General features: G+C 63.1%; 60 protein-coding genes (1 of these 60 cut by a window edge). 39 read left to right on the forward strand and 21 right to left on the reverse strand.

Annotated elements, in window-relative coordinates; all coding sequences use genetic code 11:
- Positions 1-126 precede the first annotated feature (126 nt).
- Positions 127-849, forward strand: a complete 723-nt coding sequence (locus AT959_RS09885) for a type II secretion system protein (protein WP_066882809.1) — start codon at positions 127-129, stop codon at positions 847-849.
- 92 nt (positions 850-941) lie between these two features.
- On the forward strand, positions 942-2213 hold the full coding sequence (locus tag AT959_RS09890; RefSeq protein WP_066882810.1) for an adenylate/guanylate cyclase domain-containing protein: 1272 nt from the start codon (positions 942-944) through the stop codon (positions 2211-2213).
- An 11-nt stretch (positions 2214-2224) separates the two neighbouring features.
- Here AT959_RS09890 and AT959_RS09895 read toward each other — a convergent pair whose 3' ends face one another.
- Complete coding sequence (locus AT959_RS09895; protein ID WP_066882811.1) at positions 2225-3910, reverse strand: ATP-binding protein; 1686 nt, start codon at positions 3908-3910, stop codon at positions 2225-2227.
- Between the two features lie 131 nt (positions 3911-4041).
- Between AT959_RS09895 and AT959_RS09900 the strand changes: the two genes are divergently transcribed.
- Entirely contained in the window at positions 4042-4692 is a 651-nt protein-coding gene (locus tag AT959_RS09900) for a prepilin-type N-terminal cleavage/methylation domain-containing protein (protein ID WP_066882812.1), read from the forward strand.
- Positions 4693-4727: 35 nt separating this feature from the next.
- On the opposite strand, the gene AT959_RS09905 is transcribed toward AT959_RS09900, so the two are convergent.
- Positions 4728-6686, reverse strand: a complete 1959-nt coding sequence (locus AT959_RS09905; protein ID WP_066882813.1) for a monovalent cation:proton antiporter family protein — start codon at positions 6684-6686, stop codon at positions 4728-4730.
- Positions 6687-6739: 53 nt separating this feature from the next.
- On the opposite strand from AT959_RS09905, the gene AT959_RS09910 reads away from it, so the two are divergent.
- The 6 genes from AT959_RS09910 (at position 6740) to AT959_RS09935 (ending at position 10878) form a co-directional block, all read left to right on the forward strand.
- Positions 6740-7738, forward strand: a complete 999-nt coding sequence (locus AT959_RS09910; protein WP_066882814.1) for a KpsF/GutQ family sugar-phosphate isomerase — start codon at positions 6740-6742, stop codon at positions 7736-7738.
- Entirely contained in the window at positions 7738-8265 is a 528-nt protein-coding gene (locus tag AT959_RS09915; RefSeq protein ID WP_066882815.1) for a KdsC family phosphatase, read from the forward strand. The genes AT959_RS09910 and AT959_RS09915 overlap by 1 nt, the downstream gene beginning before the upstream one ends.
- Entirely contained in the window at positions 8262-8843 is a 582-nt protein-coding gene (gene lptC / locus AT959_RS09920) for an LPS export ABC transporter periplasmic protein LptC (RefSeq protein ID WP_066882816.1), read from the forward strand. The genes AT959_RS09915 and lptC overlap by 4 nt, the downstream gene beginning before the upstream one ends.
- The gene (lptA, locus tag AT959_RS09925) at positions 8840-9442 is read left to right on the forward strand and encodes a lipopolysaccharide transport periplasmic protein LptA (RefSeq protein ID WP_066882817.1); all 603 of its coding nucleotides are present in this window, start codon (positions 8840-8842) and stop codon (positions 9440-9442) included. Before lptC ends, lptA begins: the two co-directional genes overlap by 4 nt.
- A gap of 239 nt (positions 9443-9681) precedes the next feature.
- On the forward strand, positions 9682-10236 hold the full coding sequence (locus AT959_RS09930; protein ID WP_066882818.1) for a phasin family protein: 555 nt from the start codon (positions 9682-9684) through the stop codon (positions 10234-10236).
- A gap of 75 nt (positions 10237-10311) precedes the next feature.
- Positions 10312-10878: a phasin family protein gene (locus tag AT959_RS09935; protein ID WP_066882819.1), complete on the forward strand. Its 567-nt coding sequence runs from the start codon at positions 10312-10314 to the stop codon at positions 10876-10878.
- Between the two features lie 71 nt (positions 10879-10949).
- Here the strand turns inward: AT959_RS09935 and AT959_RS09940 are convergent, their stop codons facing one another.
- Genes AT959_RS09940 through hrpA form a run of 3 tightly spaced genes read right to left on the reverse strand, consistent with a single transcriptional unit; the run spans position 10950 to position 16433 of the window.
- Positions 10950-11714: a competence/damage-inducible protein A gene (locus AT959_RS09940; protein WP_066882820.1), complete on the reverse strand. Its 765-nt coding sequence runs from the start codon at positions 11712-11714 to the stop codon at positions 10950-10952.
- On the reverse strand, positions 11711-12445 hold the full coding sequence (locus tag AT959_RS09945) for an EI24 domain-containing protein (RefSeq protein WP_066882821.1): 735 nt from the start codon (positions 12443-12445) through the stop codon (positions 11711-11713). Before AT959_RS09945 ends, AT959_RS09940 begins: the two co-directional genes overlap by 4 nt.
- On the reverse strand, positions 12438-16433 hold the full coding sequence (gene hrpA / locus AT959_RS09950; RefSeq protein WP_205629881.1) for an ATP-dependent RNA helicase HrpA: 3996 nt from the start codon (positions 16431-16433) through the stop codon (positions 12438-12440). The genes AT959_RS09945 and hrpA overlap by 8 nt, the downstream gene beginning before the upstream one ends.
- Positions 16434-16645: 212 nt before the next feature.
- On the opposite strand from hrpA, the gene AT959_RS09955 reads away from it, so the two are divergent.
- The 7 genes from AT959_RS09955 to AT959_RS09980 all read left to right on the forward strand — a co-directional run bounded on the left by AT959_RS09955 (position 16646) and on the right by AT959_RS09980 (position 20507).
- Positions 16646-17092: a hemerythrin domain-containing protein gene (locus AT959_RS09955; protein ID WP_153132586.1), complete on the forward strand. Its 447-nt coding sequence runs from the start codon at positions 16646-16648 to the stop codon at positions 17090-17092.
- A gap of 8 nt (positions 17093-17100) precedes the next feature.
- The gene (locus AT959_RS09960; RefSeq protein WP_066882823.1) at positions 17101-17466 is read left to right on the forward strand and encodes a hypothetical protein; all 366 of its coding nucleotides are present in this window, start codon (positions 17101-17103) and stop codon (positions 17464-17466) included.
- Between the two features lie 71 nt (positions 17467-17537).
- Complete coding sequence (locus AT959_RS20505) at positions 17538-17771, forward strand: hypothetical protein (RefSeq protein ID WP_083518321.1); 234 nt, start codon at positions 17538-17540, stop codon at positions 17769-17771.
- A gap of 126 nt (positions 17772-17897) precedes the next feature.
- Positions 17898-18515 carry a PAQR family membrane homeostasis protein TrhA gene (gene trhA, locus AT959_RS09965; protein WP_066882824.1) on the forward strand — a complete coding sequence of 206 codons (618 nt, stop codon included), beginning with the start codon at positions 17898-17900 and terminating at the stop codon, positions 18513-18515.
- 48 nt (positions 18516-18563) lie between these two features.
- Positions 18564-19184 (forward strand): DUF1294 domain-containing protein, encoded by a 621-nt coding sequence (locus AT959_RS09970; protein WP_066882825.1) that lies wholly within the window; start codon positions 18564-18566, stop codon positions 19182-19184.
- Between the two features lie 95 nt (positions 19185-19279).
- On the forward strand, positions 19280-20140 hold the full coding sequence (locus AT959_RS09975; protein WP_066883055.1) for an alpha/beta hydrolase: 861 nt from the start codon (positions 19280-19282) through the stop codon (positions 20138-20140).
- Between the two features lie 100 nt (positions 20141-20240).
- The gene (locus AT959_RS09980; protein WP_066882826.1) at positions 20241-20507 is read left to right on the forward strand and encodes a hypothetical protein; all 267 of its coding nucleotides are present in this window, start codon (positions 20241-20243) and stop codon (positions 20505-20507) included.
- 49 nt (positions 20508-20556) lie between these two features.
- On the opposite strand, the gene AT959_RS09985 is transcribed toward AT959_RS09980, so the two are convergent.
- Complete coding sequence (locus AT959_RS09985; RefSeq protein ID WP_066882827.1) at positions 20557-20844, reverse strand: RSP_7527 family protein; 288 nt, start codon at positions 20842-20844, stop codon at positions 20557-20559.
- Between the two features lie 115 nt (positions 20845-20959).
- On the opposite strand from AT959_RS09985, the gene AT959_RS09990 reads away from it, so the two are divergent.
- Positions 20960-21868: a LysR family transcriptional regulator gene (locus AT959_RS09990; RefSeq protein WP_066882828.1), complete on the forward strand. Its 909-nt coding sequence runs from the start codon at positions 20960-20962 to the stop codon at positions 21866-21868.
- Between the two features lie 24 nt (positions 21869-21892).
- On the opposite strand, the gene AT959_RS09995 is transcribed toward AT959_RS09990, so the two are convergent.
- Positions 21893-22627: a dinitrogenase iron-molybdenum cofactor biosynthesis protein gene (locus AT959_RS09995; RefSeq protein WP_066882829.1), complete on the reverse strand. Its 735-nt coding sequence runs from the start codon at positions 22625-22627 to the stop codon at positions 21893-21895.
- A 135-nt stretch (positions 22628-22762) separates the two neighbouring features.
- On the opposite strand from AT959_RS09995, the gene AT959_RS10000 reads away from it, so the two are divergent.
- Positions 22763-24430, forward strand: coding sequence for a nitroreductase family protein (locus AT959_RS10000; RefSeq protein ID WP_066882830.1), 1668 nt, complete (start codon positions 22763-22765; stop codon positions 24428-24430).
- Positions 24427-24867 carry an ankyrin repeat domain-containing protein gene (locus AT959_RS10005; RefSeq protein ID WP_066882831.1) on the forward strand — a complete coding sequence of 147 codons (441 nt, stop codon included), beginning with the start codon at positions 24427-24429 and terminating at the stop codon, positions 24865-24867. The genes AT959_RS10000 and AT959_RS10005 overlap by 4 nt, the downstream gene beginning before the upstream one ends.
- Positions 24868-24928: 61 nt before the next feature.
- On the opposite strand, the gene AT959_RS10010 is transcribed toward AT959_RS10005, so the two are convergent.
- Together AT959_RS10010 and crcB are read right to left on the reverse strand one after the other, a co-directional pair.
- On the reverse strand, positions 24929-25168 hold the full coding sequence (locus AT959_RS10010; RefSeq protein ID WP_066882832.1) for a hypothetical protein: 240 nt from the start codon (positions 25166-25168) through the stop codon (positions 24929-24931).
- Between the two features lie 70 nt (positions 25169-25238).
- Entirely contained in the window at positions 25239-25646 is a 408-nt protein-coding gene (gene crcB / locus AT959_RS10015) for a fluoride efflux transporter CrcB (RefSeq protein ID WP_066882833.1), read from the reverse strand.
- A gap of 68 nt (positions 25647-25714) precedes the next feature.
- Here crcB and AT959_RS10020 point away from each other — a divergent pair, with 68 nt between their 5' ends.
- The 7 genes from AT959_RS10020 to AT959_RS10050 are packed head-to-tail and all read left to right on the forward strand — an operon-like array spanning position 25715 to position 32347.
- Positions 25715-27514 (forward strand): glutamine--tRNA ligase/YqeY domain fusion protein, encoded by a 1800-nt coding sequence (locus tag AT959_RS10020; protein ID WP_066882834.1) that lies wholly within the window; start codon positions 25715-25717, stop codon positions 27512-27514.
- A complete protein-coding gene (locus AT959_RS10025) occupies positions 27514-28098 on the forward strand; it encodes a DUF924 family protein (RefSeq protein WP_066882835.1) in 585 nt (194 codons plus the stop codon). Before AT959_RS10020 ends, AT959_RS10025 begins: the two co-directional genes overlap by 1 nt.
- Before the next feature lie 4 nt (positions 28099-28102).
- A complete protein-coding gene (locus AT959_RS10030) occupies positions 28103-29287 on the forward strand; it encodes an Eco57I restriction-modification methylase domain-containing protein (RefSeq protein ID WP_066882836.1) in 1185 nt (394 codons plus the stop codon).
- Complete coding sequence (gene pyrF, locus AT959_RS10035) at positions 29284-30096, forward strand: orotidine-5'-phosphate decarboxylase (RefSeq protein ID WP_066882837.1); 813 nt, start codon at positions 29284-29286, stop codon at positions 30094-30096. The genes AT959_RS10030 and pyrF overlap by 4 nt, the downstream gene beginning before the upstream one ends.
- Before the next feature lie 11 nt (positions 30097-30107).
- Positions 30108-30965: a KPN_02809 family neutral zinc metallopeptidase gene (gene ypfJ / locus AT959_RS10040; protein WP_066882838.1), complete on the forward strand. Its 858-nt coding sequence runs from the start codon at positions 30108-30110 to the stop codon at positions 30963-30965.
- A 6-nt stretch (positions 30966-30971) separates the two neighbouring features.
- Positions 30972-31532: a protein disulfide oxidoreductase gene (locus AT959_RS10045; RefSeq protein WP_066882839.1), complete on the forward strand. Its 561-nt coding sequence runs from the start codon at positions 30972-30974 to the stop codon at positions 31530-31532.
- The gene (locus AT959_RS10050; RefSeq protein ID WP_066882840.1) at positions 31529-32347 is read left to right on the forward strand and encodes a peptidoglycan DD-metalloendopeptidase family protein; all 819 of its coding nucleotides are present in this window, start codon (positions 31529-31531) and stop codon (positions 32345-32347) included. The genes AT959_RS10045 and AT959_RS10050 overlap by 4 nt, the downstream gene beginning before the upstream one ends.
- Positions 32348-32394: 47 nt before the next feature.
- On the opposite strand, the gene AT959_RS21995 is transcribed toward AT959_RS10050, so the two are convergent.
- Positions 32395-32520 carry a hypothetical protein gene (locus AT959_RS21995; protein WP_276203676.1) on the reverse strand — a complete coding sequence of 42 codons (126 nt, stop codon included), beginning with the start codon at positions 32518-32520 and terminating at the stop codon, positions 32395-32397.
- Between the two features lie 66 nt (positions 32521-32586).
- On the opposite strand from AT959_RS21995, the gene AT959_RS10055 reads away from it, so the two are divergent.
- A complete protein-coding gene (locus tag AT959_RS10055) occupies positions 32587-32910 on the forward strand; it encodes a hypothetical protein (RefSeq protein WP_066882841.1) in 324 nt (107 codons plus the stop codon).
- Here the strand turns inward: AT959_RS10055 and AT959_RS10060 are convergent.
- The 5 genes from AT959_RS10060 to AT959_RS10080 all read right to left on the reverse strand — a co-directional run bounded on the left by AT959_RS10060 (position 32907) and on the right by AT959_RS10080 (position 39481).
- The gene (locus AT959_RS10060) at positions 32907-33254 is read right to left on the reverse strand and encodes a RidA family protein (protein WP_066882842.1); all 348 of its coding nucleotides are present in this window, start codon (positions 33252-33254) and stop codon (positions 32907-32909) included. The genes AT959_RS10055 and AT959_RS10060 overlap by 4 nt on opposite strands.
- A gap of 261 nt (positions 33255-33515) precedes the next feature.
- A complete protein-coding gene (locus AT959_RS10065; RefSeq protein ID WP_066882843.1) occupies positions 33516-33929 on the reverse strand; it encodes a hypothetical protein in 414 nt (137 codons plus the stop codon).
- A gap of 10 nt (positions 33930-33939) precedes the next feature.
- Complete coding sequence (locus AT959_RS10070; RefSeq protein WP_157651268.1) at positions 33940-35202, reverse strand: hypothetical protein; 1263 nt, start codon at positions 35200-35202, stop codon at positions 33940-33942.
- 32 nt (positions 35203-35234) lie between these two features.
- Positions 35235-36323 (reverse strand): response regulator, encoded by a 1089-nt coding sequence (locus tag AT959_RS10075; protein ID WP_066882845.1) that lies wholly within the window; start codon positions 36321-36323, stop codon positions 35235-35237.
- Complete coding sequence (locus AT959_RS10080) at positions 36320-39481, reverse strand: hybrid sensor histidine kinase/response regulator (RefSeq protein WP_157651269.1); 3162 nt, start codon at positions 39479-39481, stop codon at positions 36320-36322. Before AT959_RS10080 ends, AT959_RS10075 begins: the two co-directional genes overlap by 4 nt.
- Before the next feature lie 206 nt (positions 39482-39687).
- On the opposite strand from AT959_RS10080, the gene AT959_RS10085 reads away from it, so the two are divergent.
- Genes AT959_RS10085 through AT959_RS10110 form a run of 6 tightly spaced genes read left to right on the forward strand, consistent with a single transcriptional unit; the run spans position 39688 to position 45005 of the window.
- A complete protein-coding gene (locus tag AT959_RS10085) occupies positions 39688-40275 on the forward strand; it encodes a hypothetical protein (RefSeq protein ID WP_066882847.1) in 588 nt (195 codons plus the stop codon).
- A gap of 8 nt (positions 40276-40283) precedes the next feature.
- On the forward strand, positions 40284-41432 hold the full coding sequence (locus AT959_RS10090) for an efflux RND transporter periplasmic adaptor subunit (protein WP_066882848.1): 1149 nt from the start codon (positions 40284-40286) through the stop codon (positions 41430-41432).
- Between the two features lie 4 nt (positions 41433-41436).
- Complete coding sequence (locus AT959_RS10095; RefSeq protein ID WP_066882849.1) at positions 41437-42126, forward strand: ABC transporter ATP-binding protein; 690 nt, start codon at positions 41437-41439, stop codon at positions 42124-42126.
- A 3-nt stretch (positions 42127-42129) separates the two neighbouring features.
- A complete protein-coding gene (locus AT959_RS10100; RefSeq protein WP_066882850.1) occupies positions 42130-43338 on the forward strand; it encodes an ABC transporter permease in 1209 nt (402 codons plus the stop codon).
- Between the two features lies 1 nt (position 43339).
- Entirely contained in the window at positions 43340-44539 is a 1200-nt protein-coding gene (locus tag AT959_RS10105; protein WP_066882851.1) for an ABC transporter permease, read from the forward strand.
- 46 nt (positions 44540-44585) lie between these two features.
- Complete coding sequence (locus tag AT959_RS10110) at positions 44586-45005, forward strand: MaoC family dehydratase (RefSeq protein WP_066882852.1); 420 nt, start codon at positions 44586-44588, stop codon at positions 45003-45005.
- A 67-nt stretch (positions 45006-45072) separates the two neighbouring features.
- On the opposite strand, the gene AT959_RS20510 is transcribed toward AT959_RS10110, so the two are convergent.
- On the reverse strand, positions 45073-46200 hold the full coding sequence (locus AT959_RS20510; protein ID WP_083518323.1) for a pseudouridine synthase: 1128 nt from the start codon (positions 46198-46200) through the stop codon (positions 45073-45075).
- Positions 46197-46541: an FKBP-type peptidyl-prolyl cis-trans isomerase gene (locus tag AT959_RS10120; protein ID WP_066882853.1), complete on the reverse strand. Its 345-nt coding sequence runs from the start codon at positions 46539-46541 to the stop codon at positions 46197-46199. Before AT959_RS10120 ends, AT959_RS20510 begins: the two co-directional genes overlap by 4 nt.
- A 197-nt stretch (positions 46542-46738) precedes the next feature.
- Here AT959_RS10120 and rplU point away from each other — a divergent pair, with 197 nt between their 5' ends.
- The 4 genes from rplU to proB all read left to right on the forward strand — a co-directional run bounded on the left by rplU (position 46739) and on the right by proB (position 49664).
- Positions 46739-47050, forward strand: a complete 312-nt coding sequence (gene rplU, locus AT959_RS10125; RefSeq protein WP_066882854.1) for a 50S ribosomal protein L21 — start codon at positions 46739-46741, stop codon at positions 47048-47050.
- A gap of 22 nt (positions 47051-47072) precedes the next feature.
- A complete protein-coding gene (gene rpmA, locus AT959_RS10130) occupies positions 47073-47336 on the forward strand; it encodes a 50S ribosomal protein L27 (protein WP_066882855.1) in 264 nt (87 codons plus the stop codon).
- A 133-nt stretch (positions 47337-47469) separates the two neighbouring features.
- Positions 47470-48546 carry an Obg family GTPase CgtA gene (cgtA, locus tag AT959_RS10135; RefSeq protein ID WP_066882856.1) on the forward strand — a complete coding sequence of 359 codons (1077 nt, stop codon included), beginning with the start codon at positions 47470-47472 and terminating at the stop codon, positions 48544-48546.
- A complete protein-coding gene (gene proB / locus AT959_RS10140; RefSeq protein WP_066882857.1) occupies positions 48543-49664 on the forward strand; it encodes a glutamate 5-kinase in 1122 nt (373 codons plus the stop codon). Before cgtA ends, proB begins: the two co-directional genes overlap by 4 nt.
- Positions 49665-49790: 126 nt before the next feature.
- On the opposite strand, the gene AT959_RS10145 is transcribed toward proB, so the two are convergent.
- From AT959_RS10145 to AT959_RS10160, 4 genes are all read right to left on the reverse strand, one after another.
- The gene (locus AT959_RS10145; RefSeq protein ID WP_066882858.1) at positions 49791-50894 is read right to left on the reverse strand and encodes a porin; all 1104 of its coding nucleotides are present in this window, start codon (positions 50892-50894) and stop codon (positions 49791-49793) included.
- 174 nt (positions 50895-51068) lie between these two features.
- Positions 51069-51857 (reverse strand): indole-3-glycerol phosphate synthase TrpC, encoded by a 789-nt coding sequence (gene trpC, locus AT959_RS10150; protein WP_066882859.1) that lies wholly within the window; start codon positions 51855-51857, stop codon positions 51069-51071.
- On the reverse strand, positions 51854-52882 hold the full coding sequence (trpD, locus tag AT959_RS10155; RefSeq protein WP_066882860.1) for an anthranilate phosphoribosyltransferase: 1029 nt from the start codon (positions 52880-52882) through the stop codon (positions 51854-51856). The genes trpC and trpD overlap by 4 nt, the downstream gene beginning before the upstream one ends.
- Positions 52879-53451 carry an aminodeoxychorismate/anthranilate synthase component II gene (locus AT959_RS10160; protein ID WP_066882861.1) on the reverse strand — a complete coding sequence of 191 codons (573 nt, stop codon included), beginning with the start codon at positions 53449-53451 and terminating at the stop codon, positions 52879-52881. Before AT959_RS10160 ends, trpD begins: the two co-directional genes overlap by 4 nt.
- Positions 53452-53598: 147 nt before the next feature.
- Between AT959_RS10160 and AT959_RS10165 the strand changes: the two genes are divergently transcribed.
- Positions 53599-54609, forward strand: coding sequence for a glycosyltransferase family 2 protein (locus AT959_RS10165; RefSeq protein WP_066882862.1), 1011 nt, complete (start codon positions 53599-53601; stop codon positions 54607-54609).
- Positions 54606-55728, forward strand: the 5' portion of a protein-coding gene (locus AT959_RS10170) for a glycosyltransferase family 39 protein (protein ID WP_066882863.1). It continues 347 nt past the right edge of the window; 1123 of the gene's 1470 nt are visible here — the first part of the coding sequence; the start codon lies at positions 54606-54608; the stop codon falls past the right edge of the window. Before AT959_RS10165 ends, AT959_RS10170 begins: the two co-directional genes overlap by 4 nt.

The following is a 55728-nucleotide window of genomic DNA, read 5'->3' on the forward strand; positions in this document are numbered from 1 at the left end:
ATTTCCTCGAAGGCGGCAATGCCCACCTTTCGCGCGATGCCGACGCGACCGCCCCGGCCACCGCCTTTACGTCAGCCCCGCCATCGGCTACCTTCAATGACCGACTGGCCTACTGACCCTTTGCAAATGCGACGCTCCCCGCCTACCGAACAAGGCTTTTCCCTGGTCGAACTTGCCGTCGTCCTGGTCATCGTCGCGCTGCTCTCGAGCGGGCTGATGCTCGGCTTGAGCGCCCAGCGCGACAGCGCTGCCAATCAGGAAGTCCAGCGCCAGCTCGACACCGCCCGCGAAGTCCTGCTCGGCTTCGCGATGGCCAACGGCCGCCTGCCCTGCCCGGCCATCCCGACCCTGGCCAGCGGCGCCGCCAATGCCGGCCTGGAAGACCGAGCCAATGCCAACTCGGCCTGCAACCGCAGTCACGGCGTGCTGCCCTGGGCCACTCTCGGCTTACCCGAAACCGACCCCTGGGGACAGCGCCTGAGTTACTTCGTCAACAGCCGCTTTTCAGCACCGCTGACCGCCACCGCCCAAAGTAGTTTCACGCTGGCCAGCGGCGTCGCCCCCGATAATGCCGGCCTCGCCAACATCACCAACCTGACGATTCACGGTTCGACCAACGTCGCCATCGAGATTTCAGCGGTGATCGTCAGCCACGGCAGCCGCAGCCAGGGGGCCTACCAGCCGAATGGCGGGCAACTGGCCGGCGCCATCGGCGACGAGGCGGAAAATGCCGACGCCGACCTGACCTTTGTCGCCGACACGCCCGGCACCGATTTCGACGACCTGCTGACCTGGATCAGCCCCAACCTGCTCAAGTCGCGTCTGGTTGCTGCCGGCAAACTGCCCTGACCCGGCGCCGCTTGACCGGCAGTGATTGACCGGCCTTCCGCAGGCTGCCACACTGAGCTATGCCGAGTCGATAAACAAGCCACAGACCAGCCGTGAGCGAGCCAACCTTCCTGTTCTCCCTGCGTAATGCCGGCATCCACCCGGATGACGACGCCGAAACGCGGCTGAAGAAATCCCTGCTCATCTTCGCCACCGGCCTGGTCTGCCTCGGCTCGATGCTCTGGCTTTTCCTCTATGGCCAGATGGGCCCGCAGTTCTCGGCGACCCCGCCCTTCATTTTCCAGCTACTGCTGGTCAGCAACCTGCTGCTCTATTTCTACAGCGGCAATTTCAGTTTTTTCCGCTATTCGCAGCTGGCCCTCTTCCTGTTTGCCCCCTTCGCGGTGCAATGGAGTATCGGCAACTTCATCACCGCCAGCGGCGCCAGCCTCTGGGGCTTGCTGGCCCCGATCGGCGCCGTGCTCTTTTTCGGCGTCCGCGAGTCGCAGGCCTGGTTCATTGCCTATATTTTCCTGACTGCACTCTCCGGCTTCTTCGACTATTTCCTGGCCGACAGCGTGGCCGCGGCGACGCCCAAGGTCTCGATCCGGACCAGCGTCTTTTTCTTCGCGCTCAATTTCGCCGCCATCTCCAGCATCGTCTATCTGCTACTGCGTTACGCCGTGCAGGAAAAAGCCAATGCCCAAGCCTCGCTGGAAGAAACCCACCGTCTGCTCCAGATCGAGCAGGATCGCTCCGAGCGCCTGCTGCTCAACATCCTGCCCGGGCCGGTTGCCGAACGCCTCAAGCATGACAACCAGACCATCGCCGACGGCTTTGCCGATGTCACGGTGATGTTCGTCGACATCGTAAATTTCACGAAAATTGCCGAGGGCCTGACCCCACAGCAGGTCTTTTCGATGCTCAACCGCATCTTTTCGTCATTCGACGAACTGGCCGAGCAATATGGCATGGAAAAGATCAAGACCATCGGCGACGCCTACATGGTTGCCGGCGGCCTGAACAACGAAGAAACCAATTACACCAAGTCGATCGCCGAACTGGCCATCGCCATGCGCGACCTGCTGCATCGCGACTTCAGCGTCAATGAAATGCATCTCGATGTCCGTATCGGCATCGGTACCGGACCGGTGGTCGCCGGCGTCGTCGGCAAAAAGAAGTTCATCTACGACCTGTGGGGCGACACCGTCAATCTGGCGAGCCGGATCACCAGCGAAGGGGTGCCCGGCATGATCCAGGTCGACGAAATGACGCATCGCCGCCTGGCCGAGCATTTCGCCTTTCTCGAACCGCAAACCATCTACTTGAAGGGCAAGGGCAACACCCTCGTCCACCGCCTGCTCGGCAAACGCGACCGGCCCTGAGCCAGTGCCGATTACTCGGTGGCGCGGGTCAGCCTGAAACTCACGCAGCCGTCACGATTTTCCGCCAGCGCCAAACGATAGCCCAGGCCCTCGGCCTGCCGTGCCGCGTGGAACAGGCCGATGCCCAACCCATCCTCCGAAGCTACCGGCTCGGATAACAGCGAGTTGGCCAGTTCGCCCGGAATACACGGGCCGTCGTCGTTCACCGCCAGCCCCGCCTCGGCAAAGCCGACGCAAATCCTCAACCCCGGGCTACGCTGCCCCTTGGCCAGAACGTTCTGCAGCAGATTCTCCAGCACGCTGTCGAACAAAGCCCCCGGCACAGCGAGATCGGCCGCCGGCTCGCCCTGCCAGGCAATGGCCAGATGGGCATAACGTTCCTGTACCGCCCGCCACCAGTCTCGGGCCGGCAACTGATCGACCCGCTCGGTCCGCGGTGACTGCAATTTCTCCAGGGTGGCCTTCAGGCGCTCGGTGATTTGCGGCAACTGTCGCCCGAGCAGGGCCGCGACTTCGGCCGGATCGCCGGGCTGAGCGGCGGCATAGCAAAGCAGTTGCATCGACTGCAGGAGGTTTTTGACATCGTGCGTCACGCGCGCCCCGGTTTCATAGACCGCCTGCAGATAGCTCATGCGTTGCAAATCGTGGGTTTGCCGCTTGACCAGATAAAACTCTGCAGCCAGACGCAACAGCCATTCAACGTGCCAGCGCATCGCCGGCGACGGCGGATGGCGAAAAAACACCGATAGCGCCACGCCGTTCAACTGCAGGCTATGCAGCAAGGACGTTTCTTCGCCGAACTGCTCAAGGGGCCCGACGGTTTGCCAAGAGGCTCCGGTCACCCAGGGCATGCCGCGCAGCCGCCGCATCACCGCGCCCAGAAAACGTTCCGGATGCGCCTCCCGCTCGCTCTCTTCCGACAACTGCACCAGCCATTGTTCCAACGGCATGCCGACCGACAACAGATAACGGGAAACCGCCGAACCGATACCGGAAAACCCGGCCCGCGGATTCCACGCCCAGGCCACCACCAGCAGCGCCGCAGCCAGGGTCAGCGAGGTCTTGAACAGCGATTCGACATAGCCGATCTCGCCGACCAACATGTAGGCCAGAGCGCCGAGGACAAAGACGGCCAGCACCAGGAACACCAGCATGCCGTAGAAAAGATCGAATGCATCCCCGGCCCGGCGCTGCAGGGGCTGGGCCGGGAAAACCAGCAATAACGGCAACAGCAGCGGCATGAAACGGGCGAAAACGTCACGCGGCAGGGGATCGAGCACCACCGCAGGAGAAATCTCGGGAACCACGCCGAGCACCGTCAAGCCAACCAGATAGCCAAACGCCAACAGATAACCCAGGCGCTCCCGCCGCGACTCGGTCCACAGCACCCGGCCGCCGATGACCGCCGCCAGGGCGCCACACCAAATCAGCAACAACCAGGGTCCGAGAAAGAGCACGGTCGCCGAGGCAATGGCGACCAGCAAGGCACCCTGGCGCGGACTGATCCGCTGCTCACCGGCGACAAAGGGTTGCCAGATCAGGAAGAGCCCAAGCGCGACCAGCCAGAGCAGACGAACGGCCAGGATTTTCCAGCCGCCGAAAGCAAGCAGATGAACGAGGAGCAGGTGCGCCGCCAACAGCATATGCGGCCGCCGTTCCAGCCAGAGGCCCAGGGAAAGACGAGGCTGAGCGTTCATTTCCAGACAACCTGTCGATTTTTGGACAGCATGGACTGAACAAACATCATCAAATTTGCCAAAACCGGGTACTTTTCCATAGGCACAATATTTGCAGGTACTTTTTCAGAAAATACTAAACGGAGCATGCCATGAAAAAGCAACAAGGGGGCTTCACCCTCGTCGAAATCGCCATCGTGCTGGTCATTATCGGCCTGCTGCTGGGCGGTGTGCTGAAGGGGCAGGAGTTGATCACCCAGGCGAAAATAAAGAACGTTGCCAACGACCTGAACGGGATGGCAGCAGCCATTTATGGCTACCAAGATCGCTACAAAGCTTTTCCAGGAGATGATGACAAAGCATCCAGCCGTTGGACTGGTGCAGGCAATGGCGACCACAACGGCAAATTAAGCGGCGCGTTTAATTCCAAAACGGACACTGACGAAACACGGATGTTCTGGAATCACCTACGACTTGCCGGGTTCATCGGCGGCGACACCGCATCGCTTGCCCAACCTCAAAATGCAGTCGGTGGAATTATTGGCGTACAAACAGATGCAGGACCGAGCAGTTCTGTTGAATTGGCCGGCTTGATCGTTTGTTCCTCGAACCTTCCGGGCAAAATTGCAAATGCAATTGACGCTCAATTCGATGATGGTGTCCCCAATAAAGGAACTGTGCGCGGATACATCCAATCTAGCAGTGTGGCGGCTGATGGCGGCACCAGCCCTACAGCAATAGCATCTGCAACTGCTTATACGGATGATGGAGTCAAGCTCTTCACCATCTGCAAATCGCTTTAATATCCCTTTGAAAAAGCCCGCCTCGGCGGGCTTTTTCAATTCTGCAGCAGGCGATCTTCCGCTGCGAATACTGCTTCGGGGTCACCCAGCACGACCAGCACATCTCCTTCTTCCAGCCGCGTTTCCGGCGCCGGCTCGACGGCGCGGATGCCACGGCGACGGATGGCGCTGACTTCGCAGCCCAACTCCTCAAGATTGACATCATCCAGGGTCCGACCGACGGCGGCCGCCCCCGGCACGAGCAGAATGGAATGCAGGCGCGGCTGGTGATCGTCATCCTCATCGCGGTCGCGGTCACTGAGACCGCGATAGAAACCGCGCAGCAGGCTGTAACGTTGCGAGCGAGTCTGGCGGATGCGCTTGAGAACGCGGTTGATCGGTATGCCGAGCAGGACCAGCGCATGCGAAGCGAGCATCAGGCTGGCCTCCAGCGCTTCCGGCACCACCTCGGCTGCACCTGCCCGTGTCAGGCGCTCCATGTCGCGCTCATCGGCCGTCCGCACCACCACCGGCAAATCCTGGCGAACCGATTGAATATGGTGCAGTACCTTTTCGGCGAGCAAGGTATCGCTGAAGGTGACGATCACCACGCTCGCCCGCATCAGGCCAGCGGCGATCAACGCCTCCTTGCGCCCGACATCGCCGAACACGACATTTTCGCCGCCTGACGCCGCCTCTCTGACCCGATCAGGGTCAAGGTCAAGGGCAATGTAATTGACCCCCTCCTGCCCGAGGAAGCGAGCCAGGTACTGGCCGCTCCGGCCGAAACCGCAAAGAATCGCGTGCTTTTCGGTACCCATCGACTGGGCGGCAATCTGGGTCAACTGCATCGAGCGGAGCAGCCATTCGCCGGAGGCAAACCGCATCACGATGCGCTCACTGTAATGCACGATAAAGGGCGCAATCAGCATCGACAGAACCAGCGCAGTCAACACCACCTGCTCGACGGCTTTGGGCATGCGGGCAATTTCGCCGAGCAGCACGAAACCGAACTCGCCACCGGCGCAAAGCCAGAGTGCCGAACGAATGGCGTTGCCCGGCGTTGCCCCCAGGCGCCAAGAGAGCAGACCGACCACCAGGCTCTTGGTGACCAGCAAGCCAGCCAGGACCAGCAGAACTTGCCACCACAGGCCCACCAGAATATGCATGTCCAGCTTGACGCCGATGGTGACGAAGAACAACCCCATCAGCACATCACGGAAAGGCTTGATGTCTTCTTCCACCTGAATGCGGTATTCGGTTTCCGAGATCAGCATGCCGGCTACGAAGGCGCCAAGCGCCAGCGAAAGCCCGGCCAGTTCGGTCAATGTGGCCAGGCTGAGCGTGATCAGCAAAACGTTGAGGACAAACACTTCGGACGACTTGGCCCGGGCGACGAAATGGAACCACTTGCGCATCAGCTTCTGGCCAAATACCAGAATGACGGCGAGGACGACAACCGCCTTCAGCAAGGCGATACCGAGCAGCATGGCGAGCTTTTCCGGCGGCTGGGTCAGCGATGGAATCAGCACCAGCAAGGGCACCACGGCCAGATCCTGGAAGAGCAGCACGCCCATGATCTCGCGGCCGTGCGCTGAGTCGAGTTGCATCCGCTCGGCCAGCAGTTTGGTCAGCACGGCCGTCGACGACATCGCCAGCACGCCGCCCAGCGCGATGCCCAGTTGCCAGTTGATGCCGAAGAGCATGACCATGCCGGTAATCAGCACCATGCTGAGGAGTACCTGCAACAAGCCGAGCCCGAAGACGATGCGCTTCATCGCATAGAGCTTGGGCAGCGAAAATTCGAGGCCGATTGAGAACATCAGGAAAACGACGCCGAATTCGGCGATGTATTCCGCCCGATGCATGTCGTACATCAGGTTCAGCGCATGCGGCCCGATCAGGCTGCCGACGAACAGGTAGCCAAGCACCGGCGGCAGATTGAAGCGGCGGAAAATAACCACCGCCAGAACAGAGGCGCCAAGCAACAGCAGAACGAGGGGAAGTGCGCTCAAGGGGCGTTTTCGCGATTCAGGTATACTTCGGCCATCATAACCGCAGCCTGCCCATGAACCCAAGCCTCACCGCCCTTCGTTTTTCGCCGGAACGCGCTCTGGAACTGGGCCGCCAGACCTTGAGCATCGAGGCTGCTGCGGTCGACGCCCTGAAAAACCGGATAAACGCCGATTTTTCCCGGGCCGTCGAGCTGATTCTCAATTGCCACGGCCGCCTGATCGTCAGCGGCATGGGCAAATCCGGCCATATCGCGCGCAAGATCGCCGCCACCATGGCCAGCACCGGCACCCCCGCCTACTTCGTTCACCCGGCCGAAGCCAGTCATGGCGACCTCGGCATGATCACCCGCGACGATGTGCTGCTCGCCCTCTCCAATTCGGGGGAATCGGAAGAGTTGCTGCGCATCGTGCCGCTGGTCAAACGGCAGGGCGCCCGACTGATTTCGATGACCGGCTCGGCCAGTTCGACGCTGGCCCGCGAAGCCGACGTGCACCTCGACGCCGGCGTCAGCCAGGAAGCCTGCCCGCACAATCTGGCACCGACCGCCAGCACGACCGCTGCGCTGGCGCTGGGCGATGCGCTGGCCGTCGCCCTGCTCGATGCCCGTGGCTTCGGCCCGGACGATTTCGCCCGCTCGCACCCCGGCGGCTCGCTCGGCCGCCGCCTGCTGACCCATGTCGCCGATGTGATGCGGGCTGGCAACCAGGTGCCAGCCGTCCTGCCCGGCACCGACATCAGTGAAGCGATCATCGCGATGTCGCGCGGCGGCCTCGGCCTGGTTGCCGTCACCGACCCGGCGGGCCGGACGCTCGGCATCTTTACCGACGGCGACCTCCGCCGCGCTTTTGAAAAGCGCATCGACCTGCAACAGGGCAGCATCGACTCGGTGATGCATCCCGCCCCCCGTACCATCGGGCCGGATCGTCTCGCCGTCGAAGCGGTCGAAATGATGGAGCGCCTGCGCATCAACGCCCTCCTCGTCACCGACGCCGACGGCATTCTGGTCGGCGCCCTCAACATGCACGACCTCTTCACTGCCAAGGTTATCTGATGGACGCCAAAGCCCGCGCCGCCCGAATCAAACTCGTCGCTTTCGACATCGATGGCGTCATGACCGACGGCGGCCTGCATTACACCGATGATGGCGGCGAACTGAAAACCTTCAACGTGCAGGATGGCCTTGGCCTGAAATTCATGCAGCGCGCCGGTATCGAACTGGCCATCGTCACCGGCCGAACCTCCGGCGTCGTTGCCGCCCGCGCCGCCGACCTCGGCATCGAACATGTCTTTCAGGGCGTCGCCAACAAGCGTACCGCCGTCGGCAGCCTGCTCGAAAAGCTGGATCTGCAGTGGCACGACTGTGCCTTCATGGGCGATGACGTCATCGATCTGCCGACCATGACTTTGTGCGGTTTTGCCATCGCGCCGGCCAATGCCCGCCCGCTGGTCAAGGAACACGCCCATGCCATCACCGATGCCGCCGGCGGCCAGGGTGCGGTCCGCGAAGCGATCGAGTTCATCCTCGCCGCGCAAGGCAAGCTCGAAGCGGCCTTCGCGCCCTACCTCGACCCGCAATGAAGCACTGGCCCAGCCAACTCTTTCCGGTCATCCTGCTCGCGTTGCTGGCCGGGCTCAGTTTCTGGCTGCAAAAAGCCGTTGATCTCGGCGAGCAAAAGCACGATGGCAAGCTGCGCCACGATCCGGATGCCATTGCCGAAAACTTCACCGTTCGCCGTTTCGATGCGAGCGGCCAGGTCAAATACCGTCTGGCAGCCCCTCATCTCGTTCATTACCCGGACGACGACACCTCGATCCTCAAGTCACCGACCCTGATCAGCTATCGCCACGAGGCCCCGCCCTTCACGCTGACCGCGAAGAATGCCAAGGTCACGGCCAAGGGTGAGACGGTCTATCTGTGGGAAGAGGTCAGCGCCACCCGCGCAGCCACCGCCGACCGTCCGGAAATGGTCGCCCGCATGCTGGACCTGACCGTTCAGCCGGATGCCGGCTTTGCCTTCACCAACAGCCCGGTCGAAATTACCCAGGGCCAATCCTGGGTCAAGGGCGTGGGTGCCGAACTCGACGACAAGACCTCCACCCTTGTGCTGCAATCACAGGTGACCGGCCTGTATATCCGACCCAGGACTACGCAATGATCCTCCGTCTCGCCACTCTGACACTTTGCCTTCTCGCCGCCCAGCCTGCGCTGGCCGAACGGGCCGACCGCGACAAGCCGATGCAGCTTGAAGCCAACCGGGTCTCGATCGACGACGCCAAGAAGATCCAGATCCTCGAAGGCGATGTCGTCATCACCAAAGGTACCATGGTGCTCAAGGCCGATCGCATCGTCATCACCGAAGACCAGTACGGCTTCCAGAAAGGCACCGCCTTCGCCGGCAAGGGCGGCCTCGCCCGCTTCCGCCAGAAGCGCGAAGGCAGGGACGAATACATCGATGGCGAAGCCGAGCGCATCGAATACAACAGCAACAGCGAAATTGCCGAACTATTTCATCGGGCCTGGGTGAGAAGCGGCGAGGACGAAGTCAAAGGCGATTACATCTGGTACGACGCCGTCAGCGAAAAGTACCTGGTCACCGCCGGCGAGACGCGCGACCCGAAAGCCGGGCCGCCGCGCGTGCGCGCCGTCATCCAGCCCAAGAACAAGGGCAGCGAACCGGCCCAGCCGGCTGTTCGCGGCGAGCGACTGGAATTGAAGGGCGCCCCCGGCCTGAATAGCCAACCGAGCCGGGAATAGCCCAACCGCACTTTGCCGCAACGCAAAACAACCGGCACTACCTGATTTAGGGTAGTCGCGCTAAGTCATTGAGAAACAGACTAAAAAATATTTTGGTGCACTGCACAAAAGGCAGTTGACATCAAAACAATCACCTCTATAATTACAGGCATGGTGCAGTGCAACATTGCTTCAGATAAGTGCGCTGCAACGGTTTTTTTGACTGTCTTGCATGACCTTTTAATCTAGGAGATACCACCATGTTCACCACGCCTGAGCAATTCGCTTCCGCCAACAAAGCCACTGTTGACTCCCTGCTCTCCCTGGCCAACACCGCCCTGGCATCTGCCGAGCGCATCGCTGCCCTGAACCTGAACACCGCCCGTTCGCTGATGGAAGATTCCGTCTCCGGCGCCAAGGCCCTGATGGGTGCCAAGGACGTTCAGGAAGCCCTGTCCATCCAGGCTTCCCTGGCCCAGCCGAACGTCGAGAAGGCCGTTGCCTACTCGCGCAGCGTCTACGAAATCTCTGCCCAGACCCAGGAAGAACTGTCCAAGATGGTTGAAGGCCAGTTCGGCGAATTCCAGAAGACCGTCGCCGGCCTGCTCGACAAGGCTGCCAAGTCCGCCCCGGCTGGCTCCGACGTTGCCGTTGCCGCCGTCAAGAGCGCCATCGCTGCCGCCAACTCCGCTTTCGACAACATGAACAAGGCTGCCAAGCAAGTTGCCGAAATCGCCGAAGCCAATGTTGCTGCTGCCACCAACGCCACCGTCAAGGCCGTCGGTTCCGCTGCTGCCGCCAAGAAGTCCAAGTAATCAGTTGTAAAAGCCCCCGCCTCACGGCGGGGGCTTTGTTTCATCCACACTTACCAAAACAGACTGGAGATGATGATGAGCAACCCGAATATTGACCAACTGGCCGCCGCCCAAAAAGCCAATGCCGAAGTGATGATGGCCCTGCTGCGTACCGCCTTCAACGGCGTCGAGCGCCTGACCGCCCTCAACATGGCTGCCTCCCGCGAATTCTTCAACAACACCGTTGCCAGCACCCAGCAACTGATGTCCGCCAAGGACGCCAGCGAAATGGCCAAGCTCAACAGCAATCTCGCCCAGCCGAACGTCGACAAGTTGATGGATTACTCCCGCAACGTGTATGACCTGGTGGCCCAGATGCAGAAGGAAGTGACTTCGGTCATGGAAGCCCAGTACAGCACCTTCACCAAGACCGCGACCAGCGCCGTCGAGAAGGCCAAGGCTTCCGCACCGGTCGGTGGTGACGTGTTCGCCGCCACCATGCAGTCCATGCTCGGCGCCTCGACCAAGGCGTTCGACACCATGACCTCGATGGCCAAGCAACTGTCCGACATCGCCGAAGCCAACATGTCCGCCGCTGGCAAGGCCACCGGCAAGGCCGTCAGCGCGACGACCGCCGCCGCCAAGAAGACCGCTGCCAAGTAAACAGGCGCTTCCGGCCCAAGAAAAACCCGCGAAATCGCGGGTTTTTTTACGTCTACCGTCGGAGTCCCCGACTAGGCACGCCAGGCCCAATTGATGCCGCGCCTTTCGACTTCGGCACGGATTTCCGCCATGGCCTGCTCGACCAGCCCAGGCTCGCCTTCGACGCCGAGTTCCAGATGCTTGCGCTCCTTGCCGACCAGCGAAGGCAGCGAGAACAGGCGCAGCGTCGGGTAATCCTTGACGATGCGCTCCATCAGGTCGAGCAAGGCGCTTTCATAGGCCATCGGCCCAGTCAGCAGGACGGCCTTTTCGACCATGCCGCTCACCGCCTTGAATTCATCCCGATAGAAGGTATCGAGTGCCCATTCGATCATCGGATGGGCCATCTGCGGGAAGCCTGGCACGAAATAATGCCCCTTGGCCATGAAGCCGGGAATGCGGTTGAACAGGTTGGGGATGATCTGCACGCCCTGGGGGAAAGTCACCAACAACTTGCGCTTGTCGGTGATTTCCTCGCCGGCGAAGCGGACCTTCAATTCCTCGTACCCCTCGGCATGCAGTTCGAGATCGACGCCCAGCGCCAGGGCCACGGCCTGCCGGGTATGGTCGTCCGGCGTGTTGCCGATGCCGCCGCAGGAAAACACCACATCGCCGGTTGCCATCGTCCGCTTGAAAGTTTCAGCCAGACGCTGGCGGTCGTCGCCCAGATACTCCACCCACGACAAACGCAAACCGCGTGCCCCGAGCAGTTCGGCAATCTTGGTGAAGTGCTTGTCCTGGCGCTTGCCGGACAGGATTTCGTCGCCGATGATGATGGCGCCAAAGGTACGGCTCATACACGCTCTCCCTCGATGGTGACAATTGCCCCGCCGCGCGAGCGACGGAGGGCTTCCAGCCCGTAATGGACGAATGATAGCGCCGCCAGCGCCGGGACCAGCAGACCGAGCAGCGGAATGTGGGCGAGCAGCGCCATGCTCAGGCCAAGCATGAACAGGGGCGCCTTGTTCTGCTGGCGAATGGCCTGCCACTCGGCCACCGTGGCATGCATCGATAGAGCGTCGTAGGCGAAGGTCCGGCGATTGAGCCAAGCCATCAGCAGGAGCGGCAGAATCAGCGACAGGCCGGGGATGATCCAGAACGGCAAGCTCAACAGCCAGCCGGCGATGAACAAAAGCGAGGCCAGCACGCTGTTCACCGCAGCAGCGACGAAACTGTCCTTACCCATCGGTGCCACGTCACGGTATTCGGTCTCGGAAAGGTGCTTGAGCAGCAGCGGCATGATCACCACGGCGGCGAGCAGCGAGGCAGTCAGGTAGGCGCCGGCGAAGATCGCCATCCAGCCACCCATGTAGGCCAAGATATGGGCCAGCCAGGCCAGACCCCAGCCGATCAGCAGGCTCATCGGCGGGTGGCCGAGCAACCAGTCGACCAGCACGCCCAGCCCCCAGATCGCCAGCACGATCCACAACACCAGCGAGAAAAGCGCCGGCACCAGCACATAGACCCAGACCTTGCCACGGCGCAGGCTGGCCAGCGAGCGCATCAGCGCCAGCATCACGTCACCCATGCTTGATGCCCTCCCATTGCTTCTGCAGACGCTTGGTCGATACGGGCACCGGCGTCCGCAGTTCCTGCGCATAGAGCCCGACGCGCAGCTCTTCGAGCAGCCAACGGAACTGCTCGATCTGCGGATCGATGGTACCCAGCTTGGCGAGCTGGATGGCGCGGCGTTCGTAGTTGGTCCACAAGGGGCCATACTCGGCCATCAATTGTGCGTCGCGCGCCGGGTTGGCCTTCAGCTTGTCGAGCCGGACCTGGATCGCCTTGAAATAGCGCGGATAGTGCTGCAGCCGCTCGAAAGGCGTATCTGTGACGAAACTCTTGCCCATCAGGCGCTTCACCTGCGCCTCGATGTCCTGCACTACCGCGGCATGGGCCTTGAAGGCCGGCAATTTCTTGGTCACTGCCTGCCATTCGGTGAGCACGGTACCGACCATGCGGCAGACCTCTTGCATGATCAGGCCGAGGCGTGCCTTGCTGTCGCCGCAGCGGCTCTTGAAGGCATTCGGCGTCGTCGGCAGCGGCTCGGTCAGGCAGGCCCGTTCGAAGGTCAGCGCGATGATCTGCCGTTTCAGGTCGTCGTTGCTGCCCAGCGCCATGTACTGCATGCCCATCTGGGTCAGGCCGGGCACGTTCTTGTCGAAATACTTCACCTGGTCGCGGAACTGCAGCATGAACAGGCGGAGCAGACCGGCGCGATGGGCGGCGGCCGCTTCTTCGGCCGAATCGAAGACCTTCAGGCTGACGCTTTCGCCGTCATCGGTCAGCCCCGGATAGCCGAGCACAGTCTGGCCGGCGACCGGCACTTCCATCAGCTCCGGCAATTCGCCGAAGGTCCAGTCGGTCAGCTTGGTGTATTCGGACGGCGTTTCGTGCAGTTCGGCGAACTCCTGCTTCGCCTCCTTGCCCCACTCGGCGCGCAAGGCGACCAGGCTCCGCTGCATGTCGAGCTGGCGGCCGTGTTCGTCGATCAGCTTGTAGTTCATCGAGAAGTGCGGCGGCAGCGCGTCGGGCCGGAAGGCATCCGGCGTCACCGCCCAGCCGCGCGCATTCAGGCCACGCGCTTCGAGGATATGGTCAATCAGCGGCTGGATCAGCCCCTGATTCATCTTCTTTTCGTTGCCGGCCACGGTCGACATGAATTCTTCGACAAATTCCGGCACCGGCACCAGTTTCGCCCGGATCTTCTGCGGCAGCGTCTTGATCAGCTGCACCAGCTTTTCCTTCAACAGCCCGGGCACCAGCCATTCCATGCGCTGCACCGGAATCTGGTTCAGTTGCGCCAGCGGCAGGGTCAGCGTCACGCCGTCGCGCGGCGAACCCGGCTCGAAATGGTAGGTCAGCGTGTATTCGACGCCGCCGACCTTCAGGTGATGCGGGAAGGCCTCGGTCGTGACGCCGGCCGCCGAATGGCGCATCAGGTCGTCCTTCGACAAATAGAGCAGCTTCGGATTGTCGCGCTCGGCCTCCTTGCGCCAATGGTCGAAAGTGGCGCCGTTATGGATGCCTTCTGGAATGATCGAGTCGTAGAAGGCAAAGATCAGCTCGTCGTCGACCAGCACGTCCTGGCGGCGTTGCTTGTGTTCGAGATGCTCGATGTCGCGGATCTGCTTCTGGTTATGCTGGTAGAACGGCCAGCGCTTGGCGTAGGCGTCGTCGATTTCCTCGCCGACCAGGCCCTGGCGGATGAAGATTTCGCGCGCCTCGGCCGGTGCCAGCGGACCGTAATGGATGCGCCGCTTCGGATTGATGACCACGCCGTAGAGCGTCGTCCGCTCCCAGCCGGCGACCTGCATCGCCTTCTTTTCCCAGTGCGCGTCGAAGTAGCTGCGCTTGATGAGGTGAGCGCCCACTTTCTCCAGCCAATCCGGCTCGATGCGGGCGACACAGCGCCCGAAGAGGCGCGTCGTCTCGGTGATCTCGGCCGCCATGATCCACTTGCCTGCCTTCTTTTGCAGCGGCGACGACGGGTGGATCAGGTAGCGGATGCCGCGCGCCCCGAGGTAATAGCCGGATTCGTCGGCCTTGCAGCCGATGTTGCCGAGCAGACCGGAGAGCAGCGCCTGATGGATGGCGTCGTAGGTACCGGGAATCTCGCTTTCCTTCCAGCCGCCGTCCTTGGCCGCCAGTTCGCCGATCATCGCGTGCAACTGGCTGTGCACCTCGCGCCACTCGCGTAAGCGCAGGTAGGAGAGGAAATGCGCGTGACAGGTATCGACCAGTTGCTTGTTCGACTTCTTGTGTTCGACGGCGTTCTGGAACCAATTCCAAAGCTTCCACCAACTGAGGAACTCCGACTTCTCGTCGGCAAACAGCTTGTGCTTCTCGTCCGCCGCCTGCTGGCGTTCCTGCGGCCGCTCGCGCGGGTCCTGCACCGAGAGGCCGGCGGCAATGACCATCACTTCCTTCAGACAACCGAGATCGCGCGCCGCAACCAGCATGCGGCCGATGCGCGGATCGAGCGGCAGGCGGGCCAGCGACTCGCCAACCTTGGTCAGGCGGTTTTCCTCGTCGAGCCCGCCCAATTCCTGCAACAGTGCGTAGCCGTCGGCAATCGCCTTGGCCGGCGGCGGCTCGATGAAGGGGAAGCTCTCGACATCGGTCAGCTTCAGCGACTTCATGCGCAGGATGACGCCGGCCAGCGAGGAACGCAGGATTTCCGGGTCGGTGAACGGCGCGCGGGCGTTGAAATCCAACTCGTCGTACAGGCGAATGCAGACGCCGGCCGCTACCCGGCCGCAACGCCCGGCCCGTTGCCGTGCCGCCGCCTGCGAGATCTTCTCGATCTGCAGTTGCTCGACCTTGTTGCGGTAGGAGTAGCGCTTGACGCGGGCCAGCCCGGTGTCGATGACGTAGCGGATGCCGGGCACGGTGAGCGAGGTTTCGGCGACGTTGGTCGCCAGCACGATGCGCCGCTGGTTGCCGGACGGCTTGAAGATGCGATCCTGCTCGCCGGCCGACAGGCGCGAGAAGAGCGGCAGGATTTCCGGCGCATGTGCCGATGACATGCCCGGCCGGGCCAGCGCATGCTTGCGCAAGGCTTCGGCTGCCTCACGGATTTCGCGCTCGCCGGGCAGGAAAACCAGAATGTCGCCGCTACCCAGCCGCGACAGTTCATCGGCGGCATCGACGATGGCGTCGTACAGATCTCGCTCGTCGTCCTGTTTTTCGAGATCGGACACCGGCCGGTAACGCACGTCGACCGGATACAGCCGGCCGGAAACCTCGATCACCGGCGCACCATTGAAATGCTGTGAAAAGCGCTCGGCGTCGATGGTCGCCGAGGTGATGATCACCTTCAGGTCCGGCCGCTTGGGCAGCAACTGCTTCAGGTAGCCGAGCAGGAAATCGATGTTCAGGCTGCGCTCGTGCGCCTCGTCGATGATGATCGCCTCGTAGGCGTTCAAATAGGGGTCGGACTGCGACTCGGCGAGCAGGATGCCGTCGGTCATCAGCTTGACCCAACTGTCGGTGGTCGACTTGTCGTGGAAACGGATTTTGACGCCGACCCCGGCCCCGACCTGCGTCTTCAGCTCCTGCGCCAGACGCGTCGCCACCGAACGGGCGGCCAGCCGGCGCGGCTGCGTGTGGCCGATCAGGCCGCGAGAACCGATGCCGAGATCGAGGCAGATTTTCGGCAACTGCGTCGTCTTGCCCGAACCGGTTTCACCGCAGACGATGACTACCTGGTTTTTCTCGATCAGGTCGGCGATGTCAGCCCGCCGCTCATTGACCGGCAGGTCGGTCTGGAATTCCGGCTTCGGCAGTTTGCCGCGCCGGGCGACGACCGCCGCCTGCGACTGCGCCAGCAGGGCACCGAGCTCGGCCTGCAGTTTTTGCCGTTTTTCAGCGGTCGACCCTAGGGCCAGCCCTTGTTTTTGTGGTCGTAGCATTTCGCGCTGCAGGGCCAGTAGCCGGCGCGCGTCGGCGGTCAGTGTTGCGCGGAGGGAGTCGTCACGCCGCGAAGGTGTATTCTTGTGGGAAGCTTGGGCCATGGGGGGGCATTATATTCGCCCCAAAAACAAACGCCGCCCAAACGGGCGGCGCATGCTCCTTGCCGTCCGCCAGGAACTGTTTGCCAAGGTGACGGCCTAATCGCCAGACCCGGTATAAACAGGGGCAAGGGAGGTTGTTGTGCCGCCCTTCTGCCCGGCGCGAATCCTGGCCCCTGCCACATCGGATGATTTCTCAGAAGGGAGATCAAGATATGCCCGCAATAAGGGAACAAGCCGTCGAGAAAATGCGCCGGGATCACGATCAAATGCTGCAGTTGATCGAGCGCATCGAGGCCCAGTGCAACCAGCGTGACCGGCTGGACAATTGCAACGACTGCCATTCCAGCCAGCGCGGCGTCTGCCACGGCAATATCGAGCAGATGATCCGGGCCTTCGTCGAAATAACGCTGAAACACAACCTGGTCGAATCGATCTACATGGATGGGATGGTCCCGACAGCGCACCGCATTGCGCACAATCAGGCACACATGGATATCGCGCAGCAGTTGAAGGAGATTCGCGTAGTTTTTTCCGGCGACGGCAACGGCATCCAGGCCATCGAGGGTATCGACCGCGTCCGGGAAACCTTGTTCGCCCACTTCAAGGAGTACGACCAGCAACTCGAGGGTTATCTCGCGGCGGCTGTCGCCAGCGCCTAGAGCGGGCGATGAAAAGGCTTCTCCCCGATTTTGAGCATCGCTCTCAACCCGTAATTTCGCTGCATCAGTTCATTGTTCGGCTGGCGCACAGCGGAATCGTTGCCCTTACACTTATAGCCGTTTCGCTGTTTATCGGCATGGTCGGGTATCACATCATTGAGGGTTTGGGCTGGATTGATGCGTTCCTGAACGCGTCAATGCTCCTCGGCGGAATGGGCCCCGTAAACACCCCGGTCACATTCGGTGGCAAGCTCTTTGCCGGCCTGTATGCACTCTACTGCGGCCTGGTGGTGATCATCGTCGCCGGCGTCATTCTCGCGCCGATGGCACACCGTGTCCTTCACAGGTTTCACATGGAGAGCGGCGATCGATGAGCACGGCAAGGGATGTACCTCAACCTGCCACAAGGGTAAGTAGCGTCCGCACCATACCCAAGGAGGCAACCATGAAATCGAGGATCGTCATTGCAGCCGTATCAACCCTGTTCGCCATTTCCGCCCTCGCCGCACCTGCCCCCTGGTACAAATGGCGCAGCAAGCTGGATGGCAAGGCGCTATGCACACAGACTTATCCCGGCCAGGGTTGGGAAAAGGTCAGTGGTCCGTACAAGGATGGGCGCTGCGAAACAGCCGGGCTTCCCGGCGAATACCCGCCCAGACCACTACCTCCAAGCAAGTAGCCCCCCGCCAATAGACACACGCGGTCACAGCTTCGCCACGAACCTCACACGATTTCGCCGGTCGATACCGGTTAGCATCAAGTCATGGCCCGAACACCGGCGCCGCGGACTCGGGGGAGAGGGAACATGTACCACGGGGAAAAATTCAATGCCTGGACACACTTGCTCGGCGCCCTATTCGCGCTGGGCGGCGCCGCCTGGCTGATCAAACTGGCGGCAGCCAGCGGCGACGGCTGGAAGCTGTTCAGCGTAGCCGTCTATGGCGCGACGCTGGTCGTGCTGTACAGCATTTCCACCCTCTATCACAGCGTACGCGGCCGGGCGAAAAATGTGCTCCGCAAGCTCGACCACCTGTCGATCTACCTGCTGATCGCCGGCAGCTACACGCCGTTCTGCCTGATCAGCCTGCGCGGGCCGTGGGGCTGGTCGCTGTTCGGCATCGTCTGGACGCTGGCTCTGATCGGCATGCTGCAGGAGATCAAGCCGCGCTCGGAGGCACGCGTGCTGTCACTGGTCATCTACGCGCTGATGGGCTGGATCGTGCTGGTCGCCATCAAGCCCTTGCTGGCCAGCATTGGCCTGGCCGGCTTTCTCTGGCTGGCGGCCGGCGGCCTCTTCTATACGGTGGGCATCGTTTTCTTCGCCTTCGACGAGCGTTTCCGCCACTGGCACGGTATCTGGCACCTGTTCGTGATCGCCGGCAGCCTTTCCCATTTCATTGCGATCTTGTTCTACGTGCTGTGAATCACCGACAATGACGGCCGCTTATCAATTGCCGGCGTCATTGAGACCATGCGTTACCAAGGAAAAATCACCCGCTGGAAGGACGAGCAGGGTTACGGCTTCATCACCCCCAACCAGGGCGGGGCGGAAGTCTTCGTGCATATCAAGTCCTTCGCCCATCGTCAGCGCCGGCCGGAAGTCGGCCAGATCGTCACCTACGAACTGGATCAGGACCAACGCGGGCGCCGGCAGGCCCGGGCGACGGATTTCGTCGGCGCGGCGAAAAATGCCCGAAATTCACGGTCGACCGCAGCAAACCGGCTGCCGCTGCTGATTGCCGGCCTTTTTCTCGCCTTCGTTGCATTTTCGGTGCTGGCCGGCAAGCTGCCGCTCGCCCTGCTCGGCCTCTATACCGGGGCCAGCCTGGTCGCCTTTATCGCCTACGCCATCGACAAGTCCGCCGCCCGCCAGCAGCGCCGGCGCACCCAGGAAAGCACGCTGCAGCTGCTCGCCCTGATCGGCGGCTGGCCCGGCGCGCTGATCGCCCAGAACCGCCTGCGCCACAAAACGAGCAAGGCCTCGTTTCTCGTCGTTTTCTGGGCCTGCGTGCTGCTCAATTGCGCCGCCCTCGGGCTGTTGCTGACCCCATCCGGCAGCCGGGCGCTGAAGACTGCCCTCGGCGTCGCCTGAAGCGGGTCGCTCCGGCAATCCCGGCACGCCTTCCGGCAGCCGCATGTGATAATGCCTCCGTTCTATTCCGAATGGCTTTTTCCTACCTTCCGCCGATGCTCTGCCCTCTTCTCTACAATCGCCTGAAGTTCATCGTCCTGCTGCTGAGCGCGCTGCTGGCCGGGACGGCCGGCGCCGAAACGCTGCTCAAGCGCAATGTCGCCTACGGCAACGACGAGGAACAGCGCTTCGACGTCTATGCCCCGCCCCAGGCCAAGGGGGCGCCGGTCATCCTGATGGTGCATGGCGGCGGCTGGCAGTTCGGCGACAAGGAGATGCGCCGGGTCGTCGAGAACAAGCTGGCACGCTGGGTACCCAAGGGCTTCGTCTTCATTGCGGTCAACTATCGTTTATTGCCCAAAATCGGGCCGCTCGACCAGGCTCGCGATGTCGCCCGGGCGCTGGCCATGGCCCAGGAACTGGCGGCGAGCTGGGGGGCCGAACGCAGCAAATTCATCCTGATGGGCCATTCGGCCGGCGCCCACCTGGTCGCACTGCTCGCCGCCCGGCCGGAGCTGGCGGCCGAACAGGGGGCCTCGCCCTGGCTCGGCAGCATCCTGCTCGACAGCGGTGCGCTCGATGTGCCGGCCATCATGGGCAGCCGGCATCTGCCGCTCTACGACCGCGCCTTCGGCAAGGACCCGGCCTACTGGCACGCCGTTTCACCCTTCCAGCAACTCAGCCGACCGAGCAGCGCGCTGCTCGCCGTCTGCTCCAGCCAGCGCCAGCACGCCTGCCCGGAGGCCCGCCGCTTCGTCGACAAGGCCAGCCAGTTGGGCACCCGGGCCGCCGTGCTGACGCAGGATCTGTCGCATGGCGAGATCAACCAGAAACTGGGCGAGGAGTCGGACTACACCGCGGCGGTCGAAGCCTTCATGCGCGGCCTGGACAAGCGGGTTGCCCAGGCGCTGAAATAGCGGCAGGCTGGCACGGCTGTTGCACAAACCGGATAACTGGCCCCGCTGACGTCGACTATCCGACAAAGCGGCCGGCCCGCACAGTCAACCGGAGTCTTTGATGAACGCACATCCCGCCACCGTCGACCGCCACGGCAACGCAGTCCAGCTGGGCGACCGGGTCCGCATTTTGGCCGTATCCCCCGATCCGGACATGGACGAGGACGATCTCGACATGTTCAACGACATGATCGGCTCGACCTGCGAAGTCGAGCGCATCGACGACGAAGGGGCTGCCTGGGTAGCAATCTGGTGGAACGGTTTTGACGGGCCGCTACTGACCACGGTCGGCCTGGCGCCAGGGCAAATGGAAAAGGCGGCCGCGTAGGCCGCCTTAAAACTGCCAGCCCGGAAAGTTTTCCCGGCTGGCCAGGCGCTCAGCAGTGGCGCTGGGCCTGCGGATTCCAGGCAAACAGGCGGCGGGCCAGACGGTTCAGGCGCACGCCGAGGGCCGGTCCGGTCTTGCCGGATGCTTGCTGCGGATTCCAGGAAAAGGCCGGGCGCAACGTTGCCGCCACCAGGCTCAACAGGGAAAGCGCACTGTTGCCGAGCAGCAATGCGTACAGACGCAGACGCTCGGCGAACAAGCCTTGCAAACGCTGAATTTCCTGGGCGCGAAGGGCGCGAGCCTGGCGTTCGATGGTTGGGATGTCGATGGGGGTCATGGCTTACTCCTGCTGCGGTGCAACATTGCACGGATCGAACTGTAATTGCATGAGCAACCAATAACAATTACGCCGCCAGGAACAACATTTGTGAATTTTTGTCCATAATCAAGCCATGGATCGCTCTGCCGAAATGACCGCCTTCGTCCGCTCCGTCGATACCGGCGGCTTTTCTGCTGCAGCGCGGGAGCTGGACCTGACCCCGTCCGCCCTCTCCAAGCTGGTCACCCGGCTCGAAGACCGGCTGGGCGCCCGGCTGCTGCAGCGGACGACGCGCCGCCTGCACCTGACGCCGGAAGGCGAGGCCTTTTACCTGCGGGCCCGGCGCATCCTGGCCGAGATGGACGAAGCCGAAGCCGAAGTGCTGCAGTCGGCCAGCCACCCACAGGGCCTGCTCCGCCTGCATTGCGGCTCGGCCTTCGGCATGCACCAGCTGGCACCGGCCATTCCGCACTTTCTCGAACGCCATCCCGGCGTCCATCTCGACATCACCATCAACGACCAGCCGCCCGCCGCCGTCGAAGAGGGCATCGATCTCGCCATCCGCATCGGTCAGCTCGACGAGTCGTCGATGGTCGCCCGCCGTATCTGCAACCTGGAGCGCGTTATCTGCGCCGCGCCGTCCTACCTGGCCAGGTACGGCACGCCGCGCACGCCGGACGACCTGCATCAGCACAACTGCCTGTGGATCACCAGCCTGCCGGTACTGCGCCGCTGGCCGTTCGATACCGACGACGGCATCCGCGTCGTGCATATCGACGGCAATGTCGTCGCCAACAATGCCGAGACGGTGCTGCAACTGACCATGGCTGGCGTCGGCATCACCCGGCTGACCGATGTCATCGTCGGCGACGCCATCCAGCGCGGCGACCTGGTGCCGATCCTGACCGACTGGCACCACGTCGAGCCGGTGCCGCTCTTCGCCACCTACCCGAGCGGCCGCCACCTGTCGCCCAAGGTACGGGCGATGGTTGATTTCCTGGTCGAACGCTTTGCCGGCACGCCCTGGCGCAGCGCCGCCTAGCGCCGGGCCGGGCGTTTTTGCCCTTTATTCGGCGTCAACCGCGGCACTGTAGTTTTTCAGCCGCTTTTCGGCGGCGACGCCGAGTATTTTCAGCAACCAGGGCGGCGGCGACTCGGCCATCGCTTTCTGGAACTGGGCCAGCACGGCCTCGGCCGGGCCGCCGTCGGGCAGCTTGATCGGGTAGATGTCGGCCCGAATGACCTTGGCCGCCGCCGGACCGCCAATCGACACGACATAGCAGACATGGCAGTCGCCGATCAGTTTGGCCCGCCACAGGTTGCGGTCCTCGGCGAACTCGGCGTCCATCGTGTCGCGGATATCGACCAGCCGGATGGCTGCCGGCGAAACCTGATAGACGAGAAAGCGCAGGCAGGAGCCGAAATGGCCGCTCAGCAGATCGCCCTTGTCGGAGGCGATGGCGACGCGCACCGAACCCGGCATGTCGCCATCGCTGTAGGGCTGGATCTTGGGCAGCGTGTCGTCGCCCTGGGTTTCGCCCCACAGGATGCGCACGGCCAGTTTCATCGCTTCGAGACCGATGCCGATATCCTCGCCATCCTCTTCGCCATCGACGCTGGCGAAGCCGGTCTTCAACTGGGTGACGGTGACCTTGCGCAGCGCTTCCTCGTCGATCTCGTCGCCCAACTGGCGGCGCAGCAGGTCGATCAGCGACGGCAAGGTCACATTGGGCATGGCCCGCGCTGCCAGCGCCACACGCAGCGCGGCCTCACGGGTAATCGGAGGCGTGGATTGTTCCATCGTCTTGCTCCTCTGTCGGAAAGGGGTTGGGGTTTGAACCTTCTTGCAGAGATGGTGCCAACCCCGGCAAGCCCCTGATTTCTAACAGGCACACGCCTTGCTCAATCACCCCCAAACAGCAGAAAGCCCCCTTCGATGTCGGATACCCCACAAAACCCGCCGCCCGACGCCGCCGTCGTCCGCGCCTACCACGCCCGCACCAAGCACCGCTTCGAAGCCTATGCCGAAGGCCCCGGCCAGCTCGACTGGGACGCCCAACCGGCCCCCTTCCGCCACTACGCCGGCGCCCCGCTACTTGAACTGCCGCTCAGTGCCGACCAGTTCGAGCGGCCCTACGGTCGACTGCCGGAAAAACCCGAAAACCCGGCTGCCGCTGATCTGCACAGCCTGGGCGCCGTGCTCGAACTGGCCTTCGGAATCTCGGCCTGGAAAAGCTGGGGACCGAGCCGCTGGGCGCTGCGCTGCAACCCGTCGTCCGGCAACCTGCACCCGGTCGAAGCCTATGTCCTGGCCGCCCATCTGCCCGGCCTGGCCGACGGCACCCATCACTACGATCCGGAAAACCATGTGCTCGAAGGGCGCGCCCTGCACCCGGCCGATGCCGGCGCCGCCTGGCTGGCCATCGGCCTGTCCAGCGTCATGTGGCGCGAAGCGTGGAAATATGGCGAACGCGCCTTCCGCTACTGCCAGCTCGATGTCGGCCACGCCGTCGGCGCCCTCGCCTATGCCGGCGCACTGCTCGGCTGGGAAGTCGAGGTGCTCGCCGTGCCGAACGCGACGCTGGCCCGTTGCTTCGGCCTCGACCGCCTCGACGATTTCCCGGATTCCCGCTACGCCTTTACCGAAGACGAGGAACCGGAAATCCTGCTCGCCCTGCGCGCCCCCGGCCTCGCCTCGCCGCCGGCCGGCGAACTGCTGTCCGCCTGGCTGGCCGGCGCCACTTGGCACGGCCGGCCGAGCCGCATCGACCCGGCGCCAGGCTACCGCTGGCCGGCGATCGATCAGGTCGCCCAGGCCAGCCGAGTCGCGCGGTCGACATCCGAAAAATGGCAATTTCCCACCCTGCCGCCACTCGCCCCGCACAGCAGCCCGGCCGGCGCCGCCGCCCTCATTCGTCAGCGCCGCAGCGGCCAGCGCTTCGACCCGAAGTACAGCCTGCCGAAAGCCGCCTTTTACCGCATGCTCGACGCCGTATTGCCCCGGCCGCAGGTGCCATTCACAGCGCAGGAAAACCCGCCGCAAATCCACCTACTGCTTTTCGTGCTGCGCGTCGATGGCCTGCCGAGCGGCCTCTACCTGCTGCCGCGCAGCCCGGCGGCCGCCGCCGAACTGGCGGAAGCGCTCGGCCAGGTCGACCAGCGCTTTGCCGAACGCCGCCCGGTCGCCAGCTTCGATGCTGAGTGCCCGGCCCACCTCGGCCTGGTCCAGCTCTGCCCATTGGGCCTGCAGGAGTTGCAACGACTGGCCCGCGCACTGTCCTGCCATCAGGACATTGCGGCAACCGGCGCCTTCTCGCTCGGCATGCTCGGCGACTTTGCGGCCGCCACCGCGGACGGCTACGGCTACCGCAGCCTGCTGCGCGAAGCCGGGCTAGTCGGCCAGGTGCTCTACCTGGAGGCGGAAGCGGCCGGCGTCCGCGGCACCGGCATCGGCTGCTTTTTCGACGACCCGGTGCACCAGGCTTTCGGCCTGAACGGCAACCGCTGGCAAAGCGTTTATCACTTCACGGTCGGCACGCCGATCACCGACGCCCGCATCGAAACCGGCCCCCCCTACCCCCAACGCCAAAAGGATTCAGCATGAGCCCGCAACTCGCCGCCTTTCTCGCCGACCACGGCTTTGCGCCGGACAAGCTCTCCGCCCCGCAAGCCGACGGCCGCTTCACGCCGCTGATGCGCGCCGCCAAGGAAGGCCGCCTAGATATCGTCGAGGAACTGCTGGCGGCCGGCGTCGATATCGCCGTCACCAACGCCGACGGCTGCAACGCGCTGTGGCTGGCCTGCTACAACGGCAGCCACGCGTTGATCGAACGCCTGATCGCCGCCGGCATCGACCTTGATCGGCAAAACGGCAACGGGGCGAGTTGCCTGATGTACGTCGCGTCGAACAGCAAGCCCGATCTGGTCAAGCTGCTGCTGGAAAAAGGCGCCAATCCGCGCCTGAAGAATTTCGATGACTTTTCGGCGCTCGACCTAGCCGCCTCGGTCGCCTGCCTGAAATTGCTGCGCCAGGCAGCCTGACAGCGCCGCCATGAAAAAAGCCACCGCGCGGGTGGCTCTGCATGGCCGGGCGAACAACAGTCTAGTGCTTGGCCTTGGCCCCCATCCATTGGGCGGCCTTGCCATCACTGGTCTTTTCGCAGACGACATCGACGCCGGAAATCGCCGCCTTGGCGCCAACATCGAAGAACTTGCCATGGTCGCCCGAGTAGCACTGCGGGGCCGGCTTGGCCGGGGTAGCGGCAGCCTGCGGCGCCGGGGCCTGGCTGGCACAGGCAGTCAGGGTCAGGGCAGTGGTGGCGGCAAGAATCAGGGAACGCATGGCAATCTCCATCAATGATCAAATTGGAGACGGCATTCTCTTAAGCTTTTATTGCAGTTTGATTGCAGCCTCAGGACCAGATGCGGGTCGCGCCCACCGCCAGCAGGCCGAGATAGGTCGCCGTCAGCGAGCCGAGCAGATGCACGGAGGCGAGGCCGATCGCCAAAGCCGGCTGGCCGGCCAACAGGCGCTCGACGACCTCGGCCGAAAAGGTCGAGAAAGTGGTCAGGCCGCCGAGAAAGCCGGTAATCGCGAACAGCTTCAAAGCCAGCGGAAAATGCGTATTGAGGTGGAAGATACCGACGGCGACGCCGATCAGGTAACCGCCGATGACGTTGGCGGCGAGCGTACCGAGCGGCAAGGCGATGAACAGCGGGTTCAGGGCCAGCCCGAGCAGCCAGCGCAACCAGGCGCCGAGAGCGGCCCCGGTGCCGATGGCGAGAAAATTGAGCGCGGTGAGGTTATGCAGGGCGGTCATGGGGGAATTGTAGCGGTTTGCCGGCCGGCCCCGGTTAAAATAGCGCGATTGAAATCAGAGGTTTCACCGTGAGCAGCCCCAACAAACCTGAAGTCGCCCCCGCCGCCAATTTCATCCGCAACATCGTCGAAGCCGACCTCGCCGCCGGCAAGCATGCCCAGCGCCACTGGGCCGGCCAGCCCGGTACCGCCGCCGACCACGCCGCCGCCCCGCTCGACGCCGCCAAGCTGCGCACCCGCTTCCCGCCCGAGCCGAACGGCTACCTGCACTTCGGCCACGCCAAGTCCATCCTGCTCAACTTCGGTCTCGCCCAGCAGTATGGCGGCCGCTGCCACCTGCGCTTCGACGACACCAACCCGGAGAAGGAAGACCAGGAATACGTCGACTCGATCATCGATGCCGTCAAGTGGCTCGGCTGTTCCTGGGAGAAGGACGGCGAAAGCAACCTCTACTACGCCTCCAACTACTTCGACTGGATGCTGCAATGCGCCGAAGCGCTGATCAGCGCCGGCCACGCCTACGTCGATAGTCAGTCGGCCGACGAAATGCGCACCAACCGCGGCACGCTGACCCAGCCCGGCAAGAATTCGCCCTTCCGTGACCGTTCCGTCGCCGAGAACATCGATCTCTTCAAGCGCATGCAGGCCGGCGAGTTCGCCGACGGTCAACACATCCTGCGCGCCAAAATCGACATGGCGGCCCCCAACATCAACCTGCGCGACCCGGCCATCTACCGCATCCGCCACGCGACGCACCACAACACCGGCGACAAGTACTGCGTGTATCCGATGTACACCTTCGCCCACCCGATCGAAGATGCGCTGGAAAACATCACGCATTCGATCTGCACCCTGGAATTCGAGGATCAGCGGCCGTTCTACGACTGGCTGCTCGAACGCCTGGCCGAAGCCGGCCTACTGCAGCGCCCGCTGCCGCAGCAGATCGAGTTCTCGCGCCTCAACCTGACCTACGTGGTTTTGAGCAAACGCAAGCTGATCCAGCTCGTCGATGAGAAGCACGTCGACGGCTGGGACGACCCGCGTATGCCGACCCTGGTCGGCGCCCGCCGTCGCGGCTACTCGGCCGACGGCTTCCGCCTGTTCATGGAGCGCGTTGGCGTTACCAAGAACGACTCGCTGATCGACTACGTACTGTTCGAAGATGCCATGCGCGAAGTGATGAACGAGTCCGACCAACGCCGCATCGCCGTGCTCGATCCGGTCAAGCTGATCATCGACAACTACCCGGCAGGCCAGGTTGAAGAATGCTTCGCACCGAACCACCCGCTGCACCCGGAACTCGGCCAGCGTTCGATTCCGTTCAGCCGCGAACTGTGGATCGAGGGCGAGGACTTCATGGAAGTGCCGAGCAAGGGCTTCCGCCGCCTGTTCCCGGGCAACATGGCCCGCTTGCGCTACGGCTACGTCGTCGAATGCACCGGCTGCGACAAGGACGCCGACGGGAAGGTTATCGCGGTGCACTGCAATTATTTGCCCGAAACCAAATCCGGCACGCCGGGCGCCGACAGCGTCAAGGTCAAGGGCAACCTGCACTGGGTCTCCGCCGCTCACGCCTACCAGGCAGAGATCCGCCTGTTTGAACGCTTGTTCAAGGTGCCCGCCCCTGGCGCCCGCCGCGAAGGCGATGCGCCGGAACTGGAGCGCGATTTCCTCGACGACCTGAATCCGGAATCGAAGCAAACCATCGTCGCCCAGCTCGAACCCTGCCTGAAGGATGCCAAGCCGGAAGAGCGCTTCCAGTTTGAACGCCACGGCTATTTCATCGCCGACCGGATCGATTCGAAGGACGGCCAGCCGGTCTTCAACCGTGCCGTCACGCTGAAGGACTCCTGGGGCAAGGCCGCCTGATGGCTCTGGCTGCAGCGGCCGACATCCTGGCTTTCTGGTTCGGCCAGCCGGGCGAAGCCGGTCACGGCCAACCGCGCACCGCCTGGTTTCGCAAGGATGCCGCCTTCGACGCCGAGATCCGCCGCCAATTTCTGGCGACGGTCGAGGCCGCGCTGGCCGGCCAGTTGGCCGACTGGGCGAACTCGCCGCAAAGCCTGCTCGCCCAGCTCATCCTGCTCGACCAGTTTCCGCGCAACCTCTTTCGCGGCGAGGCCCAGGCTTTCGCCGGCGATGCGCAGGCCCGGCAACTGGCCGAACGAGCCCTCGACCAGGGCTGGGACAAGGGCCTGAGCGCCGTCGAAAAGCTGTTCATCTACCTGCCTTTCGAGCACAGCGAAGCGCTCGCCGACCAGCAGCGTTCGCTGGCGCTGTTCACCGCGCTGGCCGCCGAACACGCCGGCTGCGAAGGCTACCTCGACTACGCGCAGCGCCATTACGACGTGATCGCCCGCTTCGGGCGCTTCCCGCACCGCAACGCGGCACTGGGCCGACCTTCCACCCCCGAAGAGACGATTTACCTCGCTCAGCCGGGCAGCGGCTTTTAACTCCGTGTCGGCCCGCAACGTCGCACAGCTCGGCCAAGTCTTCACGCCGCCCAAGGTGGTGGATTTCATGCTCGACCTCTGCCAGAACCGGGGCCGGGTGCTGGAACCCTCGGCCGGTGACGGCGCGTTTTTCCGCACCCTGCGCGAACGCCAGGTGGACTGCGTCGGCATCGAGATCGACCGCTGCGTCGCGCCGGAAGGCGCCGAAATCCGCGATTTCTTCGATTACCCCCTCAGCGAGCAGTTCGACAGCATCGTCGGCAACCCGCCCTACGTCCGCTTTCAGGATGTCGCGGTGGACACCCGGAAAAAGCTGAAATCCGACCTCTTCGACGGGCGCAGCAACCTCTTCCTGTTCTTCATCGAGAAGTGCGTGCGCCACCTGAAGCCGGGCGGCGAACTGGTCTTCATCGTACCGCGCGAATTCATCAAGCTGACCGCCGCCAAGAAGCTGAATGCCTGGCTGCACGAACAGGGCAGCATCACGCATTTCTACGAAACCGGCGATACCCGCGTTTTCGACGAACATACGCCGAACTGCGCCATCTTCCGCTTCGAAAAGGGCCGGCTGGACCGCCAGATGGCCGATGGCCGGCGCTTCACCGAGGTCGACGGACAGCTGATGTTCCTGCGCGACGACTACGGCGTCCGCTTTGCCGACGTGTTCACGGTCAAGGTCGGCGCCGTCTCCGGGGCCGACCACATCTTCGCCCACGCCAAGGGCAACATGGAATTCGTCTGCTCGAAAACGGTCGAAACCGGAGCGACGCGGCGCATGCTCTACGGCATCAAGCACCCGCATCTCGACAAGCACAAGGCCGAACTGCTCGGCCGCCGGGTCCGGACTTTCGACGAAAGCAACTGGTGGCAGTGGGGCAGAGCCTTCCCGATCAACCTGCACCCGCGCATCTACGTCAATGGCCGGACGCGCAAGCCCGAACCGTTCTTCCTGCACGACTGCAACAGTTTCGACGGCGCCATCCTCGCCCTGTTCACCCGCAACCAGCGCATGCAGCGCCGCGAACTGATCGAATGCACGATGATGCTGAACAAGGAAGTCGACTGGCAGGAACTCGGCTTCGTCTGCGACGGCCGTTTCCTGTTCACCCAGCGCAGCCTGCAGACCTGCCTGCTGCCGGACAAGTTTTCCCGCTATTTACCGTCTGATTTGAAAAAGGACGCCGCATGACCTTCACGCAAATGCTCGCCGCCGCCTGGCAGAAAAACAACTCCCTGCTCTGCGTCGGCCTCGACCCCGACCCGGCCAAGTTCCCCGCCCACCTCAAGGGCCGCGACGACGCCATCTTCGAGTTCTGCGCCGCCATCGTCGATGCGACTGCCGATCTCGTCTGTTCCTTCAAGCCGCAGATCGCCTACTTCGCTGCCCGCCGTGCCGAAGACCAGCTTGAAGCGCTGATCGCCCACATTCACGAAAAGCACCCGGGCATCCCGGTCATTCTCGACGCCAAGCGCGGCGACATCGGCTCCACCGCCGAACAGTACGCTGTCGAAGCTTTCGGCCGCTTTCAGGCCGATGCCGTCACGGTCAACCCCTACATGGGCCGCGACTCGGTCGATCCCTACCTGGCCTACCCGGACAAAGGCGTCATCCTGCTCTGCCGGACCTCCAACGCCGGCGGCTCCGACCTGCAGTTTCTCGATGTCGGCGGCGAAAAGCTCTACGAGCGCGTCGCCGGCCTGTCGGCCAGGACCTGGAACAGCACCGGCCAGATCAGCCTGGTGGTCGGCGCCACCTTCCCGGCCGAGATTGCCCGCGTGCGCGAAATCGTCGGCGACATGCCGCTGCTCGTCCCCGGTATCGGCGCCCAGGGCGGCGACATCGAGGCCACCGTACGGGCCGGGCGTACCGCCGACGGTACCGGCTTGATGATCAACTCCTCGCGTGCCATTCTCTATGCTGGTCAGGACGAGAACTTCGCCGCGGCTGCCCGCCAGGCAGCACTTGAAACCCGCGACGCGATCAACCGCTATCGCTAAGGAGTACCGCCATGCGCATCGATGACTACCGGGACAGCGACAACGTCGAAGACCGCCGCGGCGGCGGGGGTGGCATCGGGCGCGGCGGGGTCGGCATCGGCGGCATCATCCTGGCGCTGGTCGTCAGCTATTTCACCGGCATCAACCCGCTGACCCTGCTCGGCTTCATCGAACAGACGCCGCTCGCCCAGCACAGCGCGCCAGCCGCCCACAAGCCGCCGGCCAACGATGAAAGCGCCCGTTTCGTTTCCAAGGTTCTGGCCTCGACCGAAGATGTATGGACCGACACCTTCCGCCAGAATGGCCGCCAGTACGAAGTGCCGAAACTGGTGCTGTTCACCGGCGCCACGCCGACCGCCTGCGGCACCGGCCAGACGGCGATGGGCCCCTTCTATTGCCCCGGCGACCGCAAGGTTTATATCGACCTCGCCTTCTACCGCGAGCTGAAGGAGCGTTTCCATGCGCCCGGCGAATTTGCCCAAGCCTACGTCATCGCCCACGAAGTCGGCCACCACGTCCAGAACCTGCTTGGCATCGCCGAAAAAGTGCATACGACGCAGCAACGCGTCGGCAAGGCCGAAGCCAACGCCCTCTCCGTCCGCATGGAACTGCAGGCCGACTGCCTGGCCGGCGTCTGGGGCAAACGCACCGACACGATGAAGCAGGTGCTCGAACCCGGCGACCTCGAAGCGGCCCTCAATGCCGCCTCAGCCATCGGCGACGACCGGCTGCAACAGCAGGCGCAGGGTCGCATCGTGCCGGAAAGCTTCACCCACGGCAGTTCCGCCCAGCGCGTCCGCTGGTTCAAGAAGGGGTTCGAAAGCGGCGACATGGCCCAGTGCAACACCTTCAAGGCGGCACAGCTGTAAGCACCGTTGGAACCCGACGCCACCAATCCTCCGGCGACGCCCAAACCGCCCCGCTGGCGCCGCTGGCTGGTCGAAGGCCTGCTCCTGCTTGGCATCGCTATCGCCATCAATGTCGCCGTCCAGCTCTGGCAGGGGCGCGCCACGCCGCACGGCCCGGCGCCGCAGTTCGCCGGTCAACGCCTTGACGGCACGCCTTTCGACCTCGTCGCCTGGCGCGCCCAACATCCCGGGCGGGCTGTACTGCTCTATTTCTGGGCCGACTGGTGCGCCATCTGCCAGACCACCGCCGGCAATGTCACGGCCATTGCCGAAGACTGGCCGGTGACCAGCATCGCTATCCAGTCCGGGCCGGCCGAACAAGTGACGAGGATCATGGCCGAAGCCGGCTACAACTGGCCGACGCTGCCTGACCCCAAGGCCGCCATCCATCGCCAGTACGGCCTGCCGGGCGTACCGGCCTTCATCGTCATCAACCCGGCCGGCGAGGTCGCTTTCGTCACCCTCGGCTACACCTCGGAACTCGCGCTGCGCCTGCGTTTGTGGTGGGCCAGCCGCCTCGCCCGATGAAACTGCATAGAGTCCTGCTCTTCCTTGGCATCCTCGGCCACTTGGGAACTGCCGTCGCCCTGCCCAGGCACGCCCCGGTGCCCGGCGGCATCGCCGTCATCGACCTCGGCCCGGCCAGCCAGCAGGCGCCCAGCGCCCGCCTGGGCGAACAGCCGCTGGCCGTAGTCAAAGAGCAGGGCCGCTGGTATGCGCTGCTCGGCATCCCGCTCGACACGCTGCCCGGCGAAATGGAAATTGCCGTTTCCGGCGGGTCGACCGCCGGCATCAGGACTGTCAATATCGGCATCAAGAATTACCCGGAACAGCGCCTGACCATCAAGGACAAGCGCAAGGTCGAGCCCAACCCGGATGACCTCGCCCGCATCGAGCGCGAAAAGGCAGTCACCGAAGCGGTCAAGCGCCACTTCAGCAGCCATGCCCCGGCCACCGATTTTCTGCTGCCGGCGAGCGGCCCGCTCTCCTCACGCTTCGGCCTGCGCCGCATCTTCAACGGCCAGCCGCGCAACCCGCATGCCGGACTCGATGTCGCCGTCGGCACCGGTGCGCCGATCCGGGCGCCGGCCGATGGCATCGTCGCCAACACCGGCGACTATTTCTTCAATGGCAACACCGTCTTCATCGACCACGGCCAGGGCCTGATCAGCGCCTACATGCACCTCTCGCGCATCGACGTCCGCCCGGGTCAAACGGTGAAAAAAGGCGAACTGCTTGGCGCCGTCGGCGCCACCGGCCGCGTCACCGGCCCGCACCTGCACTGGGCAGTCATCCTCAACAACACGCCGGTCGACCCCGAACTCTTCCTGGCCCGGCCGTAAACGGAGAAAAGGCAGCCGCAGCTGCCTTTTCCCGGCACGCAGCGAATTCAGACCTTCGGCTTCGAAGGCGTACTCATCTGTTTTTCGTCTTTCGCCTTGTCGCCACAGGCGATGGCACTCAGGCTGCCCAAGGCAAAGACGGCAGCAATCACGGCTGACAGCAGTTTCTTCATCACGGATCTCCTTCGGGTTGAACTGGATGTTTGATCTATTGGCGCTGACATGGTTCATTACAGCCCATGCCCGAGCAGATCATCTACCTCCACCGCAGCGCCCCGCCGAAACCGGCCGCCGGCCAGCCCTGCAACGGCTGCGGCGTCTGCTGTGCGCTGGAAACCTGTCCGGCTGCCCGCTTGCGTTTTTGGCAAAGAAAAGGCCCCTGCCCCGCCCTCGAATGGTCGGCAGCCGACGCCCGCTATCACTGCGGCCTGCTGCTCCGGCCCGCTCATTATTTCGGCTGGCTGCCCGCCGCCGGTGAAGCTCGGGCCGGCAAACTGATGCAACGCTGGATCGCCGCCGGCAAAGGCTGCGACTGCAGCGCCGAAAGCGCCGCTGCGGATTAAGCGAGGGCGGCGGTCAACACCATTTCGACGCGATATTCCGGCTTGGCCAGCCGGGCCTGCAAACAGGCGCGGGCCGGCGCGCAACCGGGTGGCAACCAGGCATCCCACACCGCGTTCATCGCCTCGTAATCGGCCATGTCGCTGAGGTAGATGGTCACCATCAGCAAGCGGGATTTGTCGCTGCCGGCCTGGGCCAGCAAGCGCTCGACACTGGCCAGCAAATTGGCGGTCTGGGCGGCGGCATCGCCGTCGAGATTGGCGGCGACTTCGACAAGGTAAACGGTGCCGTTATGGACAACGCTATCGGAAAAACGGCCGGTCGTGCCGTGGCGCTGAATCTGCATCAGGAATCCTCAAAACGTGAAGCCCATGCGTTTCGGGCATGGGCTTCGGTTACTGCACCAAGACACATTAGGCCAAGGTTTTCGGCTTTTCGCCGTTACGGAGTACTACACGGTAATCTCAAGATTTTTTCCATCGACAACTGCCATAGAATCTCCTGCAACGCAGCGGGTACTGCCACTTCTTGCTGGGCTTGCTGCTAACCTCAGCACGGGTTCAGCTTACCACTCTGAAGAAAAAATACTAGCCAAATCATTTGGCCATTAACGCTTGAAAACGACGTTCGCCCCCTTCGGCACTTTGGATTGCGGCACGTAGGCAACCGCCCCCGGCGTACTCCCGACGAAGCGCAATATTTCCTCGACGCTGGCCATTTCACGCGGCGGCGTTCCCTTGCCGACATAGCGACGCACCAGCCAGTAGCCGGTGTATTGCTCCTCGTTCTGCTCCAGGTAGGCTTCCAGGAACTGCTGCCGCAACGGGTTGCCGGGTGGCAAATTGACCGGCACCGCCGGCTGCTCGGCAATCGACAAGATACGCCCGGTGTACAGGCGCTGCACGGTCGCCAGATCGGTTTTCGGCACGCTGCCATGGGCGATGATGACGAGCGCCTCCTGGGCCTGCCCCGAGAGCGGGGCAATCAGCACCAGCAGCAGAAAAAACAGTTTCCTGCGCATGATCCCCCTCTCAGAAAGTGAAGTTATAGGAGAGGGAGAAAATATTGAAATGCATGTCGCCGCTGTTGCCGCCGGAGGGAGCATCGACGAAATTGGACGCCACCCCGGTCTGGGTATGCGCCCACTCGGCCTTGAAGATGCTGCGCGGCGTCAGGCGAAACGAGGTGCCGAGCGCACCGGTCCATTGCTCGTAGGGCGACACGATATCAGCCTGCAGTTTCTGGTAGTTGTATAGTGCGCTGCCGCGCCGGTTGCGTTCGGCCGAGGCATCGATGTCCTGGTACAGATCCAGGGCGCCGCTGCTCGATTTGGTCTTGGCGTAATAGACATAGGGCGTCCAGGCGCCGATCCGCTTCGAGACGGCCAGGTAGGCGCCCCAACGGGTCAGTCCCTCGCTGGCGCTATCGACCTTCATCCGCGCATATTCGGCCGTCACCTTGACCTCGGCCGGCAGGCTGATGCTGGCCGCCATCGTCTGCACCGGGATCCGCAGGTTATCGACCTTGCTACTGCTCAGCATGTCGTAAAAACCGAAATTCGGTGTCACCTGGCGATAGGGAATTTCACTTTGTGACGGCCCGCCGACGCGCGAGGCATTGACCTCGTGGATGCCGATCCGGAAAGTGTTGCCGATGTCACGAGCGGTCAGGACCAGGCCGGAACTGGCGACTTCGAGGGGAATGAACCAGCTGCCCGGCGTCGGATTGCCGTCCCGGACCTCCCGCCCGTAATAGCGCCAATACGGGTCGGCGCGGCCGGTATAGGCCTCGAGGTTCCACTCCATCGTTTCCGCCAGCCAGCTCTTGCTGACGCTGACGCCCCAGACGTCGGTCATCGGGGAAATCGAATAGACCTCCTGCGGCAGGCGAGCCAGATCAAAAGTGGCACCGACATCGAGATTTTCAGTGTTGAGCATCAGCGGCAGACGAATCTTGCCGAGCCGGATCAGCCAGTCATCGCTTGGCCGCCAGGAGACAAAAGCCCAGGTCAGCGCCGCCTGCCAGCGCGACTCGTAATGATCAGATGGGGCCAGGCGGGCCTGGACCGTCGCCCCCCAATGCTGATCGAACTTGACGTCCACCTGCCCACCGAGAACGCTGTCGCGCTTGATGGTGCCGCTGTCGTTGATGAACCGCTGGTAGTTCCGCGACGCGTCCGACTCGACGTAGCCGAGGGTGCCGAAGCCGGACCAGTTCAAATCGACAGCCTGCACCGGCTGGACGAAAACCAGCAGAAAAGGCAAGACGCCGGTCAGCAATGATCGATGATTCATATCGGAAAACATTCCAATGGGATATGACGGATTTATTCGTCCGCCAGTTTAATGGCAATACTGGCGAATTCATCCTGCAAGGCCAAAAAAGCATCCATCAGTAAGGGGTCGAAATGCCTGCCGCACCCCTCAAGCATGATCGCCACCGCTTCCTCGTGACTGAATGCCGCCTTGTAGGGCCGCCGCGAACGCAAGGCATCATAGACGTCGGCCACCGCCATCAGCCGCGCCGGCAACGGAATTGCCTCGCCGACCAGAGCATCCGGATAACCGCCGCCATCCCAGCGCTCGTGATGACTGCGCGCTATCTGGCTGGCGTAGAGCAGCATCAGGTTGTCGTCGCCGAGTTCCTGGCGTGTCCTTTGCAGCATGCCCTCGCCCTTGATGGCATGCGTCTTCATGATCTCGAATTCTTCCGGCGTGTGCTTGCCCGGCTTGAGCAGGATATTGTCGGGAATGGCGATCTTGCCGATATCGTGCAGCGGCGAAGCCTTGGCGATACTGTCGATGGTCTCCGGGGTCAGGAAAGCCTGGTCGCGCGCCTGCCGGGACAGGTGCTCGGCCAGTCGACGCACATAGGTCTGGGTACGGCGGATGTGATTGCCGGTGCATTCGTCGCGGAATTCGGCCAGCGATACCATGACCCGGATCGCCCCGGCCTGCAGTTTGAGCACCTCATTGACCCGCCGCTCGACCTCGGCTTGCAGCCAGGCGCTCTTGTCTTCGAGAAAGCTCTGCCAGGCCCGCACCTGCAGATGGGCCCCGATCCGGGCGAGCATGATCGACGGCGAAAACGGCTTGTGGATGAAGTCGACCGCACCCAACTGGAAGCCCCGCTCCTCGTCGGCCGCCTCGATCTTGGCGGTAAGAAAAATCACCGGCATATGGGCCGTCAACGGATTGGCTTTCAGTTGCTGAATCACTTCATAACCGTCCATCTCCGGCATCATGATGTCGAGCAACACCAGATCGGGTGGCGAATCAAAAGCCAGTTCCAGCCCACGGGCGCCACTGTTGGCCAGTTTCACCCGATATTGATCACGCAGCAGGTGATTGATCAAGCTGAGATTCGATGGCGTGTCGTCAATGACCAGAATGGTCTTGCGCTGATCGTCGTTCACTGAACTTCCCCTCCCATCCCTGTCGTTTCCAGCACGCGCAGGGCATCATCAAAATCCCAGGCGCTGATCGCCCGGCCAAGGCGTTTGCAAACCACCGGCGAAAAATAACTGGCGAAACTTTCCTGATGGCCCAGCCACAGGGCCTCCGCCTCGCCATCGCCCTCCATCAGGCAATGCCGCAGGCGCCGAACAACGCGGGCAATATCGCTCGGCTGCTGGCTCGCCACGCTCGGCGCTGGCGCTTCCGGCAAATTCGCCAGGCCGGCCAGCAAGGGGGCAATGGCCGCATCAAGCGCCTGCAAGCACGGTGCGACATCGGCTGCACCGGCTTTGATTTCGTCCTCCAGATTTGCCGCCTGCACCTGGACATCGCTCATCGCCAGATTCCCGGCCAACCCCTTGACGGAATGCGCCAGGCGCTGCGCCGTTGCCCGATCGCCCGCGGCCAGGCGGGACTCGATCTCGGCGACAACCTTCCCTTGCTCGCTGGCAAAACGCCGCAGCATGCGGCAGATGAAAGCGACCCGCCCGGGAAAACGCTGGTAAAGCAGTCGAGCATCAAGCCCGGGCAACTGCGCCAGGTGATCGAGAACACGCTGATCCTCGACGCTCTCGGCCAGCAGCGCTTTATCGGCGGACGGCGGCAAGCGCTCTTCAGCCAGCGTTCGACGATGGCGCGACAATACGTCGAACAAGTCGTCCGGCTCAAAAGGCTTGGAAATATGGCCATTCATGCCGGCCGCCAGCGCCGCCTGCAATTCGCCTCCCACCGCATGGGCGGTCATGGCGACTACCGGCAGCCCGCCATAGCGCGTGTTGGCCCGCAGCAGGCGGGTTGCCTCGCTGCCGTTCAGGACCGGCATTTCCAGATCCATCAGGACCAGGTCGTAATGCGCCGGCGACTGCTTGAACAACAGATCCAGCGCCTGCTGGCCATCCCTGGCCAAATCGACGATGACGCCCCAGGCATGGAGGATCTCGACCGCCACCTGCTGGTTGATCTCGTTGTCCTCGACCACCAGCACCCGCATCCCATCCAGGTTCTTTTGCGGCGCCCCGGCATTAGTCTGAAGCGGCAAGTCCTCGCCGACGGCACTGTTGGCGACTTCGCACAAGATTTTCGGCGGCGCCGGCTTTTGCAGCACGTCGCCGACCCCGAGCTGGGCGGCCTGGTCGCGCAACAAGGCAACATCCAGCGCCGAGACGACGATCGTCTTTTCCGGCAGCGCCAAGTGCCGGTCAAGCATGGTTTCGAGCACGGCCGCCCCCCCCATGCCGGGCATCATCCAGTCGAGCAACAACAGGTCATATGGCTGGCTCCGGGCCTGCGCCGCCTCCAGCAAGGCAATCGCCGCCGGCCCGTCGGCCGCTGCATCGACCAGCGTGCAGCCGAGCAGACGCAGCAGTTCGACCATGCTTTCGCGGGCCGGCGCATAGTCGTCAACGACCAGGGCGCGGCGGCGCCGGATCTTGCCGCCATCATGGGCAACGTAGGCTGCCACCGGCAGGCGGATCGCAAAATCGAACAGGCTGCCGCGGTCGACCTCGCTTTTAGCCCGAATATTCCCGCCCATCGCCTCGACCAGGCGCTTCGAAATACTCAGGCCGAGCCCGGTGCCACCGTATTTCCGGGTTGTCGAACCATCCGCCTGGCTGAATTCCTGGAACAGTCGCCCCTGTTGCTCTGCGCTCATGCCGATCCCGGTATCCTCGACGGCGAAATGCAGTACGGCGCTGCCATCTTCATTGTCCCAGTCGCTGACGACGAGGCGGACGTGCCCGCGCTCGGTGAACTTGACCGCATTCGACAGCAGGTTGATCAGGACCTGGCCGAGACGCAACGAATCACCGACAAAGGCGCTGCCATGGGCGATCCGGTAATCGAGGATGAGTTCCAGCTGCTTGTCCTGGGCGCGCTGCTGCACCATGAAGACGGCATTCTGGACGACCGACTGCAGGTCGAAGGATTCGCTTTCGAGCACGACCTTGCCGGCCTCGATCTTCGAATAATCGAGAATGTCATTGAGGATGCCGAGCAGGGACTTGGCGGCATCGTGGATCTTCGCGACATAATTGCGCTGCGTCGGCTGCAGGTCGGAGCGTAAGGCCAGATAGGCCATGCCGAGGATGGCGTTCATCGGCGTCCGGATTTCATGGCTCATATTGGCGAGAAAGATCGACTTGGCCTCAGCCGCCACTTCGGCCCGCGCCCGGGCCAGCGCCAGTTCCTCCTGCACCACCTGGCGCTGCTCGATATCGGCCTCGATCGCCGCCGCCATACCATCCATCGTCGTCGCCAGTGTTTGCACTTCGACAAAACCGTTTACATTGCCGACCCGCTCGCCGTAGGACTTGTGGGCCAGGGCGCTGGCCGCCTGGTGCAAGGCGAACAGCGGCGCCAGCAGATGCCGCGTCAGATAGCGGTAGCTCAACAACAGCAATAATGCAGCCGCCAGCAAGAGCGCCAGCGCCGTCATGATCAGACTCTCCAGCTTCTCCGTCGCATTATCGACATTACGCTGGGTGCGCCCATCGACCAGTTGCGCCAGCCCTTCCACCGCCTCGACCAGATCGGCCCGCAAGCGCAGGTAATCCGCCTCATGCAGCAACTTGGCGGCAAACTCGCGTTGCGGCTCGCTTTCCGAGACGAATTCCTTGCTGGCCGGGTCGTAAAGCCCCTGCGTCGCGGCAAAGGCAATTTGCTCGACCTGCTTCATCTGCTCGGCCAAACCGAGAATGCGGCTGACCGCCCCCTGTTCCCGCGCATCGAAGCCGAGCTGGCCGGCGAGCTTGATCAGGGGCAGCACATCGCCGCCGGAGGGCTGCTGATACGGACGCAGGCCGGCCAGCACCTGATCCCAATAGGCGCCCGGCTGGTCGGGGGGACGTGGCTTGGTGCCCTCCCGGATGCCGAGGATGTCATAGTAATAGATCAGGTAACGCGGATTCGCCGTGCTGACATAGGAACTGACCAGGCGGCTGAGCAACTCGACCTCCAGGCGCACGTCATTCATCAGGGTCAGCGAGGTCTGGCGCTGATAGGTCACGGCGTTGGCCTCTTTGAAGGCGGACAGCGCCGCCAGCGTCACGCCGCCAATCAGCAGCAACATGCCGATCAGCAGCAGCGACAAAAGGACGAAGGCCTGACGCAACTTCACGGCAGCCACCCTGAAAATCGCCGACTACCCGCTATTTTGTCCAGACATGCGACGCTTGACGACACCAAGCAACCTCCCCAATCCACTCGTCGTGAAATTTATGATATGTCATATTCAGGGACGGAGCACGTCAAATTACCGGATGGGTTGGTCAACGGCGCCGGATGGGCGAGAATGACGAATCGTTGCCGTCCGCCCCTGGAACCATGGATAACCTGATCAAGGATACCGTTACGCTGGAGCTCTTCTGCTGGCTGGAGCCGGACTCCGAGTTGCCGGGCTGGGACATTCTCAAGGGCAGCCCTTTCGGCGCCACGCTGGCTTCGCCGGAAGGCGGCGGACCGACGCCGGGCGACCAGCTGATCTCGGTGCAGAACTACTTTGCCGAGTACCACCTCGAATATTTCCGGCAGCGCCGCTACAACCATTTCCCCAGCCGCCTGCACGCCCTGCTGCTGTTTGCGACGCGCACCGATGCGATGACTTTCCGCAGCAAGCACCCGCAAAAAATCTTTGGCAAGAACCTCGCCTGCGCCAAGACCAAGGCCGCCTACATCTGCTCCTTCCACGATGCCAGCTGGCTGGACTACCTGCGCCTGCCGCACAACCTGTCACTGTCGGCGCTCGACGAAGTTGCCGAATACTACTGGTCGGGCAAGACCGTCGAAGAAGTCGGCCTGACCTTCATGAACGAGCCGTGGCAGGAGCCGCCGGTAATCGAGGCGCTCTACCAGGGCGCCCTCGAGCCGGTAGCCGGCCACGCCCAGTCCGGCTGGCTCCCCGGCTTTCGTTAGGAGTCAGCATGCGCCGCATCGCCATCATCGTTGTCGTCATCGCCGTTATCGGCCTTGGCCTGTTCTGGTACAACCGCCCCAAACCGACTCCGGTCGTGCTCAAGGAAGTCGCCGCCGGCAAGGTCGAAGCGACCCTGGCCAACACCCGGGCCGGCACGGTCGAAGCCTGCCAGCGGACCAAGCTGTCCACGATCATTGGCGGCCGCATCGAATATCTCGGCGTCAAGGAAGGCGACCGCGTCAAGAAAGGCCAGTTGCTGCTCAAACTGTGGAATGACGACCAGCAGGCCCAGGCCGCGCTGTCGCAGGCGCAGGTCGTGCTGGCCGGCAAGCGGGTCGAGGAAGTCTGCATTGCTGCGGTCAACGCCGAAAAAGAGGCAAAAAGGCAAAGCGAGTTGCGTGAAAAAGGCTTTGTCTCGAGCAGCCGCGAGGAAGCCGCCCGCACCGATGCCGAAGTCCGCCGGGCCAGTTGCAACACGGCCAAGGCCGATGTCGCCCAAGCCGAAGCCAAGTTCCGGGCGACCCGTGTCGAACAGGGCCGCGTCGCGCTCTATGCCCCGTTCGACGGCACCGTTGCCAAGATTGTCGGCGAGCTAGGCGAATACTCGACCCCGTCGCCTCCCGGCGTCCCGACGCCGCCGGCGATCGACCTGATCGACGATTCCTGCCTCTACGTCAAGGCGCCGATGGATGAGGTCGATGCACCGAAGATCAAGGCCGGCCAGACCGTGCGCATCACGCTCGATGCCCTACCCGGTAAGCAGATTCCCGGCAAGGTGCGGCGTGTCGCCCCTTACGTCTCGGCTGTCGAAAAGCAGGCGCGAACAGTCGATATCGAAGTCGATTTCGATCAGCCGGAAGCGACCGGCAAGCTGCTGGTCGGCTACAGCGCCGACGTCGAAATCATTCTCGCCGGCCGCGACCAGGTGCTGCGCATTCCGACCGCGGCCATCCAGGAAGGCGGCCGCGTGCTGGTGTTCAATGCCGACAGCGGCAAGCTGGAAGAGCGCCAGATCAAGGCCGGGCTGGCCAACTGGGAATACACCGAAGTGCTGGACGGACTGAGTGCCGGCGACCGCATCGTCACCTCGCTGGAGAAGGAAGGCGTCAAGGCCGAGGCGAAGGTGACGCCTGACGACAAAGCCAAGGCGAAGTAGGCGCATGGCGCTGATCGAACTCTCCGGCATCGAGCGCGTTTTCCAGCTCGGCGACACCGAAGTCCATGCCCTGAGCGGCCTCGACCTCAACATCGAGGCCGGCGAATATGTCGCCGTGATGGGCCCCTCGGGCTCCGGCAAATCGACGCTGCTCAATCTGCTAGGCCTGCTCGACCGGCCCAATGCCGGCACCTACCGGCTGGAAGGGCGCGACGTGACGACGCTGTCGCCTGACGAGCAGGCGCGGGTACGCAGCGAGCGGATCGGCTTCGTCTTCCAGAGCTTTCATCTGGTACCGCGCCTGACCGCTGCCGAAAACATTGCGTTGCCGATGACGCTGGCCGGCATTCCGGCCACCGAACGCAACCGCCGGGTTGCCCAGGCACTGCAGGACTTCGGCCTCGAACACCGTGCCGACCACCGCCCCGACCAGCTTTCCGGCGGCCAGCGCCAGCGCGTTGCCATCGCCCGTGCCACCATCATGCAGCCGGCTCTGATCCTGGCCGACGAACCGACCGGCAACCTCGACCGACAGACCGGCGAAGAGGTCATGCATCTGCTCGAAGCGCTCAACAGCAAGGGTGTGACGCTGGTCGTCGTCACCCACGACCAAGTGCTCGGCGCCCGCTCGCGACGCCAGCTGGCCATGGAAGACGGCCGACTGAAGGTCGACAGCGCCCGCCCCCCCGGTTAGCCCATGCGCTTCGCCGACACCCTGCGTTTTGCCCGCGATGCCGCCACCGGCTACCCGATGCGGACGACCTTGTCGGTGCTGGCGATGTCGATCGGCGTCGCCGCCGTCGTCGTCCTCACTGCGCTCGGCGACGGGGCGCGACGCTACGTCGTCGGCCAGTTTTCGTCGATCGGCACCAACCTCGTCATCGTCTTGCCCGGCCGTTCCGGGACTGGCGGCTTCAACCCGGCCAACGCCATCACGACGACGCCGCGCGACTTGAGCGTCGATGACGCAGCCTCGCTGCAACGCGTTCCGGCCGTCAAACGGGTGGCGCCGCTCGCCGTCGGCACCTCGGAAATCAGTTTCGGCGGCCGTTTACGCGAAGTGATGGTGGCCGGCTCGACCAGCGACTTCATCCCGATCCGCAACTTCGAGCTGGCCCAGGGTCAGGGCTTGCCGGAAGAGGACTGGAATCGGGGCTCCTCGGTCGCCGTCATCGGTTCCAAGATTCGCGAGGAAATGTTCGGCAGCGAACCGGCAGTCGGCCAGTTGATCCGCGTCGGCGACCGCCGCTTGCGCGTCGTCGGCGTCCTCAAGTCGGTCGGCCAAGGGCTGGGCATGAACACCGACGAACTGGTCATCCTGCCGGTGTCGCTGGCCCAGGCCATGTTCAACTCCAACACCCTGTTCCGCATCCTGGTCGAGGCGAAGAGCCGCGAGGCGATACCGGAGGCCAAGGAGCAGGTAATGAATCTCCTCAAGCAGCGCCATCGCGGCGAGGAGGACGTCACGGTGATCACGCAGGATGCCGTGCTGGCCACTTTCGACAAGCTGCTCGGCGCGCTGACCCTCGGCGTCGCCGGTATCGCCGCGATCAGCCTGGCCGTCGCCGGCATCCTGGTGATGAACGTCATGCTCGTCGCCGTCACCCAGCGCACCGGCGAAATCGGCCTGCTCAAGGCGCTCGGCGCCACGGCGCGCACCATCCGGCTGGCCTTCCTGGCCGAGGCGGCGATGCTCTCCGCGGTCGGCGCACTGGTCGGCTACCTGCTTGGCCAACTGGGCGCCTTCGCGCTGCGCCAGGCCTTTCCGGTTTTTCCCGCCTACCCGCCGGACTGGGCCGTGATTGCCGGACTCGGCACCGCGCTCGGTACCGGCCTGCTGTTCGGCGTCATGCCGGCCCGCCGCGCCGCCCGGCTCGACCCGGTGCAGGCCTTGATGAAGCACTGAGATGCGCTTCGCCGACTCGCTCCAGCTCGCTACCCGCGCCATCGCCGCCCAGCGCCTGCGCAGCTTCCTGACCCTGCTCGGCATCGCCGTCGGCATTGCGGCGGTGATCCTGCTCACCTCGATCGGCGAAGGCATTCACCGCTTCGTGCTCGGCGAATTCACCCAGTTCGGCACCAACGTCATTGCGGTGGCCCCTGGCAAGACCAAGACCGGCGGTTCGACCTCCGGCCTGCCGTCGAGCGCCCGGCCGCTGTCGCTGGAAGATGCCAGATCGCTCGAACGCCTGCCGCATGTCATCGCCGTCACTCCGAACGTGCGCGGCAACGCCGAAGTCGAGGGCAACGGCCGCACCCGCCGGACGCTGGTCTATGGCGTCAATGCCAAATTGCCGGTGATCTTCCGGTCGACCATCCAGAGTGGCCAATTTCTGCCGGCCGACGATGAAAGTAGCGCCCGCGCCTTCGTCGTCCTCGGCGCCAAGGTCAAGAACGAACTGTTCGGCAGCGACAACCCGCTCGGCCAGCGCCTGCGCATCGGTGGCCTGCATTTCCGGGTGATCGGCGTGATGGCGCCGAAAGGCCAGTTTCTCGGCATCGACCTCGACGACACCGTCTTCATCCCGGCCGTCCGTGCCCAGGAGTTGTTCAACCGCGAAGGCGTCGATGAAATCAATATCGCCGCCGAAGAAGGCGTGCCTTCGGCCAGCATCGCCGCCGCCATCAAGGAACGCCTGATCGCCCGCCATGGCCGCGAGGACTTCACCATCGTCACCCAGGAAGAGATGTTGAAGACGCTGTCCAACATCCTCAACGTGCTGACCATGGCCGTTGGCGCGCTCGGCGGCATTTCGCTGCTGGTCGGCGGGGTCGGCATCGTCACCATCATGACCATCGCGGTCAGCGAGCGAACCGGCGAGATCGGCCTACTGGTCGCCCTCGGCGCACCGCGGCGCACCATTCTCGCCCTTTTTCTCGGCGAAGCGGTCGCTCTCTCGACACTCGGCGGCTTTCTCGGCCTGCTGCTCGGCTTCGGGCTGGCCCAGTTGATCCACCTCGCCGTCCCCGCCCTGCCGGTGCACACCCCGCTCAGTTTCGTCCTGCTCGCCGAGTTGGTTGCCGTCTCGATCGGCCTCGCCGCCGGCGTCCTGCCCGCCCGCCGCGCCGCCAAACTCGACCCGGTGGAGGCTTTGCGAACGGAATGACGTGCTAAAGTTAGCCCGACAAATTTCATAACCCGAGGAAACAGCAATGACGTATTACATCGAAGACCTGCAACCCGGCATGAGCGCCACCATCGGCAAGACCATCACCGATGCCGACATCGTTCTCTTTGCAGGTGTTTCCACCGACACCAACGCCGTCCATCTGGACGAGGAATTCGGCAAGACCACCCCGTTCGGCGGCCGCATCGCCCACGGCATGCTGTCGGCCAGCTTCATCTCGGCCGTGCTCGGCGCCCACCTGCCCGGCCCCGGCACCATCTACCTGGCCCAGACGCTGAAATTCAAGGCCCCGGTCCGCCCCGGCGATACCGTCAAGACCACCGTCACCGTCAAGGAAGTCGTCGCCGCCAAGAAGCGCGTCATTCTCGACACCGTCTGCAAGGTCGGCGAAACGGTCGTCATCGAAGGCGAAGCCACCGTCATGATCGGCAACAAGCCGGCCTGATCGACGCCTGCTTCAGACGTAAAAAAGCCCGGTTCGCGAACCGGGCTTTTTGTTGCGCTGCCGCTTTCTAGAAAGCTTCGTCGGCACGCAGGAAACGCCATTGGCCGATTTCCAGATCACCCAGCTTGACGCGACCGATGCGTACCCGCTTCAAACCGATGACGCGCAAGCCGACCAGTTCGCACATCCGGCGAATCTGGCGCTTCTTGCCTTCCTTCAGGATGAAGTGCAGCTGGTCCTCGTTCAACTGCTTGACCCGCGCCGGCTTCAGCGCCTGACCATCGAGTTCGAGGCCGTGGTTGAGCAATTCCAGGCCGCCTTTGATCATCTCGCCGGCGACGCGAACCAGATATTCCTTCTCGACCTGGCTGTCGTCGCCGATCAGCTTCTTGGCCACCCGGCCATCCTGGGTCAGGACCAGCAAACCGGTCGAATCGATATCGAGCCGGCCAGACGGCGCCAGGCTGCGCAGCATCCAGGGCTTGAACTCGGGATCGCCCGACTGCTTGAGCTGGTTATCGGCGGTAATCAGTGTGATCGCCGGCGTAAAGCCGGGCTCCGGCTGGCCCGAAACATAGCCGACCGGCTTGTTGAGCAATACCGTGACCTGCTTGGCCTGATCGTGCTTGGCTTCTTTCGAGATCGAAATCTCGGCATCCGCCTTGATCCGCGTCCCGAGTTCGCTGACCCGCTCGCCATCGACGAAGACCCAGCCGCGCTCGATCCACAAATCGGCCTCGCGCCGCGAACACATGCCGCGCTCTGACATCACCTTGGACAAACGCACGCCTTCCGGCGGCGGTGCATTCGGATCGCGCACCGGCCGCGGCGCCGGCGCTAGTTTAGCAAGCGGCGCGGATTTGGCGACCGGCGCCTTCTTGCTGCCCGTCGTATCGTACTTGGCCGACGCTGTCTGGCGCGGCGGCGGACCGCCGCGCAGCGGCTTCTTGTTCGGCGCGCGCGGCGACACGGCGGCGTCCTTATTGACGCCCAGCGTGCCGACCGGCTTCTCGCACTTGGCAACGGGTTCGGCCGCAACGGCCGCTACCGGCTCGGCAGCCGGCCTGGTTTTTGCCGGTTTTGCCACGTCGACCGCTGGGGTGTCCGTCGGCTTGCGCCATTTCGCCCACGGGTCGTCTGCAGCCGCTTCGCTGGGCGGCTGCCCGGGTTTCGTATCCTTGTCGAAACCGCTCATTGCACAGCTAGCAGTTCAACCTCGAAAACCAGCGTCGCGTTCGGCGGGATGACGCCACCGGCACCGCGCGCGCCGTAGCCGAGTTCAGCCGGAATGGTCAGCTTGCGGGTGCCGCCGACCTTCATGCCCTGGACGCCTTCGTCCCAGCCGGCAATGACGTGACGCTGACCAAGCGGGAAATCGAACGGGTCGTTGCGATCCTTGCTCGAATCGAACTTGCTGCCGTTGGTCAGCCAGCCGGTGTAATGGACGACAACGTGGTCGCCGACCTTGGCCTCAACGCCTTCGCCAACAACGCTATCTTCGTAGACAAGGCCGGAGGCCGTAGTGATTTCAGCCATGAAAAGCTCCAGATTTACGGAGTCGAAACGACTCACGATTCTGCCGTTGCCCTCGGCGAGAGGAAAGCGGCAAAAGGGTGGATGGAAAGGCGAAAAGTCTACCACAACGCCAAGACAAGGCTTTGACTTCTCAGAGATTTTCCGTATAATGCGCGGTTCTTTGTAGCACCCTTTGTATTATTTTCGGAGTCCAACCCATGTATGCGGTCATAAAAACCGGCGGTAAGCAGTATCGCGTTACCAACGGTCTAAAACTTAAAGTAGAACAGATACCGGCAGACGTTGGCGCAGAAGTTACCCTTGACCAGGTCCTCATGGCAGGCGAAGGCGAGTCGGTAAAGATCGGCGCTCCCTTCCTTGCTGGCGCCACCGTCAAAGCCACCGTGATTTCCCACGGCCGCCACGACAAGGTCAAGATCTTCAAGATGCGTCGTCGTAAGCATTACCAAAAGCATCAAGGCCATCGTCAGAACTACACCGAACTGCGCATCGATTCGATCGCCGCTTAAGTTCAGACAAGGAGCTAACTAAATGGCACACAAAAAAGCAGGCGGTAGTTCACGTAACGGCCGCGACTCACAAGCCCAACGACTGGGCGTCAAGCGCTACGGCGGTCAATTCGTTCTCGCCGGCAACATCATCGTTCGCCAGCGCGGCACCGAATTTCACCCGGGCGAAAACGTCGGCTGCGGCAAGGATCACACCCTGTTCGCACTGAAGGACGGCGTCGTGAAGTTCCTCATCAAAGGCGAGAAAAAGCGCCGCACGGTGACCATCGTTCCGGCCGCCGAATAAATTCGGCCAGGCGGAATCTGAAAGCCCTATCCGCCGGATAGGGCTTTTTTGTTTATTGACTTGCGCATTCACGGCGAGTGCTCAAACCAATGAAAACCGGCCAGCCAAGGCAGGCCCCACGGGAAAGCCCAACATGAAATTCATCGACGAAGCCAAGATTTACGTAAAGGCCGGCGACGGCGGCAATGGCGCCGCGACCTTCCGTCGCGAAAAGTACATCCCGATGGGCGGCCCGAATGGCGGCGATGGCGGCAAGGGCGGCAGCATCTACGTCGTCGCCGACCGCAACATCAACACCCTGGTCGACTACCGCTACACCCGCAAATTCATCGGCAAGCGCGGTGAAAACGGCGGCGGCGCCGACTGCTACGGCGCCGGCGGCGAAGACATCATCCTGCGCATGCCGGTCGGCACCGTCGTCTCCGACCTCAACACCGGCGAGATCCTGGCCGACCTCGACACCCACGACAAGAAGGTGCTGCTCGCCAAGGGCGGCAAGGGCGGCCTCGGCAACATCCACTTCAAGTCCTCGACCAACCGCGCCCCGCGCCAGAAAACCAATGGCGAGCAAGGCGAAGAGTTCGAAGTCAGCCTCGAATTGCGCGTCCTCGCCGACGTCGGCCTGCTCGGCTTGCCCAATGCCGGCAAGAGCACGCTGATTCGCGCCGTTTCCTCGGCCCGCCCGAAAGTCGCCGACTACCCCTTCACGACACTACACCCGAATCTCGGCGTCGTCCGCGTCGGCGCCGAAAAGAGCTTCGTGATGGCCGACGTGCCTGGCCTGATCGAAGGCGCCGCCGATGGCGCCGGCCTCGGCATCCGCTTCCTGAAGCACCTGCAACGCACGCGCATCCTGCTCCACCTGGTCGACATCGCCCCGATCGATCCCGATGCCGACCCTGTGCGCGACGCCAAGGCGATCGTCGGCGAACTGGTCAAGCACGACCCGGAGTTGGCCCACAAGCCACGCTGGCTGGTCCTCAACAAGCTCGACCTGATTCCCGAAGAAGACCGCGAAGCAGCGATCAAGAACTTCCTGAAGGCCTACAAGAAAGCCACCAAGTATGACGGCCCGGTATTCCCGATTGCCGCCATCAACGGCGAAGGCACCAAGCCGCTGATCTACGCCATCCAGGAAGCCCTCGAGCAGATGGCTCGCCCTGAAATCGAAGACGACGACGGCGAAACCGCCGACCACGAAGAAGCATGAACAAAACCCGCCTCGCCTCCGCCAAACGACTGGTCGTCAAAGTCGGCTCAGCCCTCGTCACCAACAACGGCACCGGCCTCGACCTCGCCGCGATCGAGGACTGGGCACGCCAGATCAGTGTTTTGCATCAGCAGGGCAAGGAAGTCGTCCTCGTCTCCTCCGGCGCCATCGCCTGCGGCATGCAGCGCCTCGGCTGGGCGAAACGCCCCAAGTCGGTCCATGAACTTCAGGCCGCCGCTGCCGTCGGCCAGATGGGCCTGGTTCAGGTCTATGAAGGCGCTTTTTCCAAGCACGGCCTGCAGACCGCCCAGATCCTGCTCACCCACGACGATCTGGCCGACCGCAAACGCTACCTGAACGCTCGCTCGACACTGACCACGCTGCTCGGCCTCGGTGTCGTACCGATCATCAACGAAAACGACACGGTGGTCACCGACGAGATCAAGTTCGGCGATAACGACACTTTGGGCGCACTGGTCGCCAACCTGATCGAAGCCGACGCCTTGATCATCCTGACCGACCAGAAAGGCCTATACACGGCCGACCCGCGCAAGGACCCAAACGCCACCCTGATCCAGGAAGCCACCGCCGGCGACGAATCGCTGGAAGGCATGGCCGGCGGCGCCGGCACCCGCATCGGCACCGGCGGCATGATCACCAAGGTGATCGCCGCCAAACGCGCCGCCCGCAGCGGCGCCCACACCGCCATCGCCAGCGGCCACGAAACCGACCCCATCATCCGCCTAGCCAACGGCGAACCGGTCGGCACCCTGCTCGTCTCGCAAACGCCTGCCCTCGCCGCACGCAAGCAGTGGTTGGCCGATCACCTGCAACTAGCCGGCCGCCTGCTGCTCGACACCGGCGCGGTCAACGCCCTCAAATCGGGCAAAAGCTTGCTGCCGATCGGTGTGATCGCCGCTGAAGGCGAATTCGAACGCGGCGCCGCCGTCGCCTGCATCGACCCGCAAGGCCAGGAAATCGCCCGCGGCCTGAGCAACTACGGCAGCGGCGAAGCCCGCCTAATCGCCCGTAAATCCACACCCGAAATCGAAGACATACTCGGCTACGTGGACGAACCGGAAATCATCCATCGGGATAATCTGGTTCTGGTGGACTGAACCCAACCGACCAACAAAAAGCCCCAGAAATTTTCCGGGGCTTTTTTACATCTGTAGCCAGCAAAAACAGTACAACAAAAAGGGCGCCGAAGCGCCCTTTTCTCGCACTAACTGACCGAAGTCAGATTAGAACAGGTGGCGAACGCCAACCTGGAAGCCTTGCTGGAAGGTCATACCAGAGTTGCTAGCATCGCCGACCACTGCAGCACGACGCAGGGTAACACCATTTTGCGTGGCGCTGTCGTTGTCGATGATGGAGTAAGCAGTGTACAGATCGGTACGCTTGGAGAGGGCATAGTTGCCGCCAACAGCGAATTGCTGAGCATTGCCGCCAGCAGCCGAGTTGCCATCAGAGAACATGTAGGAGGTCTTGATCGCAAACTTGCCAACCGGAACCGTGGCACCAATCATGTAGTTGTCGATCTGAACATCATTCGTGCCGGTGGCATTATCTTGAATGTTGTGCGAGATCAAACCATGAATCTTGACGACCTTAGCATCAAACGTACCACCCAAGGTGTAGTTGTCAATCGACTTCATCGTGGTCGGCACGCCATTGCCAGAGGCACCAGCGATGCGATGCACGTTGAAACCCACATCAACCGGGCCAGCCGTGTAACGAGCCAACAGAGCGTAGACCGTGTTGTTCTGCGAGTTGTCGATAGACGACTCTTGGGCGATGGCGTTGTTGGAGTAAGCACCAGTAACGGTGAAGCCACCGAAGGACGGAGAAACGTAGGCAACAGCATTGTCAACACGGGTCGGGTCGAAAAGGCCACCACCGTAGACGTTCTTGTACTGACCAACGGTACCGGCAGAGAACGGGTCAATAGCGGAAACGAAGGAGAAGTGCGGGGTGTACAGACGACCGGCGATGGCGGTACCGAAACCACCGGTCAGGCCAACATAGGCTTGACGGGTGAAGCTGATGGACTTGTTGGTGCCAGCAGCAGTGGTGGCATCAGAGCTGGCATCAACGCCAAAACCTTGCTCGAGCAAGAAAACAGCTTTCAGGCCATTGCCCAGATCCTCAACACCCTTGAAGCCCAGGCGGTTACCTTGAGCTTGACCACCGTCGATAGCGGAGTTGCTGTCGACGTTACGGTTGTTTGAGTCGTAACGGTAGGCGTAACCCATATCGACGGAACCGTAGATGGTGACGTTGGATTGGGCGAAAGCAGCGGTAGAAGCCAGGCCAGCAACAGCCAGAGCGATAATCTTCTTTTGCATCAGAAAATCTCCTTAGTGGTTAGTTTTTAATCGGCGCTTGCGAACCGATTAAGCTTTACCTCTCGGATTGAGAAGTTGGGCTTGATTGTCGCAAAGAGCGGAAGACAGTAGCAACGGCTGTTTGGACTATGGGTATGCTTCTGTAAAGTTTTGTTGTTTCGACGCAACAACTGGTCAGGCAAACAGGCGAGCCAGTTCGACGCCGGGTTCCGGGGCGCGCATGAAAGCTTCGCCGACCAGGAAGGTTTCAACCTTGCAGGCACGCATGCGGGCGACGTCTTGCGGAGCAAGGATGCCGCTTTCGGTGACGACGATGCGCTCGTCGCCAATCTTCGGCAGCAGACCGACTGTTGTATCCAGCGTCACTTCAAAGGTGCGCAGGTTACGATTATTGATGCCGAGCAGCGGGGTTTTCAGTTGCAGCGCGGCATCGAGCTCTTCGCCGTTATGCACTTCGACCAGCACCGCCATACCGTAGCCATGAGCCCGCGCTTCCAGCGCCTGCATTTCTCCAAGACTCAAGGCAGCAGCGATGAGCAGAATGCAGTCGGCGCCCATCGCGCGGGCTTCGGCGACCTGGTAGGCATCAATCATGAAGTCCTTGCGCAAGACCGGCAAGGTGCAGGCAGCGCGGGCGGCCAGCAGGTATTCAGGGCAACCCTGGAAATACTGGCGATCGGTCAATACCGACAGGCATGCGGCGCCATGCTTTTCATAGCTTTGCGCAATTTCGGCCGGATGAAAATCGGGGCGAATGACACCTTTCGACGGACTGGCCTTCTTGATTTCGGCGATGACCGCCGGTTGACCGCCAGCAATCTTGCGGCGGATGGCCCCGACGAAATCACGGGGCGCCGACTGGGCCGCCGCTTCGGCCTCGACCACGGCCAGCGGCTTGACGGCCAGCGCCGCCGCCACTTCCTCGCGCTTGGTGGCGATGATCTGGTTGAGGATATCGCTCATTTGCCGCCCAATCGCCGGGTGCATTGAACGAACTGATCGAGCTTGGCGCGCGCCGCACCGCTGGCGATTGCCTCGCGTGCCTTGGCGATGCCGTCACCGATACTGTCCGCAGCGTTGGCCACATAAAGAGCGGCACCGGCATTCAGGCAGACGATCTCGCGAGCCGCCCCCGGCTTGTTGTCCAGCGCGCCGAGCAGCATGGCCCGCGATTCGTCGGCACTGGCAACGCGCAGGTTGCGCAGCGACAGCATCTGCAGGCCGAAATCTTCCGGATGCACTTCGTATTCGCGGATCTGGCCGTCCTTCAGTTCGCCGACCAGGGTCGCCGCGCCGAGCGAAATTTCGTCGAGACCGTCGCGGCCATGTACGACCAGCACCCGTTCGGCGCCCAGGCGCTGCATCACGCGCACCTGGATGCCGACCAGGTCGGGATGGAAAACGCCCATCAGGGTGTTCGGCGCACCGGCCGGATTGGTCAGCGGGCCAAGAATATTGAAGATGGTGCGGACGCCCATTTCGCGGCGCACCGGCGCGACGTGCTTCATCGCGCCATGGTGGTTGGGGGCAAACATGAAGCCGATGCCGGTTTCCTCGATGCAGGCGGCGACCTGTTCGGGCGCCAGCATGATGTCGGCGCCCAGCGCCTCCAGCACATCAGCGCTCCCCGAACTGGACGAGACACTCCGGCCGCCATGCTTGGCCACCTTGGCGCCGGCCGCGGCACAAACGAAAACCGAGGTCGTCGAAATGTTGAAGCTGTGCGCCGCATCACCGCCTGTACCGACGATATCGACGAAACGGCGGTCGTAAGGCACCGTCACCGGCGTCGCCAGTTCGCGCATGACGCTGGCGGCAGCGGCGATCTCGCCGATGGTTTCCTTCTTGACGCGCAGGCCGGTGGTGATGGCGGCAATCATGACCGGCGTCACTTCGCCGCTCATGATCTGGCGCATCAGCGAGACCATTTCATCGTGGAAAATTTCGCGGTGTTCGATCACACGCTGGAGGGCGGCTTGCGGGGTCATTTCTTGTGTTCGTCCAGGAAGTTCTTCAACAGGTCGTGACCGCGCTCGGTCAGGATCGATTCGGGATGGAACTGCACGCCTTCGACGGCCAGCGTCTTGTGACGGACGCCCATGATTTCGCCGTCGTCGGTCCAAGCGGTGATTTCCAGACAGTCCGGCAGGCTCTCGCGCTCGATGGCCAGCGAGTGGTAGCGGGTGCAGGTCAGCGGATTGGGCAGCCCCTTGAAAACGCCCACATCCTTATGGTGTACCGGTGACACCTTGCCGTGCATCAACTGCTTGGCGTGCACGATCTTGCCGCCGAAGGCTTCGCCGATCGACTGGTGGCCGAGACAGACGCCGAGCAGCGGGATCTTGCCGGCGAATTCGCGGATCGCCGCCAGCGAGATGCCGGCCTGGGCCGGGGCGCAGGGACCGGGCGAGATAACCAGATAATCCGGCTTCAGACGGGCAATATCGGCCACCGAAATGGCGTCGTTACGAAAAACCTGCACATCCTGACCCAGTTCACCGAAGTACTGGACGATGTTGTAGGTGAAACTGTCATAGTTATCCACCATCAGCAGCATGCTGTCGCTTCCTTGCTTGGTACGGTAAGTGACAAATTCTACAACAAGCCCCCGCCCCTCGCCGCCCCGAGAAGCCCCGGCCGGGCAGAATCGGCGTCGGCATTCCGGTTTCAAGTTAAAATGCCGCCTTTCCCGCCGGATCCACTTATGAGCGCCGCCATTTCCATCCCCCCGCACAGCCTGTCCATCGTCGTCCCGTTCTACAACGAGGAAGACAACATCGCACCGCTGGTCAAGCGCGTGCATGAGGCGCTGGTCGGCTACGAGCATCCGTGGGAACTGGTCCTGGTCGACGACGGCAGCAGCGACGCCACCGTCGAGCGCGCCCTGCAGTCGGCCAAGGAATACGGCCCGCACGTCCGCATTGTCGAACTGACCCGCAACTTCAAGCAGACCGCCGCCATGCAGGCCGGCATCGACGCGGCGCGCGGCGACGTCATCGTCACCATGGACGGCGACTTGCAGAACGATCCGATCGACATCCCGCGTATGGTTGCCCGGCTGTTGAACGAAGACCTCGACCTGGTTGCCGGCTGGCGCCAGAACCGCCAGGACGGCCTGGTCCTGCGCAAGATTCCGTCGAAGATTGCCAACAAGCTGATCGCCCGGATGACCGGCGTCCATCTGCGCGACTACGGCTGCAGCCTGAAGGCTTTCCGCGGCAGCGTCATCAAGAGCGTCCGCCTGTACGGTGAAATGCACCGCTTCATCCCGGCCTGGCTGGCCACCGTGACGACGCCGCGCCGCATCGCGCAGGAACCGACGACGCACCACGCCCGTACCGCCGGCGTTTCCAAATACGGCATCTCACGCACCTTCCGCGTCATTCTCGATCTGATCGCCGTCTATTTCTTCATGCGCTTCCGCGCCCGCCCCGGCCACTTCTTCGGCGGCATCGGCCTGGTCCTGACCGCGCTGTCCGGCCTGGTGCTGACCTGGCTGGGCTGGGTCAAGTTCGGCCTCGGTGAGAACATCGGCAACCGGCCGCTGTTGATCGTCGCCATCGGCGGCCTGATTGCCGGCGTGCATTTCGTCACCACCGGCGTGCTGGCCGAACTGCTGGCCCGCATCTACTTCGAATCCGGCACCATCCGCTCCTATGCCGCTCGCCCGGAACGCGCGCTGGCGGCCGACGAAGGCTGGCACAAATCGGCGTGACGGCTGCGGTAGACGCCCGAATTTACGCAAAATTCGGCGGCACGATCCTGTTCGGCCTGACCGCCGTGCTGCTCGCCTGGCGCTGCTGGGTGGTGCCGCAGCTCGGCATCACGCTTTACATTGATGAAGCGCAATACTGGACCTGGGCGCAACACCTGACCTGGGGCTACTTCTCGAAGCCGCCCGGCGTCGCGGCGCTGATCGCCGCCTCCACGGCGCTGTTCGGCGACGGCATTCTCGGCGTCAAGGCGCTGGCCATGCTTTGCTACCCGGCCGCGGCGGCAGCCTGCTGGGCCATTGCCCGCCGCCTGTACGACGAACGCACCGCCTTCTGGTCGGCCGTTGCCGTGCTCACCCTGCCGATGTTTTCCTGGCTCGGCCTGTTCGTGTCGACCGATGCCCTGCTCACCCTGTTCTGGGCACTGGCGCTGTGGGCTTACCTGCGCGCGCTGGCCAGCGATGCCTGGGCCGACTGGCTGCTGCTCGGCCTCGTCTGCGGCCTCGGCCTGCTCTCCAAATACACGATGGCGGCCTGGCTCGGCGCCGCCTTCCTGCACCTGCTCGCCTTCCACCGCGCCCGGCTGGCCTCGCTCAAGCCCTGGCTGGCGGCCGGGTTGGCGCTGGCCATCCTGGCACCGAACATCTACTGGAATGTCGCCAACGACTTCCCGACCCTGAAGCACACCGCCGACATCACGCTGAACAAGAAGGCCGGTGGCGGCCTGGCGGCACTCGGCGAATTCTGGGCCGCACAGTGGCTGTCCTTCGGCCCGGTGCTGGGCAGCGTCTTTTTCATCCTGCTCGTCCAGGTCCGGCAAAGCTGGCGCGACGACCGGACCCGGCTCCTGCTCTGGTTCGCGCTGCCGCTGTGGGCCGTCGTTTCGGCGCAGGCGATGAAGAGCAGCGCCAACGCCAACTGGGCCGCCCCCGCCTTCGCGCCGGCCGCGATTGCCGCCGTCGCCTGGCTGCTGCAGCGCGACAAGAAGCGCCTGCTGGTCGTCGGCCTGGCCCTCAACGTGCTGCTGGTCGGCGTCGTCTATCACTGGCCCAGCCTGATTGCCACGGTCAACGTGCAAAATCCGGCAAAAATGAATCCCTTCAGCCGCGCCCGGGGCTGGG

The organism is Dechloromonas denitrificans (assembly GCF_001551835.1).
Taxonomy (GTDB): Bacteria; Pseudomonadota; Gammaproteobacteria; order Burkholderiales; family Rhodocyclaceae; genus Azonexus; species Azonexus denitrificans.

Coding starts and splice junctions, on each gene's coding strand:
- AT959_RS20510 (WP_083518323.1), bottom strand. CDS start 46,200: ATGAGCGGTTTCGACAAGGATACGAAACCCGGGCAGCCGCCCAGCGAA.
- AT959_RS10110 (WP_066882852.1), top strand. CDS start 44,586: ATGACGTATTACATCGAAGACCTGCAACCCGGCATGAGCGCCACCATC.
- AT959_RS09935 (WP_066882819.1), top strand. CDS start 10,312: ATGAGCAACCCGAATATTGACCAACTGGCCGCCGCCCAAAAAGCCAAT.
- trpC (WP_066882859.1), bottom strand. CDS start 51,857: ATGAGCGATATCCTCAACCAGATCATCGCCACCAAGCGCGAGGAAGTG.
- AT959_RS09945 (WP_066882821.1), bottom strand. CDS start 12,445: ATGGGTGACGTGATGCTGGCGCTGATGCGCTCGCTGGCCAGCCTGCGC.
- AT959_RS10165 (WP_066882862.1), top strand. CDS start 53,599: ATGAGCGCCGCCATTTCCATCCCCCCGCACAGCCTGTCCATCGTCGTC.
- AT959_RS09900 (WP_066882812.1), top strand. CDS start 4,042: ATGAAAAAGCAACAAGGGGGCTTCACCCTCGTCGAAATCGCCATCGTG.
- AT959_RS09940 (WP_066882820.1), bottom strand. CDS start 11,714: ATGAGCCGTACCTTTGGCGCCATCATCATCGGCGACGAAATCCTGTCC.
- AT959_RS09995 (WP_066882829.1), bottom strand. CDS start 22,627: ATGGAACAATCCACGCCTCCGATTACCCGTGAGGCCGCGCTGCGTGTG.
- lptA (WP_066882817.1), top strand. CDS start 8,840: ATGATCCTCCGTCTCGCCACTCTGACACTTTGCCTTCTCGCCGCCCAG.
- AT959_RS10070 (WP_157651268.1), bottom strand. CDS start 35,202: ATGAATCATCGATCATTGCTGACCGGCGTCTTGCCTTTTCTGCTGGTT.
- cgtA (WP_066882856.1), top strand. CDS start 47,470: ATGAAATTCATCGACGAAGCCAAGATTTACGTAAAGGCCGGCGACGGC.
- AT959_RS10025 (WP_066882835.1), top strand. CDS start 27,514: ATGGCTCTGGCTGCAGCGGCCGACATCCTGGCTTTCTGGTTCGGCCAG.
- AT959_RS21995 (WP_276203676.1), bottom strand. CDS start 32,520: ATGAAGAAACTGCTGTCAGCCGTGATTGCTGCCGTCTTTGCCTTGGGC.
- rpmA (WP_066882855.1), top strand. CDS start 47,073: ATGGCACACAAAAAAGCAGGCGGTAGTTCACGTAACGGCCGCGACTCA.
- AT959_RS09915 (WP_066882815.1), top strand. CDS start 7,738: ATGGACGCCAAAGCCCGCGCCGCCCGAATCAAACTCGTCGCTTTCGAC.
- AT959_RS10100 (WP_066882850.1), top strand. CDS start 42,130: ATGCGCTTCGCCGACACCCTGCGTTTTGCCCGCGATGCCGCCACCGGC.
- ypfJ (WP_066882838.1), top strand. CDS start 30,108: ATGCGCATCGATGACTACCGGGACAGCGACAACGTCGAAGACCGCCGC.
- AT959_RS09930 (WP_066882818.1), top strand. CDS start 9,682: ATGTTCACCACGCCTGAGCAATTCGCTTCCGCCAACAAAGCCACTGTT.
- AT959_RS10085 (WP_066882847.1), top strand. CDS start 39,688: ATGGATAACCTGATCAAGGATACCGTTACGCTGGAGCTCTTCTGCTGG.
- AT959_RS10055 (WP_066882841.1), top strand. CDS start 32,587: ATGCCCGAGCAGATCATCTACCTCCACCGCAGCGCCCCGCCGAAACCG.
- AT959_RS09990 (WP_066882828.1), top strand. CDS start 20,960: ATGGATCGCTCTGCCGAAATGACCGCCTTCGTCCGCTCCGTCGATACC.
- AT959_RS10010 (WP_066882832.1), bottom strand. CDS start 25,168: ATGCGTTCCCTGATTCTTGCCGCCACCACTGCCCTGACCCTGACTGCC.
- AT959_RS10145 (WP_066882858.1), bottom strand. CDS start 50,894: ATGCAAAAGAAGATTATCGCTCTGGCTGTTGCTGGCCTGGCTTCTACC.
- AT959_RS10120 (WP_066882853.1), bottom strand. CDS start 46,541: ATGGCTGAAATCACTACGGCCTCCGGCCTTGTCTACGAAGATAGCGTT.
- AT959_RS10065 (WP_066882843.1), bottom strand. CDS start 33,929: ATGCGCAGGAAACTGTTTTTTCTGCTGCTGGTGCTGATTGCCCCGCTC.
- trpD (WP_066882860.1), bottom strand. CDS start 52,882: ATGACCCCGCAAGCCGCCCTCCAGCGTGTGATCGAACACCGCGAAATT.
- AT959_RS10160 (WP_066882861.1), bottom strand. CDS start 53,451: ATGCTGCTGATGGTGGATAACTATGACAGTTTCACCTACAACATCGTC.
- AT959_RS10090 (WP_066882848.1), top strand. CDS start 40,284: ATGCGCCGCATCGCCATCATCGTTGTCGTCATCGCCGTTATCGGCCTT.
- AT959_RS10005 (WP_066882831.1), top strand. CDS start 24,427: ATGAGCCCGCAACTCGCCGCCTTTCTCGCCGACCACGGCTTTGCGCCG.
- AT959_RS10050 (WP_066882840.1), top strand. CDS start 31,529: ATGAAACTGCATAGAGTCCTGCTCTTCCTTGGCATCCTCGGCCACTTG.
- AT959_RS20505 (WP_083518321.1), top strand. CDS start 17,538: ATGAAATCGAGGATCGTCATTGCAGCCGTATCAACCCTGTTCGCCATT.
- rplU (WP_066882854.1), top strand. CDS start 46,739: ATGTATGCGGTCATAAAAACCGGCGGTAAGCAGTATCGCGTTACCAAC.
- lptC (WP_066882816.1), top strand. CDS start 8,262: ATGAAGCACTGGCCCAGCCAACTCTTTCCGGTCATCCTGCTCGCGTTG.
- AT959_RS09960 (WP_066882823.1), top strand. CDS start 17,101: ATGAAAAGGCTTCTCCCCGATTTTGAGCATCGCTCTCAACCCGTAATT.
- AT959_RS10000 (WP_066882830.1), top strand. CDS start 22,763: ATGTCGGATACCCCACAAAACCCGCCGCCCGACGCCGCCGTCGTCCGC.
- AT959_RS09985 (WP_066882827.1), bottom strand. CDS start 20,844: ATGACCCCCATCGACATCCCAACCATCGAACGCCAGGCTCGCGCCCTT.
- crcB (WP_066882833.1), bottom strand. CDS start 25,646: ATGACCGCCCTGCATAACCTCACCGCGCTCAATTTTCTCGCCATCGGC.
- AT959_RS10095 (WP_066882849.1), top strand. CDS start 41,437: ATGGCGCTGATCGAACTCTCCGGCATCGAGCGCGTTTTCCAGCTCGGC.
- AT959_RS09910 (WP_066882814.1), top strand. CDS start 6,740: ATGAACCCAAGCCTCACCGCCCTTCGTTTTTCGCCGGAACGCGCTCTG.
- AT959_RS09970 (WP_066882825.1), top strand. CDS start 18,564: ATGCGTTACCAAGGAAAAATCACCCGCTGGAAGGACGAGCAGGGTTAC.
- AT959_RS09885 (WP_066882809.1), top strand. CDS start 127: ATGCGACGCTCCCCGCCTACCGAACAAGGCTTTTCCCTGGTCGAACTT.
- hrpA (WP_205629881.1), bottom strand. CDS start 16,433: ATGGCCCAAGCTTCCCACAAGAATACACCTTCGCGGCGTGACGACTCC.
- proB (WP_066882857.1), top strand. CDS start 48,543: ATGAACAAAACCCGCCTCGCCTCCGCCAAACGACTGGTCGTCAAAGTC.
- AT959_RS09975 (WP_066883055.1), top strand. CDS start 19,280: ATGCTCTGCCCTCTTCTCTACAATCGCCTGAAGTTCATCGTCCTGCTG.
- AT959_RS10105 (WP_066882851.1), top strand. CDS start 43,340: ATGCGCTTCGCCGACTCGCTCCAGCTCGCTACCCGCGCCATCGCCGCC.
- AT959_RS09895 (WP_066882811.1), bottom strand. CDS start 3,910: ATGAACGCTCAGCCTCGTCTTTCCCTGGGCCTCTGGCTGGAACGGCGG.
- trhA (WP_066882824.1), top strand. CDS start 17,898: ATGTACCACGGGGAAAAATTCAATGCCTGGACACACTTGCTCGGCGCC.
- pyrF (WP_066882837.1), top strand. CDS start 29,284: ATGACCTTCACGCAAATGCTCGCCGCCGCCTGGCAGAAAAACAACTCC.
- AT959_RS10060 (WP_066882842.1), bottom strand. CDS start 33,254: ATGCAGATTCAGCGCCACGGCACGACCGGCCGTTTTTCCGATAGCGTT.
- AT959_RS09955 (WP_153132586.1), top strand. CDS start 16,646: ATGCCCGCAATAAGGGAACAAGCCGTCGAGAAAATGCGCCGGGATCAC.
- AT959_RS09980 (WP_066882826.1), top strand. CDS start 20,241: ATGAACGCACATCCCGCCACCGTCGACCGCCACGGCAACGCAGTCCAG.